Source organism: Saprospiraceae bacterium (assembly GCA_016714025.1).
Classification (GTDB): domain Bacteria; phylum Bacteroidota; class Bacteroidia; order Chitinophagales; family Saprospiraceae; genus Vicinibacter.
This window is the reverse complement of record JADJOB010000001.1, coordinates 692,059-749,729: the sequence shown is the minus strand read 5'-3', so window position 1 is coordinate 749,729 and position 57,671 is coordinate 692,059. Positions and strand designations below refer to the sequence as shown.

General features: G+C 36.8%; 50 protein-coding genes (2 of these 50 only partly in view). 37 read left to right on the top strand and 13 right to left on the bottom strand.

All coding sequences use genetic code 11. The annotated features are described in order from the left end of the window. Positions 1-793, top strand: the final stretch of a protein-coding gene (locus IPJ80_02870; protein MBK7912425.1) for a DUF839 domain-containing protein. The gene continues 3,137 nt to the left of window position 1, outside the view; the window shows 793 of its 3,930 coding nt (coding positions 3,138-3,930); its start codon lies beyond the left edge, outside the window; the stop codon is at positions 791-793. Positions 794-1,423: 630 nt separating this feature from the next. Further along, positions 1,424-3,031 carry a ribonuclease Y gene (gene rny / locus IPJ80_02865; GenBank protein MBK7912424.1) on the top strand — a complete coding sequence of 536 codons (1,608 nt, stop codon included), beginning with the start codon at positions 1,424-1,426 and terminating at the stop codon, positions 3,029-3,031. 132 nt (positions 3,032-3,163) lie between these two features. Here rny and IPJ80_02860 read toward each other — a convergent pair whose 3' ends face one another. Continuing rightward, on the bottom strand, positions 3,164-4,372 hold the full coding sequence (locus tag IPJ80_02860) for a DUF1624 domain-containing protein (GenBank protein ID MBK7912423.1): 1,209 nt from the start codon (positions 4,370-4,372) through the stop codon (positions 3,164-3,166). A gap of 172 nt (positions 4,373-4,544) precedes the next feature. Between IPJ80_02860 and IPJ80_02855 the strand changes: the two genes are divergently transcribed. Next, a complete protein-coding gene (locus tag IPJ80_02855; GenBank protein ID MBK7912422.1) occupies positions 4,545-7,385 on the top strand; it encodes an FAD-binding protein in 2,841 nt (946 codons plus the stop codon). 108 nt (positions 7,386-7,493) lie between these two features. On the opposite strand, the gene IPJ80_02850 is transcribed toward IPJ80_02855, so the two are convergent. Continuing rightward, on the bottom strand, positions 7,494-7,766 hold the full coding sequence (locus IPJ80_02850; protein MBK7912421.1) for a hypothetical protein: 273 nt from the start codon (positions 7,764-7,766) through the stop codon (positions 7,494-7,496). Positions 7,767-7,957: 191 nt separating this feature from the next. On the opposite strand from IPJ80_02850, the gene IPJ80_02845 reads away from it, so the two are divergent. The 13 genes from IPJ80_02845 (at position 7,958) to IPJ80_02785 (ending at position 21,769) form a co-directional block, all read left to right on the top strand. After that, positions 7,958-9,622 (top strand): NAD(P)H-dependent oxidoreductase subunit E, encoded by a 1,665-nt coding sequence (locus tag IPJ80_02845; protein MBK7912420.1) that lies wholly within the window; start codon positions 7,958-7,960, stop codon positions 9,620-9,622. Between the two features lie 119 nt (positions 9,623-9,741). Continuing rightward, positions 9,742-10,917 carry a thiolase family protein gene (locus tag IPJ80_02840; GenBank protein ID MBK7912419.1) on the top strand — a complete coding sequence of 392 codons (1,176 nt, stop codon included), beginning with the start codon at positions 9,742-9,744 and terminating at the stop codon, positions 10,915-10,917. 81 nt (positions 10,918-10,998) lie between these two features. Next, positions 10,999-11,553: a YceI family protein gene (locus tag IPJ80_02835; GenBank protein ID MBK7912418.1), complete on the top strand. Its 555-nt coding sequence runs from the start codon at positions 10,999-11,001 to the stop codon at positions 11,551-11,553. Then, on the top strand, positions 11,528-14,392 hold the full coding sequence (locus IPJ80_02830) for a histidine kinase (GenBank protein ID MBK7912417.1): 2,865 nt from the start codon (positions 11,528-11,530) through the stop codon (positions 14,390-14,392). Before IPJ80_02835 ends, IPJ80_02830 begins: the two co-directional genes overlap by 26 nt. A gap of 5 nt (positions 14,393-14,397) precedes the next feature. Then, a complete protein-coding gene (locus IPJ80_02825; GenBank protein MBK7912416.1) occupies positions 14,398-15,153 on the top strand; it encodes a response regulator transcription factor in 756 nt (251 codons plus the stop codon). Positions 15,154-15,269: 116 nt separating this feature from the next. Then, positions 15,270-15,998, top strand: a complete 729-nt coding sequence (locus tag IPJ80_02820) for a hypothetical protein (GenBank protein MBK7912415.1) — start codon at positions 15,270-15,272, stop codon at positions 15,996-15,998. A 3-nt stretch (positions 15,999-16,001) separates the two neighbouring features. Then, the gene (locus tag IPJ80_02815; GenBank protein MBK7912414.1) at positions 16,002-16,367 is read left to right on the top strand and encodes a hypothetical protein; all 366 of its coding nucleotides are present in this window, start codon (positions 16,002-16,004) and stop codon (positions 16,365-16,367) included. Positions 16,368-16,371: 4 nt separating this feature from the next. Beyond that, positions 16,372-16,791 carry a hypothetical protein gene (locus tag IPJ80_02810; GenBank protein ID MBK7912413.1) on the top strand — a complete coding sequence of 140 codons (420 nt, stop codon included), beginning with the start codon at positions 16,372-16,374 and terminating at the stop codon, positions 16,789-16,791. A gap of 19 nt (positions 16,792-16,810) precedes the next feature. After that, on the top strand, positions 16,811-17,362 hold the full coding sequence (locus IPJ80_02805) for a YceI family protein (protein ID MBK7912412.1): 552 nt from the start codon (positions 16,811-16,813) through the stop codon (positions 17,360-17,362). Positions 17,363-17,396: 34 nt separating this feature from the next. After that, entirely contained in the window at positions 17,397-18,245 is an 849-nt protein-coding gene (locus IPJ80_02800; protein MBK7912411.1) for a hypothetical protein, read from the top strand. A gap of 427 nt (positions 18,246-18,672) precedes the next feature. Continuing rightward, positions 18,673-19,632: a transporter gene (locus tag IPJ80_02795; GenBank protein MBK7912410.1), complete on the top strand. Its 960-nt coding sequence runs from the start codon at positions 18,673-18,675 to the stop codon at positions 19,630-19,632. Then, a complete protein-coding gene (locus IPJ80_02790; GenBank protein MBK7912409.1) occupies positions 19,629-21,170 on the top strand; it encodes a phosphatase PAP2 family protein in 1,542 nt (513 codons plus the stop codon). Before IPJ80_02795 ends, IPJ80_02790 begins: the two co-directional genes overlap by 4 nt. A 140-nt stretch (positions 21,171-21,310) precedes the next feature. Next, positions 21,311-21,769 carry a GNAT family N-acetyltransferase gene (locus tag IPJ80_02785; protein MBK7912408.1) on the top strand — a complete coding sequence of 153 codons (459 nt, stop codon included), beginning with the start codon at positions 21,311-21,313 and terminating at the stop codon, positions 21,767-21,769. Here the strand turns inward: IPJ80_02785 and IPJ80_02780 are convergent. Further along, the gene (locus IPJ80_02780; GenBank protein MBK7912407.1) at positions 21,744-23,141 is read right to left on the bottom strand and encodes a phosphoglucomutase/phosphomannomutase family protein; all 1,398 of its coding nucleotides are present in this window, start codon (positions 23,139-23,141) and stop codon (positions 21,744-21,746) included. The two genes, IPJ80_02785 and IPJ80_02780, sit on opposite strands and share 26 nt — an antisense overlap. 94 nt (positions 23,142-23,235) lie before the next feature. On the opposite strand from IPJ80_02780, the gene IPJ80_02775 reads away from it, so the two are divergent. The 8 genes from IPJ80_02775 (at position 23,236) to IPJ80_02740 (ending at position 30,305) form a co-directional block, all read left to right on the top strand. Continuing rightward, positions 23,236-23,886 (top strand): protein-L-isoaspartate(D-aspartate) O-methyltransferase, encoded by a 651-nt coding sequence (locus IPJ80_02775; GenBank protein MBK7912406.1) that lies wholly within the window; start codon positions 23,236-23,238, stop codon positions 23,884-23,886. Positions 23,887-23,922: 36 nt separating this feature from the next. Beyond that, entirely contained in the window at positions 23,923-24,345 is a 423-nt protein-coding gene (locus tag IPJ80_02770) for a RidA family protein (protein MBK7912405.1), read from the top strand. Then, positions 24,342-25,442, top strand: a complete 1,101-nt coding sequence (locus IPJ80_02765; protein ID MBK7912404.1) for a hypothetical protein — start codon at positions 24,342-24,344, stop codon at positions 25,440-25,442. The genes IPJ80_02770 and IPJ80_02765 overlap by 4 nt, the downstream gene beginning before the upstream one ends. 7 nt (positions 25,443-25,449) lie before the next feature. Then, positions 25,450-26,454 (top strand): amidohydrolase, encoded by a 1,005-nt coding sequence (locus IPJ80_02760; protein MBK7912403.1) that lies wholly within the window; start codon positions 25,450-25,452, stop codon positions 26,452-26,454. A 49-nt stretch (positions 26,455-26,503) separates the two neighbouring features. Next, positions 26,504-26,746, top strand: coding sequence for a hypothetical protein (locus tag IPJ80_02755; protein ID MBK7912402.1), 243 nt, complete (start codon positions 26,504-26,506; stop codon positions 26,744-26,746). 372 nt (positions 26,747-27,118) lie between these two features. Continuing rightward, on the top strand, positions 27,119-28,144 hold the full coding sequence (locus IPJ80_02750) for an exo-alpha-sialidase (GenBank protein MBK7912401.1): 1,026 nt from the start codon (positions 27,119-27,121) through the stop codon (positions 28,142-28,144). A gap of 7 nt (positions 28,145-28,151) precedes the next feature. Beyond that, a complete protein-coding gene (locus tag IPJ80_02745; protein MBK7912400.1) occupies positions 28,152-29,051 on the top strand; it encodes a winged helix-turn-helix transcriptional regulator in 900 nt (299 codons plus the stop codon). Between the two features lie 240 nt (positions 29,052-29,291). Beyond that, positions 29,292-30,305 carry a hypothetical protein gene (locus IPJ80_02740; protein MBK7912399.1) on the top strand — a complete coding sequence of 338 codons (1,014 nt, stop codon included), beginning with the start codon at positions 29,292-29,294 and terminating at the stop codon, positions 30,303-30,305. Positions 30,306-30,316: 11 nt separating this feature from the next. Here the strand turns inward: IPJ80_02740 and IPJ80_02735 are convergent, their stop codons facing one another. After that, positions 30,317-30,649, bottom strand: coding sequence for a hypothetical protein (locus IPJ80_02735; protein ID MBK7912398.1), 333 nt, complete (start codon positions 30,647-30,649; stop codon positions 30,317-30,319). A 70-nt stretch (positions 30,650-30,719) separates the two neighbouring features. Here IPJ80_02735 and IPJ80_02730 point away from each other — a divergent pair, with 70 nt between their 5' ends. Together IPJ80_02730 and IPJ80_02725 are read left to right on the top strand one after the other, a co-directional pair. Further along, positions 30,720-32,237, top strand: coding sequence for a serine hydrolase (locus tag IPJ80_02730; protein ID MBK7912397.1), 1,518 nt, complete (start codon positions 30,720-30,722; stop codon positions 32,235-32,237). A 104-nt stretch (positions 32,238-32,341) separates the two neighbouring features. Continuing rightward, complete coding sequence (locus IPJ80_02725) at positions 32,342-32,860, top strand: energy transducer TonB (protein ID MBK7912396.1); 519 nt, start codon at positions 32,342-32,344, stop codon at positions 32,858-32,860. Positions 32,861-33,023: 163 nt separating this feature from the next. On the opposite strand, the gene IPJ80_02720 is transcribed toward IPJ80_02725, so the two are convergent. Further along, positions 33,024-34,304: a T9SS type A sorting domain-containing protein gene (locus IPJ80_02720; GenBank protein MBK7912395.1), complete on the bottom strand. Its 1,281-nt coding sequence runs from the start codon at positions 34,302-34,304 to the stop codon at positions 33,024-33,026. 202 nt (positions 34,305-34,506) lie between these two features. Between IPJ80_02720 and atpB the strand changes: the two genes are divergently transcribed. The 6 genes from atpB (at position 34,507) to atpG (ending at position 39,864) form a co-directional block, all read left to right on the top strand. Continuing rightward, positions 34,507-35,814: a F0F1 ATP synthase subunit A gene (atpB, locus tag IPJ80_02715; protein MBK7912394.1), complete on the top strand. Its 1,308-nt coding sequence runs from the start codon at positions 34,507-34,509 to the stop codon at positions 35,812-35,814. Positions 35,815-35,869: 55 nt separating this feature from the next. After that, positions 35,870-36,076: an ATP synthase F0 subunit C gene (gene atpE / locus IPJ80_02710; protein MBK7912393.1), complete on the top strand. Its 207-nt coding sequence runs from the start codon at positions 35,870-35,872 to the stop codon at positions 36,074-36,076. Between the two features lie 77 nt (positions 36,077-36,153). Continuing rightward, positions 36,154-36,672 carry a F0F1 ATP synthase subunit B gene (atpF, locus tag IPJ80_02705; protein ID MBK7912392.1) on the top strand — a complete coding sequence of 173 codons (519 nt, stop codon included), beginning with the start codon at positions 36,154-36,156 and terminating at the stop codon, positions 36,670-36,672. A 24-nt stretch (positions 36,673-36,696) separates the two neighbouring features. Next, positions 36,697-37,266 (top strand): ATP synthase F1 subunit delta, encoded by a 570-nt coding sequence (gene atpH / locus IPJ80_02700; protein MBK7912391.1) that lies wholly within the window; start codon positions 36,697-36,699, stop codon positions 37,264-37,266. 83 nt (positions 37,267-37,349) lie between these two features. Next, on the top strand, positions 37,350-38,939 hold the full coding sequence (locus IPJ80_02695) for a F0F1 ATP synthase subunit alpha (GenBank protein ID MBK7912390.1): 1,590 nt from the start codon (positions 37,350-37,352) through the stop codon (positions 38,937-38,939). 28 nt (positions 38,940-38,967) lie between these two features. Then, a complete protein-coding gene (atpG, locus tag IPJ80_02690; GenBank protein MBK7912389.1) occupies positions 38,968-39,864 on the top strand; it encodes an ATP synthase F1 subunit gamma in 897 nt (298 codons plus the stop codon). A 265-nt stretch (positions 39,865-40,129) separates the two neighbouring features. Here atpG and IPJ80_02685 read toward each other — a convergent pair whose 3' ends face one another. After that, a complete protein-coding gene (locus IPJ80_02685) occupies positions 40,130-41,572 on the bottom strand; it encodes a T9SS type A sorting domain-containing protein (GenBank protein ID MBK7912388.1) in 1,443 nt (480 codons plus the stop codon). 144 nt (positions 41,573-41,716) lie between these two features. On the opposite strand from IPJ80_02685, the gene IPJ80_02680 reads away from it, so the two are divergent. Both IPJ80_02680 and IPJ80_02675 read left to right on the top strand, forming a co-directional pair. Further along, positions 41,717-42,706, top strand: a complete 990-nt coding sequence (locus IPJ80_02680; GenBank protein MBK7912387.1) for an NTP transferase domain-containing protein — start codon at positions 41,717-41,719, stop codon at positions 42,704-42,706. Positions 42,707-42,777: 71 nt separating this feature from the next. Then, positions 42,778-43,500 (top strand): hypothetical protein, encoded by a 723-nt coding sequence (locus tag IPJ80_02675; protein ID MBK7912386.1) that lies wholly within the window; start codon positions 42,778-42,780, stop codon positions 43,498-43,500. Between the two features lie 61 nt (positions 43,501-43,561). Here the strand turns inward: IPJ80_02675 and IPJ80_02670 are convergent, their stop codons facing one another. The 5 genes from IPJ80_02670 to IPJ80_02650 form a co-directional block, all read right to left on the bottom strand. Continuing rightward, positions 43,562-46,696, bottom strand: coding sequence for an ATP-dependent helicase (locus IPJ80_02670; GenBank protein MBK7912385.1), 3,135 nt, complete (start codon positions 46,694-46,696; stop codon positions 43,562-43,564). Between the two features lie 63 nt (positions 46,697-46,759). Further along, positions 46,760-47,542 (bottom strand): sulfite exporter TauE/SafE family protein, encoded by a 783-nt coding sequence (locus IPJ80_02665; GenBank protein MBK7912384.1) that lies wholly within the window; start codon positions 47,540-47,542, stop codon positions 46,760-46,762. Next, positions 47,529-47,948 (bottom strand): methylmalonyl-CoA epimerase, encoded by a 420-nt coding sequence (gene mce / locus IPJ80_02660; GenBank protein MBK7912383.1) that lies wholly within the window; start codon positions 47,946-47,948, stop codon positions 47,529-47,531. Before mce ends, IPJ80_02665 begins: the two co-directional genes overlap by 14 nt. Before the next feature lie 28 nt (positions 47,949-47,976). Further along, positions 47,977-49,179 (bottom strand): DUF3667 domain-containing protein, encoded by a 1,203-nt coding sequence (locus tag IPJ80_02655; GenBank protein MBK7912382.1) that lies wholly within the window; start codon positions 49,177-49,179, stop codon positions 47,977-47,979. A gap of 89 nt (positions 49,180-49,268) precedes the next feature. Beyond that, on the bottom strand, positions 49,269-50,585 hold the full coding sequence (locus tag IPJ80_02650; protein ID MBK7912381.1) for a methionine adenosyltransferase: 1,317 nt from the start codon (positions 50,583-50,585) through the stop codon (positions 49,269-49,271). A 144-nt stretch (positions 50,586-50,729) separates the two neighbouring features. On the opposite strand from IPJ80_02650, the gene IPJ80_02645 reads away from it, so the two are divergent. From IPJ80_02645 to IPJ80_02635, 3 genes are all read left to right on the top strand, one after another. Next, positions 50,730-52,463 (top strand): DUF1800 family protein, encoded by a 1,734-nt coding sequence (locus IPJ80_02645; protein ID MBK7912380.1) that lies wholly within the window; start codon positions 50,730-50,732, stop codon positions 52,461-52,463. A gap of 29 nt (positions 52,464-52,492) precedes the next feature. Continuing rightward, positions 52,493-54,088 carry a DUF1501 domain-containing protein gene (locus IPJ80_02640; protein ID MBK7912379.1) on the top strand — a complete coding sequence of 532 codons (1,596 nt, stop codon included), beginning with the start codon at positions 52,493-52,495 and terminating at the stop codon, positions 54,086-54,088. 153 nt (positions 54,089-54,241) lie between these two features. After that, positions 54,242-55,717 carry an anion permease gene (locus IPJ80_02635; protein ID MBK7912378.1) on the top strand — a complete coding sequence of 492 codons (1,476 nt, stop codon included), beginning with the start codon at positions 54,242-54,244 and terminating at the stop codon, positions 55,715-55,717. 30 nt (positions 55,718-55,747) lie between these two features. Here IPJ80_02635 and IPJ80_02630 read toward each other — a convergent pair whose 3' ends face one another. Both IPJ80_02630 and IPJ80_02625 read right to left on the bottom strand, forming a co-directional pair. Further along, a complete protein-coding gene (locus tag IPJ80_02630) occupies positions 55,748-56,254 on the bottom strand; it encodes a hypothetical protein (GenBank protein MBK7912377.1) in 507 nt (168 codons plus the stop codon). 41 nt (positions 56,255-56,295) lie between these two features. Beyond that, positions 56,296-57,671: the 3' portion of a glycosyltransferase family 39 protein gene (locus tag IPJ80_02625; GenBank protein ID MBK7912376.1), read on the bottom strand. The gene runs 46 nt beyond the window's last position; 1,376 of the gene's 1,422 nt are visible here — the last part of the coding sequence; its start codon lies beyond the right edge, outside the window; it ends in the stop codon at positions 56,296-56,298.

Here is a 57,671-nt window from a genome sequence, read left to right as displayed (position 1 = left end):
AAATGGAGCTACCCAATTTGCAGGGGTAGAAGATGTAGAAATAAATCCCTTGAATGATCAAGTGTATTTTTCGGTAAAAGGAGTTGGTAGGGTGTATCGATTTACTGACGAAGGAAATACTGTAAGTGGATTTGAAACATTTGTAGGAGACAATGCATACCGACTGAATTCCAATGACCTGGTAGTTGCAGAAGATTGGGGTCAGGGCAATGATAACCTTACATTTGATGATTTAGGAAATTTATGGGTTTTACAAGACGGGGGTTCAAATTTTGTTTGGGTTGTTAGACCTGATCATACCCAAACCAATCCAAAAGTTGAGTTGTTTTTACAAACACCTATTGGATCAGAACCTACTGGCATGACCTTTACTCCAGATTATAAGTACATGTTTATTTCAATTCAGGAACCTTCTTCCGCAAATGCCGCATTATTAAAAGATGCTTCTGGAAAAGAAGTGCGGTTTAATAAAAGTACTACTTTGGTAATTTCGAGAAAATCAAATTTGGGAAATCCGGTTGCAGTTAATTCAACCATTTTAGAAAATCTGGATCTGCAGATTTACCCAAATCCATTTAAGCAAAAATGTAAAATCGACTTCAATTTAGACCAATCTGCCAAAGTAGAAATAGTCATTTCAGACGCTCAGGGAAAAAATTTATATTCCAGCGGTGTAATGCAAAAAGGAAAAGGGAAGGTCTCTACCGAAATGCATTTACCATTTACTGGAATGCTGTTTGCTTCCATTTATGTAAATGGAGAACGGAAAACATATAAATTGATAGGATTTTAGAAAAACCGTCTAAAATATTTCAAGTTTTTTGATTTTAAAAGCCAGGTTCAATATCTGGCTTTTTTTAAGTGTGGGCTGAAAAATGAAATGGAAAATCAGTTTTGAATTGTTTTCATTTTTTAAACAACATGTATTTTTGGTAGAGCTGTTGTCAAATTTATTAGTTCAGAACTTTGGGGGTGCTTGTCTACAAATTTAAACATTTTATTCGTTAAATCCCATTCCACCTCTTATTTGTATGGTTAATTGTCGGCCTTTCCCAACAAAATCTTCAATTTTTTCATATAATTTTTCTATATTTGCAAGCGTTGGATTTCTTTCTATGGAGAGTAAAATCTGACATTGTAAACATTATTTATATATAAAGGTCTGTTTTACAAGAAATTGTAATTAGTCCGGGGGATATGTGGTGCTTGGTTAAAGGTTGTTTTATTAAATTCATAATAAATAGAGTTTTGTCATTATTCGCTAAATCTGAAAACACCTGAAGGGAAACAGAAACTTGGTTGCCAGGATCGGCAATTCATTAGCTGCATGACGCAAAGCTTTTCTACCACCACATTCTGATGGCAAGACCTGCTTAAAACATATCAGAATGCAAGATGTACTTGTAGCAATTATTGGGGCCTTATGGCCGGAATGGGCATCGGTTATTTCATCGTTCATGCCATTCTCAAACGTTCCAATCAAAGAAAATTAGAGGAAATTAACCGGATCAGTGATCTGGAAATTGAAAAAGCACGGGTAACCGCTCAACGCATGGTTTCTGAAGCAGAAATGAAGGCTGAAAAAATCGTCTCCAAAGCTGAACAGAAAAATGAAACCATCAAACAACAAAAAATTCAGGAGTCACGGGACAATTTCGCCCGACTGAAAGCTGATTTTGAAAGTTATAAAACAACCCAGTCCGTCGAACTCAAAGAGCGTGAATTAAAGGCTGTCGCAATTGAAAAGGATATTCAAGCCAAAACCCAGGATATTGAAAATCGCGAAGGTGAGGTTAAAATGTTGCGTGAAAATCTTGATCTCCAGTTAAAAATTGTCAACAAGAAAAAAGAAGAATTGGAATTTGCCAATGAAAAGCGCATCAAGGAATTGGAACAGATTGCTCGCATGAATGAATCTGAGGCAAAGGAACATCTCTTGCAAGCGGTTAAAGCAAAAGCAAGCAACGATGCGATGATTATTGAACGTGAAGTCATCGAACAAGCCAAAACAAATGCCAATAAAGAAGCTAAGAAAATAGTCATCCAAACCATTCAACGGATGTGTGCTGAATACACCATTGAAAATTCAGTTTCAGTATTTAATCTGGACAGCGATGACATCAAAGGACAAATCATCGGACGAGAAGGCCGGAATATCCGTGCTCTGGAAGCCGCTACCGGAGCAGAAATTGTTGTTGACGATACTCCGGAAGCTATTGTTATTTCCAGTTTTGATCCAATCCGACGTGAAATTGCACGCCTTTCATTAAAACGATTGGTAGCAGATGGCAGAATTCACCCGGCTCGTATTGAAGAAGTCGTTGCAAAAGTGAAGAAACAACTCGACGAACAAATTGTAGAAATCGGAGAACGTACCATCATCGATCTGGATATTCATGGATTGGATCCCTACCTGGTTAAAATGATTGGACGCATGCGTTTCCGTTCGTCTTACGGTCAGAATTTATTGAAACACTCTTCAGAAACTGCAAACCTCTGTGCCGTGATGGCAGCTGAATTGGGTCTGAATCCGAAGCAAATTAAATTGGCAAAACGGGCCGGACTCTTACACGATATCGGAAAAGTTGCTGAAGAAGAATCTGAATTGTCACATGCTTTATTTGGCATGAAGCTGTGCGAAAAATACAATGAAAATCCAATCATCATCAATGCAGTAGGTGCGCACCACGATGAGATTGAAATGAATAATATCATCTCTCCAATCGTACAAGCCTGCGATGCAATCTCAGGTGCTCGCCCAGGTGCCCGTCGGGAAATTCTGGAATCCTACCTCAAACGGATTAACGAATTGGAAGAATTAGCAATGACCTATGAAGGCGTCCAAAAAGCATACGCCCTCCAAGCCGGACGCGAATTGCGCGTAATCGTAGAAAGCGAAAAAGTAACCGACCAATATGCAGACGATCTCGCATTCATGATTTCACAAAAAATTCAAGACGAGATGCAATATCCCGGACAAGTAAAAGTGACCGTAATCAGAGAAAAACGGGCCACTGCTTTTGCAAGATAAAATCAATTACGAATTACGAATTACGAATTACGAATTACGAATTACGAATTACGAGATACCAATTACGAATTATCAATTACGAATTTGTGAATTTTATTCGTAATTGATAATTCGTAATTCGTAATTAATCCCTTAAACATACCCCAGCCACCAATACGAATTCCGTTTCCGGTACTCGCTAAACCATTTGCAAAGAGGATATAAACTGATTACAACCAGGATCCATACCAGGTACACGATACCTAAAGAATAGCCTTCGCCGGAAACCATGAATGCAAAGGGAGGTCCATTGGGAATAATGTCCGGTTCAGACCAGGCATGACCTCGGGTAAAATATAAAACACCTGCTACGAGGTGAATTAAATAAAAATGAAGAATGTAATAGAAGAAAGGCACACTGCCGTATATGTTGAATATTTTGACCAGTTTATTCGATGATGCAATGGCAGCATTTATGGAATCGGTTAAACTGAGGACAATCAATGCCGGTCCGAGTGTAATGCATAAAAACAATAAAGAAGGTGGATATTTATTGACATTGAAAAAAGATAAGAGCGTATGTAGAAAATCATTCTGTGCACTCCAGGGAATTGGATCACCATAATAATTTGACCAACGAAGAAGAATAAAAAACAAAATCAGTCCGATCCCTTTTATTAATAAAAATTTTCTTCGAAAATCTGCTGAAGTCGATTGCTCGTATAATTTACCCAGGCAATAGCCCAGCATCATAACTCCCAACCACGGTAAAAACGGATACACAATCACTAAGGTGTGATCTTGGTTGATTGCATGCGCTGCAAAGTGCCCATTGTGTAAAACATCCCAGAAAAAACCCTGCTGTGTTGAATTGATTCCATCCAACACATTGTGCAAACAAACAATAAGCGAACCTGTAATTAATATTAAAATATAGGGTAAATGGATTATAAGACTCATAAATACCATGGAGATTCCAATTGCCCAAATAACTTGTAAGAAAAACATTGGAAACTGGAAATTAAAACTCCATAAGAATCCCATAATAATAAATTCAACAAAAATCAACCAGAGCCCTCGTTTAAATAAAAATTTACTGAGATCAATTTTTGATTTTCTAAAACTTTGAAGATAGATCGAAACACCAGAAAGAAAAATAAAAATGGGTGCACAAAAATGCGTGACCCATCTCGTCATATAAAATGCCAAACTGGTTGTTTCAATATCTAGGGGATCATGTAAGAATGCATCGTAATGAATAAAATCCCGGGTATGGTCCAAGGCCATAATTACCATAATGATTCCACGCAATAAATCAATGGAATAAATTCGTTTGTTTAATTTGAGCTCCGCTGTTTCCAATAGCTTCTATTTTTTTATAAAATTAGAATATTTGAACAAATTGCATAAAATAAATAATTTTGTTAGTAGAAATGAACGCTTTCTAATAATCGTTCCTTCAGTACTTTAATACCATGCTCAACATTGATTGAATAGTTACAATAAGAATTTCCAGTACCAATTATATAAACCATTGAACCACCCAAGCCAATTACCCTTTCAGGAGCTTAAAAATCAACTTGCAGGAGAATTACACACCGATGCACTGCATGTAGGAATTTATGCCACCGATGCCAGCAATTACCAAATTCTACCTTTGGCTGTTGCGCTTCCAAAAAATGAAGCAGATGTACTTGCAATTTTACGATGGTCAAATTTGCATAAAGTGCCGGTTATGGCACGCGGTGGTGGAACCAGTTTGGTTGGCCAAACAGTTGCCAGAGCCATTGTAATTGATTTTACAAAATACATGGATTCAATTCTGGAATTTAATCCGGAAGAAAGATGGGCCTGGGTCGAACCTGGAATTGTGCGGGATGTATTGAATCAGAATTTGAGTGCATATCAACTGCACTTTGCACCAGATCCTGCAACTACTTCACGCGCAACCGTAGGTGGGATGATTGCAAACAATAGCAGCGGGACACGAAGCATACGCTATGGAAAAACACTGGATCATGTCATCGAATTAAAAATTGCCCTGGCAAATGGTAATATCATTCAGTGTAAAAATTTAACTACTGCTGAACTGGAGGAAAAACTTGAATTGCAAGATGAAGAGGGCCATATTTATCGTGAGTTGTTTAAGCTTATTCAGGAAAACAGACCGGAAATCGAAGCACGTTTTCCAAAAGTCATGCGACGTGTAGGAGGATACAATCTCGATGAATTTTTAAATAATGAATGGAATCTCTGTGATTTAATAACTGGCAGTGAATGCACCCTTGCTTTAATTCTTGCTGCAAAAATAAATCTGGAGCCCACTCCAAAACATCAATGTTTGTGTGTAGTTCATTTTGAAGATTTTTTTGAATCCATTGCACATGTATCAGAAATTGTTGCATTCAAACCTGCTGCTGTTGAATTGTTGGATCACATGTTGATTGAACGCAGCCGCGAAAATTTAGAGACCAAACATTATTGTCATTTTATACAAGGAGATCCTGGGGGTGTTTTAGTTGTTGAATTTTATGGTGAAACACAAGAAGAAGCCATCGAACATGCTAATGCATTGGCAAAGCATTTGCAAAATCAACAGAAAGGATATGCCTGGCCGGTTATTTCTAACAAGCAGGAAATCGAAGCAGTGTTTACAGTTCGGAAGAAAGGTCTTGGTTTATTGATGGGTGTAAAAGGACATCGCAAACCCATTGCATTTATTGAAGATGCAGCCGTGCCGCTCGAACATCTTTCAGATTACATCCGGGAAGTCTTTGAAGTATGTAAATTTAATCAAACCCCTGTCCTTGCCTATGCGCATGCAAGCGTTGGACTTCTCCACGTAAAACCATTATTGGATTTACGGGATGGGGAGGATATCGAGCGCATGAAAAAGATTTCGTCGCAGGTGTTGCAATTGGTAAAAAAATACAAAGGTTCGTGGAGCGGAGAACATGGAGATGGATTGGCGCGAAGTCCATATAACGAAGAATTTTTTGGCAATCAATTGTACCGAGCATTTCAAACGGTGAAAGCAGTTTTCGATCCGATGAATTTATTGAATCCTGGAAAAATAGTAGATGCACCGGCCGTTGATTCCAATTTGCGGTATGGGACAACTTACAAAGACATAGCGTTTCAATCCATGTTTCATTATCGCAATGAAGGTGGTTTTGCAGATGCAGTTCATTTATGCAATGGGGTAGGTGAATGCAGGAAGCATACCGGCGGAACCATGTGTCCAAGTTTTCGTGCAACGCTGGAGGAAAAAGACAGCACACGTGGACGAGCCAATGTATTGCGATTAGCCATGAGTGGACAATTAGATGATTACGGAATGGACAGTCCAGCATTGCAGGAAGCATTGGATTTATGTTTGTCCTGCAAAGCATGTAAGTCCGAATGCCCAAGTAATGTGGACATGGCAAAATTGAAATCAGAAATCTTGCATTTTCAATTGAACAAAAAGGGTCTTTCTATATCGGATCGCTTGATTGCATGGCAGGATTTTTTTGGAAACATGAATAGCGGTTTAATGGCGGGTATGGTCAATGGTACGATGAAATTGAAACCATTTAGAAAGCTGCTGCAAAAAATTTCAGGATTGGATCAGAGACGCATTTTACCTGAATATACATTAAAACCTTTTAAAGCGCGGTCCACTTCCACAACATCAAATCCATACAACAAAGTAGTTTTATTTGCAGATACCTATATGAAGTTCCATGAGCCCGGGATCGGCATTTCGGCAAAAAAATTATTAGAGCAATTTGGATATGAAGTCATAGTCTACGACAAACAATGTTGTCAACGTCCGGCTATTTCTCATGGATTATTAGATCAAGCTAAGACAAAAGGCAGTCAGTTGTTTAATGATTTAAAACCCTGGTTGGATCAAAAAATTCCGGTATTGGTATGTGAACCATCCTGTGCATCTGCACTAAAAGATGACATTCCGGATTTAATGGACTCAGAATGGGCCCGCGATGCATCGGAACGAATCTACCTGATAGAAGATTTTATCAGCAGGGAAGATAAAATGTTAAGCCATTTGAAATTTAAAGAAGGGGATTATTTGTTTCACGGACATTGTCATCAAAAAGCAATGTTTACAACAAAATCTATGCACTTGTTATTTTACAATCATGCATTTTCGGAAATCAATTCCGGTTGTTGTGGTATGGCCGGTTCCTTTGGTTACGAGAAAAATCACTACGATTTATCAGAGCGTATTGTAAAAACCAGTTTAATCCCAGCCATAGAAAAATCCAAACCGGAAACACACCTTATTGCCAATGGATTCAGTTGTCGTCATCAGATCGAACATTTTGGAAATCGTAAATCCAGACACTGGTTGGAGTATTTGGAGTTGTAATGAACTTCAAGCAAATATTGATTTTATTATTTTATAATCCGGTTGGTTTTTCTTCTAAATAAAAAAGCCACCTTGGTTTCCCAAAGTGGCTAAAAGAAGTGTTTGTTTTTAAGCTGCTTTTTTAAATAGGCCACCTAATAATGAACCTGCTGATCCACCTAAAAGGGCGATGATGATATTTATAATATTGATTCCACCACCTTCGCCTGCACTGTTTGCAAAAAGTCCCAGGGCGGTCGTAATCATAGGTAACACATTACCTCCTGCTCCACCTGCTATAAGGTTACCAATCATACCCAGGCCGTTTTTCTTAAGCATATTGCCCAGCCAGCCACCGCCAGCACCAGCTACTGTGTTGATTAAAATTGAAGTTAAGTCCATGTTCGTTTGTTTTGAAGGTTTAGAATAGGTTTTACATTCCAAGGTAAGAATTGTGCTTTCAATTTGTTAATAATTATTATATAAATAATTACTATATACATAATATACAGATAAACAATTAAATATATTGATTATAAAAATAGTCCGGGAATGCTTAATTTCACAATTCAAACACCAGATACTGCATTTGTATGTCAAAAAATTTAAGCCATTTATCGGGAAGACAGGGACTCCAGAATAATCTGTTTGAAAACATCGGCAATCATTCTGAGCAATTGGGCCCCCTTTCAAAAGAAGAAATAGCAAAACTGGCAGAGGAATACCTGATGGGTACCTCAAGTATTTTTGGAACTGCAAGTTTTTATGATTTTACCAAAGAAAGTAATCGCGGTAAAAAAATTTATGTTTGCAATGGGTCAGCATGTCTGACAGCCGGAACACAAAATGAGCTCATCGATAAAATTTCAGGCCATTTCGAGAAATCTGAAATTGGAGAAATGTGTTGCCTGGGTCGCTGTCATGAAAATGCAGCTTTTAATTTTGATGGCGCGAATTATTCAGGGAATGCAATCGATGAATTAGAGCAAATCAAAAAAAGTTCGAAACGGATTCGGGATCGCTATCATGTCAAACACAAAGGGCATCAAATCTTAACCGGCGAACCACCTTCCATTGATCAAATTAAAATGGACCTCGCTAAAGTATTTCAAACCCATCCGGATACTGTTTTACAAGAAATTAAATTATCAGGATTGAGAGGAAGAGGAGGTGCAGGCTTTCCCATTGGGATAAAATTGGATACCTGTTCTAAAGTCAATGGAAAACAAAAATTTATTGTTTGCAATGCAGATGAAGGAGATCCAGGTTCCTATTCGGATCGATATATTTTAGAACATCAACCCTATCTTCTATTAATAGGAATGTTGATTGCAGGATATGTTGCCGGTGCATCCAGAGGCGTTGTTTATATACGGGCAGAATACCCGGAATCAGTAGACCGAATCAACGAAGCTGTAGAAGAATTTCGCAATGCTGGCTTGACAGGTGATCGTATTTTGGGCAGTTCATTTCAATTTGAATTTAAAGTGATCAAAGCCCAGGGTGCCTACATTTGTGGAGAAGAAACGGCTCTGCTTTCATCCATAGAAGGCCAAAGACCGGAAGTACGAGTGCGACCGCCATTTCCTGTTTTCGAAGGTTTATTTCGTCAACCAACTATCGTCAATAATGTAGAAACACTTGCCAACCTTTATTTTATCACAACAAACGGAGGTAAACAATTTGCATCCATTGGAACTGCAAAATCCAGCGGAACCAAGCTGATGTCACTCGATAGTTTTTTTAACAAACCAGGTATTTATGAGGTTGATATGGGCACTCCCTTAAATGAAGTGGTTTATCAATTAGGTGGAGGCTTTCATTCAAAAGTAAAAGCACTGCATATTGGCGGACCATTGGGTGGACTGGTCCCAATTCATAAAGTAGATGTATTGACTGTAGATTTTGAATCATTTGCACAAAATGGATTTATGTTAGGACATGCATCCATGGTTTCGGTGCCGGATAGTTTTTCCATGATCAGTTATCTCGAACATTTATTCGCCTTTACAGCCCATGAAAGTTGTGGAAAGTGTTTTCCATGTAGAATAGGCTCCACACGTGGTAAAGAATTATTACAAAAAGCACAAAAAGATTCTGATTATAAAATTGATTTGGAATTATTGCGTGATTTGTTAGATACGATGAAACGTGGTTCGCTTTGTGCTTTAGGGGGAGGGATTCCATTGCCCGTTTACAATGCACTGGATTATTTTTATGATGAACTTAAATCCTATTTTTCAGAATCGAATGTTTGATTCAATAATTCAAACATCAACATGCAAAATCAACTATCAACTAACAACTATCAACCATCAACTATCAACTAACAACTATCAACTATCAACTAACACCTATCAACTAAAAATTTGATTCTATGCAGGATGCATATATTGTCGCTTACTCACGTTCTGCTTTTACAAAAGCAAAAAAAGGAGGCTTTCGCTATACACGATCAGATGATTTAGCAGTTTATCTAATTAAAGAGTTGATTAAAAAGTATCCTTCCCTGGATTCTAAAATGATAGACGATGTGATCGTGGGTTGTGCCAATCCGGAAGGAGAACAAGGATTACAAATTGGACGACAAATTTCCATGAGAGCCTTGGGAAAAGATGTTGCCGGAATGACAGTAAATCGCTACTGTGCATCAGGTCTTGAAACCATAGCAATTGCAACTGCAAAAATCCGTGCGGGTATGGGACATTGTTATCTTGCCGGTGGCGTAGAAAATATGAGCATGATACCTATGGAAGGTTACAAATTTGCGCCCAGCTATGAATTGGCGAAAGAGCATCCGGATTATATCGTTGGGATGGGACTAACCGCAGAAGCAGTTGCAAAAAAATTTACAATTAGCCGGGATGCTCAAGATCAATTTGCGTTGCGTTCGCATCAACTGGCAGCGAAAGCTCAAGAAAATGGTTTTTATAAGCGGGAAATTACTCCAGTTTCCATCACAGAAGTTACAGTAGAAAACAATACTCGGGTAGAGAGAAGTTTAGAAATAGCCAATGATGAAGGCATTCGAAAAGATACCAATCTGGAAGCTTTGCATGAACTTAAGCCTGCATTTGCATTAAACGGGTCCGTTACTGCGGGCAACGCTTCACAAACTACCGATGGAGCAGCATTTACACTGATCATGAGTGAATCGATGTTAAAACAAACCGGCCTCAAGCCTTTAGGAAGACTCGTTTCTTGTTCGGTTGCCGGTGTTGAACCGATTCACATGGGTATTGGTCCCTGTGCTGCCATTCCCAAAGCATTGCAACAGGCTACTATGAATCTACAAGACATTCAATTAATTGAACTAAATGAAGCATTTGCAGCACAAGCTTTGGCAGTAATTCAAGAAGCAGGCTTAAATCCGGATCTGGTCAATGTGAATGGAGGAGCCATTGCATTGGGTCATCCATTGGGTTGCAGTGGAACCAGACTGACCATGACAATTTTAAATGAATTGGAGTTGCGAAATCAAAAGTATGGAATCGTAACAGCATGTGTCGGGGGTGGTCAGGGAATTGCTGCAGTTATTGAATCAATTTCCTAAATTGGATGTTGATAATCCTACCATGAAATTGAATTTATTAAAACGTACTCTGGTATTTTGTTTTTTTGATTTTAAGACTTTATGAATTACAAATTTATTTTTCTACTTTTTATTAATTCACTTTTCATTGTTTTGTCGAGTCAGAATGTATTAGGACAAAATATTAAACTTCGCGGTAAAATAGATTTTTACAGTAAAGCACCCCAGGAGGAAATCAAAGCCATTTCAGATAAGTTGCATGGTTTAATTAATTTACATGAAAATAGTTTTGCTTTTGTTGTGGATATTAATTCATTTGATGGTTTTAATAATCCCCTTCAGAAAATTCATTTTAATGAAAATTATATGGAGTCCGGTTTATATCCTCAGGCTAAATTTTATGGCAAAATTATTGATCAGGTAAATTATGATGTTGTTGAAGATGAAATCATTCGGGTAAAAGGCAATTTTGATATTCATGGCACAATTCAAGAACGAATTCTTACAGTTCGGATATTCCGAAAAAACGGAATCTTGAATTTCGATTCTGAATTTTTTATTAGTCTGGAGGATTTTAAAATAAGCGTACCAAGAATCGTACATCAAAAATTATCAAACGAAATCAAAGTTCATGTTAAAGGTCGGTTTAGCAAATAAATGGACTTTGATATTGTGCCTGTTTTGGTGCCATACACTATTTTCTCAAAACGGTTTACAATCTATTCTGGTTAAACATCCTTTTCAAACCCTGACAGCTCGTACCAGCTATCAAAACATGTATCAAGATCAAAAGGGTTGGTTTTATATTGCCACTTCAGATGGGATTATCATGTATGATGGAATCAATGAGTGGTTTATTCAACATTCTGAAGTAATTGCTGAACATCGCATCAGTGCCATGGCAGAAGTATCAGATGGGGTGTTGTTATTGGCCAGTTATGATGGGATCATTTACATGATTAATGACCGTGAATTTTCAGAATGGCAAGCTAAAAATTTTCCAATAAAGGTAGCCATCTCGAAACTAGTTATTGATCAATTTAATAATACATGGATTGCAACAAAAGGCGAAGGTGTATATGTGTTTAATCAAAAGGAATGGGCACATTTTGGAATAGAAGATGGTCTAAAGGATTTGAATATTAATGATATGGTGAGCTCAATCGCCAATGGTGTGATGGTAGCAAGTGACCGGGGCCTTTATCATTTGGAAATTCAGGCGAATCAGAAAAAATGTACCCAGGTAAATATTCCTGGCTTGCCTCAGGAAGATATTTTTCAAAACATTGTAAATTCAAATGATTCCTATCTTATCAATAGTCTGTCAAAAGGGCCATTGGTATGGAATCCAGAAGAAAACAGGATTCGCAATTTATGGCCGGAATGGAATAAAAGATCCATCCTTAAAATTTCAAATCAAGACAAACTGATTTTCTTTTTAACCGATAAATCTTATGTTTTTGGGTTATCCGATGGAGTTTTAACTGAATGTAAGGATCCTGGTATCGATTTCGAATCCGCGGAATCCATGATAATTGACAGGATGAATAATGTTTGGATTTTACACAAGTCAAAAGGTCTATTTTCTTTATATACGCCGGTGTTGCAATATGACTTACCAAACATGAATGTGCAGTGTTTGTATTTAGACACCACACGTCAGGTTCTACTCACGGGGACTACCAAAGGTTTGTATGACATAGATATGTATACGGGCAAAATTCACAAGAAATCCTTAATAGATTATAATTTGAATTCTATTTTTCCATCAACAGAAGCTCCATGGATTTGGCTTGCGAGTTATGGAAAAGGCTTAATCTATTATAATTATCAAAGTGGCCAACAAATTTCATTAACTAAGAAGCAGGGATTACCTGATAATAACTTACTACAAATTACAGGAAACGATCGGTATATTTGGATCAGTACTCTTGGAGGAATCGTAAGATTGCCTAATAAGAGGCCGGATTCGCGGAATTTAAGCACGGAGATGCAGGTGTACACACAATCTCAAAGTTTGCCGACAAATTTTATATATCAAATTGTTTCAGATCCTTCTGATAATTTATATGTTGCTTCAGACGGTTATGGAATTTCTTATCTCGAATCCGGCAGCAACAAATTTAAACCACTTATTTCCGAATTAAAATCTACCAGCATTTTAAGTATCGAACATTTTCGAAAGAATCGAATGGTTGTAAATGCTCCTAAAAAGGGCATTGGTATTATAAATCTTGGTGTTGATACGATTCATTGGTTACATTCTGATTTGAGATACGGTGGCTTTGAAAGTAATTGTTTATTAAACGATTCGGTTTTGTTGGCTGCAAGTATAGGTTACATTACATTGATAAATTTGAATTCAGAATATAGCTTGACTTTAGATGAAGAATTAGGACTATCAGATATGAGGCCATCGGTCAATGCCATGTACCAAGACCCTAAGGGAATTGTCTGGATTGCTTGTCAAAATAAAATCTATCGGATTTCACCTGAAATTGTAAACACGATCTTACCTCCACAGCTTTCATTCAAAAAAATTCAACAGTTTGAGAAAAGTGTTTCAATAAATCAAAACCGACGATTTGAATCAGGTCAAAACCAATTTTCATTTGAATTTGCAGCAATTCATTATTTAGCAACAGATCATCTTCAGTATAAGTATATTATGGAAGGCCATGAGAAAACATGGCATTATGCGAAAGAAGGCAAAGTAAGTTATTCGAATTTGAACCCTGGGTCGTACAGATTGATTGTTCAGGCAAGTACAGATAAAAGTTTTATATGCAACAGTCAAATTCAATATTCATTCTTAATCCAACCTCCATTTTGGAAACGTTGGTGGTTCCTTTTACTAACAACTACGGTTTTAGTTGCCTGTTTTAGATATGTGTTGCATTTTAGAGAAAAACAACGGATAAAGGCAGAAGAAACGAAACGTAAAACAGCCGAATTGGAGTTTGAACTATTAAAAAATCAGGTAAATCCACATTTTTTATTTAATAGTTTTAATTCGTTGATTGCCCTTATTGAGGAAAACCCTTCAAAGGCTGTAGAATTTACTGATAAATTATCGGATTATTTTAGAAATATGCTGTTTTACCGGGATCAACCTTTGATTGAGTTGCGGGAGGAAATAAAATTATTAAAAAATTATTTCGATTTGCTAAAATTGAGATTTTCGGAGAATATTTATTTAAACTTAAGTGGTGAGGATTTCAATTTCAAAATTGCGCCGCTAACTTTGCAACTTTTATTGGAGAATGCGATTAAACACAATGATTTTAGTAAATTCAAGCCGATGAATATTTTTGTTGATATTAACCAACAACGCATTTTATTTAAAAATACTTTAAACCGAAAGAAACTGATGCAGGATTCCACCGGATTTGGATTAGAAAGTATTCGGATTCGTTATCAACTTTTAACTGAAAAATCCATCAGTGTTTCTCAGGATGATTCTTTTTTTACTGTTATTATTCCTGCAATAAATTAAAACCCATGCGAGTAATTATTTTGGAAGATGAAAAGTTAGCATCCGCACGATTGATCCGGATGCTGAATGAATTAAATCCTCAAATTGAAGTGGTAGCAAATCTCAGTAGCTTAGAAGAAGCCCAACAGTTTTTTGCACAGGAAAAACACAGTCAGGCAGACATCCTGTTTTTTGATATTCAATTAGGTGACGGAACAAGTTTTGAGTTATTTGATCGATTTAAATTTGAATGTCCGGTAATTTTTACAACGGCATACGATCAATTTGCATTACCTGCAATTAAAGTCAGAGCGAGTGACTATTTGTTGAAACCAATCAAAATGGAAGAATTGGATCACGCAATAAAGCATGTTATTGAATTGGCCGTTCATAAAATAGAAACTACCCCCGAAAAGCAAGATGTGCGGAATTCCAGGTTTTTAGTAAAAATGGGAAAATCGCTTAAAATATTGACACTGGAGGATATTGCATATTTTTATTCTGATCAGAAAATTACCCTTATTTATAATTGGGCAGGCAGAAAATTTCCAATCGATTTGTCATTAAATCGAATTGAAGAAATGCTACCGCCTGAAACTTATTTTCGACTTAACAGAAGATTAATCGTGCATCTAAAGGCCATTGAAGACATGCAAGTGTATTCTAAATCACGAATTAAAATTAATTTAAAACCAGTTTTAGACGAAGAAATCCTGGTGAGTACAGAGAAAGCGGGTTCATTTAAGCGCTGGTTGGGTGGAACCATCCCGGGAATGGAATAAACAAATGATTGCCCTATTCCTTCGTTTTACCACTTCATCCAGCTTATTCGCCTTTTTAGTTGTTTACCAACTGTTTGCCTGCAATTTCTGTAATAATTTTGTCGTATTGTATGCTGATGAACTTGATTCCTAGAATTGTAGTTTTAGTTTCCTTGATGGCAACAGGAAGTTTTTTTATCAATGGCTGTGTTCATGATCCGGAGATTGCAATCAACAATCCAGTGGATACAACCGGAAATTCAATTGATAATAATCCTTGTGATAGTACGAAAGTTTATTTTCAAAATCAAATTGCACCTATTTTTTATTCCAGTTGTGCATTAAGCGGATGCCATGATGCATTAAAACATGAAGAGGGCATTATTTTAGACAGCTATGAAAATATTATTCGAACTGGAAAAGTCAAAGCATTTGATTTGAATAGTGGTAAACTATTTGATAAAATTATTGATTCTGATCCAAAAGACCGAATGCCACCTCCACCAATGAATGCATTGACTACTGAACAGAAGAACCTGATTGCACAATGGATTTTGCAAGGTGCTACCAATGACAGTTGTTCGAATTCTAAAAATTGTGATACAATTTCTGTGAGCTATTCAAAAGAAATTACTCCAATAATCAATACAAATTGCAAAATTTGTCATTCAGGAAATCCACCACTTGGGAATTTATCTTTGACAAATTATAATGAAGTAAAACGGATTGCTTTAGACGGGAGCCTGGTATGTGTAATTAATTGGAAAATTGGCTGTGTACAGATGCCAAAAGGTGGTAAAAAGCTGGATGCCTGTTCAATTTTAAAAATCGAAGCCTGGATAAGCCAGGGCCTCCTAAATAATTAATTCATGCTAAGAATACTGATTGGCTTTGCTATCCTTGTTTTAAGCTTGGAATCTTGTTTTTACGATTCTGAAGAGCATCTATACCCAAATCCTGAGCTTTGCGACACGTTAAATGTAAGTTATAATTTAGATGTGAATCCTATTTTACAAAATCGCTGTTATGTTTGCCATGGAAATAATAATACGGTTTCCGTTTATGAATTTGAAGGATATTTGGATTTAGTAAATTTTATTGAGAAGGGAAAGTTTTTAGGTGCTATAAAGCGGGAAGGTGGATTTTTGGCAATGCCACAAGGAGCTGATAAAATGCCGGATTGTGAAATTGGCATCTTGGAAGCCTGGATTAATCAAGGAAGAAAGAATAATTAATTATATGAAGAAGTATTATTTGGGTATCAGTTTAATCATATTTTGTATTGCGGGCTTTTATGTCTACAGCACATATAATAAACCGCATAAAAATTTATTAAACCAAAAGGCTGAATTTGTAGTCAAACCAGATGAATGGATATTAGAGTTTGACACCGATGAAGTAAAAGCATTGAACAAATACCTGAATAAAATCGTTGAATTGGAAGCCGAAATTATAGACATTCAAACAATTGAAAATAAAACGCTGTGGACTTTAAAAACAGGAAGTGAAATGGTCAATATTCAATGTGAAATGGATCCTCGATTTGTTAAAGAGGCTTTGAAGTATGGAAAAAAAGGTGCCCAGGTCAGAGTTCAGGGTCTTTGTTCCGGTAAACTGATGGATATCGTTTTAAATCAAGTGGTTTGTTTAAATAAATAATTAAATAATAACAATAGATATGAAAATTTTAAAAGCAATATGTGTTTTGATTTTATGTGTTCAGTTTGGACACGCACAAAAGTATTTTTCTAAAAATGCAGTCTTGAAATTTCATTCGGATTCTCCCATAGAAAAAATTGAAGCTGTCAATTCAACCGCATCTACTGTATTTGATTTGACAAGTGGAAAAATAGAATTTGCAGCATTAAATAACGCTTTCGTATTTGAAAAGGCTTTGATGCAAGACCATTTTAATGAAAATTATATGGAGTCTACCAAATTCCCAAAAACAGTATTCAAAGGCACCATACAAGATGTTGCAAAATTAAATCTAGCTGTTGCCGGCACTTATAAAGTCATGATCCAGGGCGATATGATTATGCATGGTGTTACAAAACCTATCACAGTACCCGCAGAATTTGTAGTTGATGCGAAAGGAATTCATGCAAACGCTAAGTTTACCGTTAAGTGTAGCGATTTTGATATTAAAATTCCGGCTGTCGTTAAAAATAATGTTTCCAATGAAGTTGCAATTACTGTAAAAGTGGATTATAACCCGCTGAATCTTTAAAATGATTTTGGGTCCATTTCGCTTTTTATTAGTTATTGGACTGTGTTGGGTCTTTTTGCCTTTGTTTTCACAAGAAGATTTATTGAGTTTATTAGGTAAAGATGCTCACACGTATTTAACCACTGCTAGTTTTAAAAGTACGCGGATTATTAACAGCCAAAGTATTGAAAATACAGCACGAGGCGTGTTGGATATAAAAATACAACACCGTTTTGCATCTATCGATAACGGTGTTTCCGATTTTTTTGGATTGGATGGAGCTTCCATCCGGTTGGGTGTTGAGTATGGTGTAAGCAACCGACTGATGCTGGGATTTGGAAGGTCAAGTTTGGATAAAGCACTTGATGCTTATTTTAAATTTAGAATTTTACGACAAAGTTCTGGTAAGAAACAGGTGCCATTATCTATTTCTGTTTTTTCTTCTGTTGAGGCTAAAACCACTCCTTTTTCTGATACCAAAAGGAAAAATTATTTTTCAAGCAGATTGTATTACAGTTATCAGATATTACTAGCAAGAAAATTTTCTGATGGCTTCAGCTTGCAGCTTATGCCTACTTTGGTACATCGTAATTTGGTAAAGTTGGAATCAGATCATAATGATATCCTGAGTGTAGGAGTTGGGTTTCGCCAAAAATTGACCAAGCGGACATCATTAAACTTGGAATATTTTTATATTTTACCAAACCAGTTAGAACCCAATTTATATGCACCTTTATCAATAGGCTTTGATATTGAAACCGGAGGCCATGTTTTTCAATTGCATTTTACTAATGCCACGGCCATGATTTATAAAGGTTTTATTGCTGAATCACCGGACCGTTGGTCCAAAGGCCAAATTCATTTTGGCTTTAATATCTCCAGGGTTTTTACACTTTCAAAATAAATACAATTTGCTGGTTTCCATCAGCTGATTTTTGACCAGACAAAAAGTACATTCCGGGTATTTTTTATTGTAGTTTGAATTATTAGATTCCGTAATTTTAAAAAATCTGATCTCATACTCCTGGGAAATCAACAGTGTATTCATATTTTAAAAATCATAAATTGGTCAGTCATCAAATGGTATAGCAAACCCTTGAAATACAAATGACTGATTATTAATATATTCTAGCATCAGATTTGGATTTCTGGAGGTATTTATTAGAGTTCATCAATTATTTATTACTGTTTATCCACAATTCAGCCGAATTAGAATAAGCTAATAAGTACTCCATACTTCTGCATTTACTTTTACGCCTCTTTTAATGGAACTCGGATAAAAGCCTGCGAGCTCTTATTTGAATATTAGTAAATGCTTAAAATTATTTAAAATGAATTTTACTCAACCAAGATCATTTATAGGTATGCTATGCATATTTGTAAATACAATGATCAGTTTGCCGAATTCAGGAACTGCACAAAGTCCAACAGATGCAGTCATGATGGAAGGAAAACGTATTTGTGTTGCCGCTATGTTTAACCAGGATAAATGGGATGAATATTGGGAAGGCACACTGCTTAGAAACAATGGCAACATTGGTGAATTAACCAGAAATACTTACAACCTTATGGCTGCTGTGGGAATTACTGAAAAGATTAATTTTTTATTCAATGTACCTTATGTAACAACAGAACCTTCCGGAGGACAATTTAAAGGTGCAAAAGGACTGCAAGACTTAGGTTTATGGGCGAAGGCAGAGTTGTTTAAAAAAGAACTAGGCCCTGGAACATTTACCACACTGGGTGTCTTGGGATTATCATTTCCAATTTCAAATTATTTGCCGGATTATGCTCCTTTTAATTTAGGCTTAGGCTGCACAGAGGGTCAAGCTCGTTTGATGCTTCAATATTTATTTGATTTTGGTACCTATGTACGGGTAAGTGGAGCTTATTTTAAAAGAGGTACATCGACCATTGAGCGCGATTATTATTATGACACACACGGAAATTATACCAATAAGGTAGATGTACCCAATGCAAATCATTCTTTATTTACGGTAGGTCAATGGTTATTTAATAGAAGTCTGAAACTGGATGTGAGTTATGAGATTTTTAATACCATTGGTGGTTTTGACATCAGAAGACAAGACGCTGGTTTTATTTCAAACAATATGGAAGTAAGCAGTATTCAGGCACAAGTTCAATATTTTATTCCTAAAACAAATGGCTTTGGAGTAATTGCAAATTACGGTCAGGTATTAGAAGGAAGAAATGTTGGCAAATCAACTTCATTTATGGGGGGCATCCTCTACCAATTTGGAATTTGTAAATCAAAAAATGTACAACAATGAAAAATTTAAAAATACCTTTTTTAGTGACTTTGTTTTTTTTGAGCTTTCTCATTTCATGTGATGAGGATATCCCTCAAAATGTATCATTTGATGCATATTCATTTGAGAATTCAGATAACACCGCTGGTGACTGGAAAGCAATCTTGCTGACTGGCAACGAACAAATTGCTATTGCAGCTCCAAACGATGTTTCATCAACTGAATATAAAGCTGAATTGAATGCTTTAAAAAGTTCCACTTCCAATTTAACCGGAGATCAAAAAAACGCAGTTAAATATTGGACTAATAATCCGATTTTGCGTTGGAATGAAATTGCAAGAGATTTAGCTGCAAAATACAATCTTGCGCCTGCACCCAATGCAGATGGCAGTTATCCTGGACCCAATGCGGCAACCCCTGATAAATACCCTTTATTCCCATTTGCACATCCGCCGTATTCGTGCCGTGCCTTTGCTTATTTGGCTGTTGCGCAATTTGATGCAATGATTTCTTGCTGGCATTATAAATTTAAATACAACCGCACAGAACCCGTTGTAAACGATGCAAGCATCCCTCAATTGTTTCCAAAAGCAAATATTCCATCCTATCCTTCTGACGGAGCAACCATTGCTTCTGTTTCACAAGCCATGTTGACGGCTTTATTTCCTTTGGAAAAAGACTATCTGATTAAAAAAGGAGATGAATGCCGTAATAGCTTTTTATGGGCTGGATTAAACGTGCAAAGTGATGTGGACGCAGGAAAATTATTAGGAGAAGAAGTTGCAAAAGTAGCATTGGCCCGGGCTAAAACCGATGGAATGGGCGCTGCACAAACACCAAAACCAATATCGGATTCTTTAAAACAACTTGCATTCAACACTTTTGGATGGTCATGGACTAATCAAGAAATACCTCCGAGACCTGTTGGTATTACCCCATATTTTAGTAAAGTAAAAACCTGGGCTGTTTCAAACATTGCAGCGATCAGACCTCCGGTACCACCTAAACCCGGTTCAGCTGAATTTAATGTTGCAGCAGATGAATTGAGAAAAATTTCTGATGATTTAACAACCGATCAACGTAAAATTGCGAATTGGTGGGCAGATGGCCTGGGAACGTATACACCTCCCGGTCACTGGAATCGTTTTGCCTGCGATCAGATTTTCAGTGCCAAATTAAGTCCGGTTCGTTCTGCAAGAGTATTGGCTTATATGAATATGGCCATTCAAGATGCAGGAATTGCTTGTTGGGATGCAAAATATTTTTATCATTATCCAAGACCTGTTGAAACCATGCCAGGATTTAAAACGATTTTGGGAACACCCAATTTTCCTAGTTATGTATCAGGCCATTCTACTTTTTCATCAGCAGCCGCAGACGTATTGTCCCATTTCTTTCCATCGCAAGCCGCAACATTTAATGCATATGCAAACGAAGCTACGGAGTCTAGGATTTTTGCCGGCATTCATTATCGCTTTGATTGCGAAGCTGGTTTGATTTTGGGAAAGAAAGTAGCCGAAGCAACACTAGCAATTGCTAAAGTTGATGGAGCTGAATAATTTTATTGCCCTATGAAACTCGTTTTATAATTAAGGCTTTTTATTTTGTAAGGGATTCGAATATAAGAGTAAACAAAACCCTTGGTGTCTCTCCTGCAAAGGAGGGACATTTTTTTTATATTGCAGCCTATAACGTGTGCATGAACATTCAAATTAAACATTTTAATGAGTTAGAACGATTGGAATTATATCGCTTGATTCAATTGCGGATCAATGTGTTTATTGTCGAACAAAATTGTCCTTATCCTGAATTGGATGACAAAGATCTAGTGAGCTACCATGTAATGATCTGGGAAGGGGAAACCTTAATAGCAGTTACCCGACTGGTTCCGCCAGGTATTTCATATACAAATTATGCTTCTATCGGACGCGTAGCTACGCATGTAAATTTTAGAGGCAGCGGACTTGGAAAATTAGTGATGACTGAAAGTATCAAAGCATGCGAAGCGCTGTTTCCTGGATATAATATTAAAATTTCTGCACAAGCCTATCTCGTTGCATTTTATGAAGCGTTTGGATTTGATAAAATTGGATCAGAATATCTGGAAGATAATATTCCACATTTGGCAATGATCAGACATTCAATTCAGCGCGCGTAACACTGAGAATCCGTTGAACTTCTTCCATATCTTTCCCTTGTGCATAAATACGTAAAACAGGTTCTGTTCCTGAAGTCCGAATCATCATCCATGCATCGTCTTCAAAATAATATTTAGCACCATCTAAATTCTCGAAGCGTCTAACTTGTAAAGGACCCCAGTTCGTTTTTTCTTTTTTTAATTCCTCCTTGATTTCTGCAATTTGCAGATCGGTTAAATGTAAATCAAGCCGATCGTATGCAAAAGGCCTAACGATCGAATACACTTCTTCAATTAATTGGGTAATGCTTTTACCGGTTTCTGCCATAAACTGTAAAATGGTCAAAGCAATAAAAATACCATCTCGTTCCGGGATGTGTCCTTTAATTGCCAATCCACCGGATTCTTCTCCGGCAACTAATACATCTTCGGTGATCATGTATTCTGAAATGTATTTGAATCCGATTTTAGTAATAATGCATTTCATATTGTAATGGGCTGCCAATCGTTGTAACTTATTGGTCACTGAACAACTAACTACTGCAGCACCTTGCATTTTTTTAAAGCCAGCCAGATAATGCATTAATAACAAAAGAATGTGATGAGAATCGATCATGTTGCCATGTTCATCCAACATGGCCAGTCGGTCAGCATCTCCGTCATTTGCGATCCCAATATATTGACCAGGATTGCTTTGAAGAAATTTTTGGATTTCCAATAAATTTTTTAAGATCGGCTCTGGCGCTCTGTTCTGAAATCCCGGATTGTGCTCGCAATGAAAAGCTTTCATTTCGGGAAATAATTTTTTCATCACGTTTTGACCAGCGCCAAACATGGCATCGTACGCAATTTTATTTTTACTGCGAATTTGAGCAATATCAAATGACTTGTAAATGTGATCCAGATATTCTGTTTCCGCATCAATAAGTATCGGCTCTTTAAATTTGACATTGCCTTCGATGCTCGATAAAGAGTTCATCTCAACCCGATCGGGGATCATGGCTTCCAGTTCAGCAATATCTGCGGGAATTGTTGGTCCGCCATAAGAAGATTTTAATTTGTATCCATTGTAGCCTGGCGGATTGTGACTTGCTGTAATTACAATTCCCAGGTCTGCTTGGTGATTCACCACAGCCAAAGAAATCATCGGAGTGCTTACAAAATTCTTATTGATCAAACACTCAATTCCTCCCTGTGCGAGAACGTTAACAATTTCTTCCTGAAACATGGGTCCGCCAAAACGACAATCAAAACCGATGACCACCCGTTTATAGGCTTTCTTAAGCATCCAGGTCAAAGTACCAGCAGCAATGCGGCGAACATTTTCGACGGTGTAATCTTTAGCAATGATTGCCCTCCAGCCGTCCGTTCCAAATTTTATTGAATAAACCATAAATCTTTAAAATGGGAGTACAAAGATTGGGAATTTCTGCTGGAGTTTAATTCAAAAAACATATTAAATTAATATTATATATATTTGTTGCAAAATCAAAGATTTGGATAGTTACAGGCATAAGGGATTGCGAGCACAATTAGTGGCTGAATTAAAGCAAAAAGGCATTCGCAGCCAAAAAGTCCTGGATGCCGTGATGGCAGTGCCAAGACACCTGTTTTTGGACAAAGCTTTTGAAGAATGGGCCTATAAGGACAATGCCTTCCCGATTGATTGCGAACAAACCATCTCGCAACCTTATACGGTAGCAGTTCAAACAGAATTGCTGGATGTTCAACCCAAAGATAAAATTCTTGAAATTGGATTGGGTTCCGGGTACCAGGCATGCGTCTTATATGAATTAGGCGCCAAAGTGTATTCCATTGAACGACACAAGCAGCTTCATGATAAAACAGCAGCACGGCTAAAGAAAATTGGCTATGGCGGCATTCGCACTTTCTATGGGGATGGATTTATTGGACTGGAACGATTTGCCCCATTTGATAAAATCCTGATCACAGCAGCAGCCCCTGAAATTCCACAAGCCCTTATAAATCAACTGAAAATTGGTGGAATTTTAGTGGTTCCACTTAATCAAGGCGCTAATCAAAAAATGATCCGTTTGATTAAACAGGATGAAAATAAACTGATCAAGGAAAAACACGGTGATTTTCGTTTCGTACCTATGTTGAAAGGGACCGAGTAAAGACTTATTTCTGTAGAAGCTTTCTATCTTTGGGCTATGTCAGAAGAACCGAAGGCAAAATTGGTTGAAGGAAAAGCAACGCCAAGAGGCAAATTTCCCCATATACGCCGGGCAGGCGATTTTTTATTTGTTTCCGGAACCAGCTCGAGGCGCAAGGACAATAGTTTTGAAGGAGTTGAAGTAGATTCTTTTGGCACGACTTCACTCGATATTAAATTACAAACCCGGGCCGTTATAGAAAATATTCGGGATATCCTTCAATCGGTTGGAGCCGATTTGTCAGACATTGTTGATGTCACCACCTTCCTGGTGAATATGAATGATTTTGGAGGGTACAATGAAGTGTACAATAGCTATTTTGATTTTACAGGGCCCACACGAACAACTGTAGCTGTTCACCAATTGCCCCATCCACATTTATTAATTGAAATTAAAGTTACCGCATACAAACCCCTATGAGTGATCAAAAAAAATACAGTTCGATTCATTATACATCCTACCTCCAATTGGAAAAAATACTGGATGCACAATCACCCAGAAGCAAAGAATTGGGAAAAGAAGCACACGAGGAAACCTTATTCATAATTGTTCATCAGGTTTATGAATTGTGGTTTAAACAAGTATTGCATGAAATGGAATCTGTAATGAAACTATTTCAAACAAATAATGTAGACGAGAAAAATATTGACATTGCAGTTTCGCGATTGGAGCGTGTCAATGAAATTGTAAAGTTGATGATCCAACAAGTGCGGGTTATTGAAACAATGACGCCCTTGGATTTTTTAGATTTCAGATCGTATTTATTTCCAGCATCCGGTTTTCAAAGTTTTCAGTTTCGCAAATTGGAAGTGATGTTGGGTTTAAAAAAAGAAAAACGAACCAGTTATACAGCCTATCCTTATTATCACGAATTTAGTCAGGAACAGCAAGAAGAAATTTTGCGTTTAGAAGCAAGTCCGAGCTTATTTGTTTTGTTGGAATCCTGGTTAGAACGTACGCCATTTATTGATATTCAGGGATTTGATTTTAAATCCAAATACATGCAGGCGGTTTCCAATATGCTCAATCGGGAGCGGCAAGCAATTGAAACCAGTGATTACCTGAGCGATCAGGAAAAGACCATGCGATTGAAAATGAATGGAGATACGGATACGTATTTTGCAAATATTTTTAATGCAGCTTTTCATGAACAACAAATTGCAGAAGGAAAAATGCGTTTGAGTTTTAAGGCAACCATGGCTGCATTGTTAATTCAACTCTATGGTACCGAACCATTATTGCAATTGCCGTATCGTTTATTGAATGTAATTACCGAAATGGATGAATTGTTAACCAGTTGGCGCTACCGGCATTCTCAAATGGTGATGCGAATGTTAGGACGTAAAACAGGAACGGGAGGTTCTTCGGGGCATTCTTATTTAATGGAAACCGTCATCAAACATCAGATATTTATTGATTTTCACAACATATCAACTTTATTAATTCCACGTTCAGAATTACCCCCTTTGCCAGCAGAGATGAAGAAAACACTTGGGTATTATTTTAATCATTCCTGACGTACTGATGAAAAAAATAGATATACATACACACATTATTCCAGAACATTTACCAAAGTGGGCTGAAAAATTTGGTTATGGTGGTTTTGTAAACCTGGATCATCATACCAATTGTTCTGCTAGAATGTTGATTGACGATAAATTTTTTCGTGAAATTCAAAGCAATTGCTGGGATCCTAAAACACGAATTGCTGAATGCGATCAACACCAAATCCAATTGCAGGTGTTAAGTACGATTCCGGTACTGTTTTCTTATTGGGCACAGGCTAAAGATGCCTGGGATGTTTCCCGTTTTTTAAATGATCACCTTGCTGGTGTAGTAAGAGAATTTCCGGATCGATTTATCGGACTCGGTACCTTGCCGATGCAGGATCCCCAGTTAGCAATTCGCGAAATGGAACGGGCTTCATCAACGCTTGGAATTGCCGGTTTTGAAATCGGATCACACATCAATGATTGGAACCTGGACGCAAAAGAGCTCTATGAATTTTATGAAGCGGCAGAAGATTTGGATGTTTGTTTATTTGTTCACCCATGGGATATGATGGGTAAAGAAAAAATGCCCAAATATTGGTTGCCCTGGCTGGTTGGAATGCCGGCTGAAACTTCTTTAGCTATATGCAGCATGATATTTGGGGGTGTTTTTGAAAAATTCCCCAAACTCCGCGTTGCCTTTGCGCACGGTGGCGGTGCCTTTCCGGGATCTTATGGACGCATCAAACATGGCTTTGAAGTAAGACCGGATCTGGTGGCCGTAGACAATCCAAACCATCCGGATCAGTATCTGGGAAAATTTTGGGTAGACTCTTTGGTACATGATATTGACATGCTGGATAAATTAATCAGTTTATTTGGAATTGATAAAGTAGCCCTTGGTAGTGATTATCCGTTTCCTCTTGGAGAATTAAATCCCGGAAAATTAATTGAATCATCCGGATACGATGCAGATGAAAAATCCTGGTTGAATTACAGAGCTGCAGAGGAATGGTTGATGGGAGAAATGGATAGTTAAGTAAATTTATTTTTATTCCATTTTTAAAACAGACTGGTCCGCACCATTTATGCGAATGGGAGATATGCCGGCTCAGGAAGGCATGCCTGCACTAAGTGATGAAGATAAAAATAAAATCATGCACGTTGCACTACCCATCCTTGCTGGAATAGAAATTATGGCAACGGATACCAACGAACGTATGGGGCATCATACCATCATTGGAAATAACACAACGATCAACCTGGAACCTGATTCAAAAGATGAAAAGTTTACCTCTTCAATGCATTGTCTGAAGGGGCTACTGAAATAGCACCATTGCAAGACCAGTTTTGGGGAGCTCTTTGGGGATGCTGTCTGGATAAATACGGCATACGCTGGATGTTTAATTATGCTGATAAAAAGTAATAATTTGTTTGATAAACGGGTTTTGTAATAAAATCAGTTAAAAGCATGGAAGTTCCTAAACACAAAAAAATGGGATCCATTTGGCCCATGGCTTGAAATCATGAAGTGGCTTAGAAATTTGAAATTCCAATTTTAAGCCATAAATGAGTTGTTTTTAGAGCTTCTTTGAATAAAAAACAAGCTTTTACATTTATGTTACATGGTTTTACAGCGAAAATCAGACGTACTTTTAGGTTGCCTGTACTTTTGGCTCATTGTTTAATTTAAATTTTTAGCCATGCAAATCCTTATGATCGCGTTTTTTTTCTTTTTTCAATCCTTCCTTGTTAAGGTACAACAGCAGGAATGTAAGAGTCCAGTTGCTTCTAAAATTATATACCAATCCAAAGATGGTGGGCGGACCTGGCAGGATATCAGCGCAGGCCTTCCTCCAAAATTCAATGCACAGGGTGTTTATACAGAAGAAGGCAAATTAATTTTAAGTTTTGATAAAGGTTTATACCGATGCAATACCAATAATTCCATTCCAAATTGGGCCCCGGAGTCTTTTTTTGATCGCCCCGTTTCAAATGTTTACAAATGCAATGGAGGACTCTTTGCACACAATTTTGAAGATGGTTTTTACCAGGAGATCGTAGGAGCAGGCATTTGGGTGCCCGTATTTTCTAAGATGAATGTGAATGGTGTCAGAAGCATTATGAATTCGCCGGATGGGAGCATGTTGTTAAGTTCTGAAAAGGGTATTTTTAAATCAAATGACAAAGGAGTTAACTGGAGAAAGGTTTGCTCTGAGATCGGTGTATTTAAAATAACTTTAGGGGATGGCGTTCTGATAGGAGCAACGAATAAAGGATTGATCCGCTCAACAGATTCTGGAGAACATTGGGAATTTACCCTGGAAGAAGGCCGCTCCATTCGGCAAACAAAATTTGCTGCCGGGCGTTTTTTTGCAATAAGCAGTTGGACAGGCACATTTAAAGAAGTTATGGCAAATCCGGCTTTATACGGCAACAGACTGATAGTTTCTGAAGATAAAGGAAAAACCTGGCGTAGAATAGATGAAAATCTGACGCCCATTCGATTTGCAATTACTCCGGAAGAGGGTAAAATGCAAGCTCCGTCCATAAACGACGTGGAGCAAGTTGGGGAATCCCTCTTTTGCAGTATGGACAATGGAATTTTCAAATCCAACGACCTTGGAAAAACCTGGAAAATGGTCCTGCCAAATTCAGGAAGACAGTCATTTCGATTTGCGGTTTCTGGAAATGTTATCTATGCAGTCTTAGTATTTTCCGGATGTTAAAAAAATCATGCTAATTTTCGGGATGTTTTCTTGTCAACTCAGTAAAACGATTCAAATCTTTTATTTTTTTGGAATGCTCTTGTTTATAGGGTTTCCTGCCTTTGCTGCTTCAGAAAAAAATGAAGATTTGGATCCTGAAAAAATAAACCTGGCATTGCGTCGGACTGCAGACGGATTGTTGCGAATAGCAGGAGATAGTAGCAGTAGAATCCCTGCAGTGGAGCAAGCAGGGCCATTAGTCTGGCGTATTCGACTTGAACAAACATTTCGATACGAATTGCTTCCGATGCTTTTGCAAAATGCACTTGATTTATATGACATTCAACGGGCATATCAAGTGGCAATCAAACGATGTGAAGATGGAGGAATTGACTTGGGATACCATCAATTTGATTTTCTCCAAAATAAAAACGTGCCTTGTTCGGGAAGAGAACTGTCAACCACTTGCCATTATATTGAAATTAGTTTTTTAAAAACTGCCGGAGAATCCCGCTTGTGGTTAGCTAAAAGTGGTTTTCTATTACTGATTTTAGCAAGCATTGTTGGTTTTTGGTTATTCTATAAAAGAAAATTATCCGGTATTACCAACCAAAACTTGGAAACCGAATGCCTGAGTTTGGGCAATTCTCAATTGGATGTAAATGGCCAGCAATTGATTTGCGGAGGGATCAGACAATCCCTCACCTTTCGTGAAACTAAGTTATTGCGATTGTTTGCAATCAGCCCCAATCAATTGCTTGAAAGGGATTTTATTTTAAGTCAGGTTTGGGCAGATGAAGGGGTTTTGGTTGGACGAAGCATCGATGTGTTTGTTTCAAGATTGCGCAAAAAAATAGCAGCCGATCCTTCCATTGGCATCGTAGCAATTCATGGAATAGGCTACCGCCTTGAAACTGGAAAATTATAATTGAAACATTGACTAAAGTATATTTCACTTTGTCAGTTTTACAATTCATAGATAGTTTATAGGCGTGGACTGTTCAAGGAGCACTATTTATGTGCGATTAAAAAAACTTATCTACGGATTGTATTGATTGGAAGCCAAGTAAGACAGTCGGCATTTTAATTAATTTATGATTTATTTAAAGTTCAATTGGCAACCATTGGGTATACCATTTCGTATTAACTTATCAAATTGATAAAAATTATGAAAAGAAGTAATTTCCTAAAAAGCATAGGTATTGCAGGAATGGGTTCAATAATACCTCTTAATGTTTTCAAAGCAAAACAATCTGAACGAGAAGGATTTTTACCTCCAAATTGTGTATTGATACCTACTGAAACGGCAGGACCATTTCCATTGGATTTAACAGAAAACTCTAAATTTTTTAGAAAGAACCTGATTGAAAATAAAACCGGAGTTCCATTGCATTTAAAATTGAGAGTCATTGGATCGGAAAATTGTTTGCCGATGAATAATGTTCGGGTAAATATCTGGCATTGTGATAAAGATGGGTTGTATAGTGGTTATAGTCAACAAAATAATCAAGGTCAAGCAGGACAGACCTATCTGCGCGGATACCAGTTTGCCGATGCAAATGGGGAGGTTCAATTTGAAACGATTTTTCCTGGTTGGTACAATGGTCGAATTTGTCATATCCATTTTCAGGTTTATGTAAGTTCAGTTTATGCTGCAATTTCTCAATTAACATTTCCATTGGATATTAAAAATAAAATTTATACGGATAATTCCAGTTTATATACTAAGGGAGCCGACCCAATGAGTTTAAATTCCGATATGATTTTTGCAGATGGCTATGCATATCAACTCGCAAGTTTAACACCAAACCTTAAGGATGGCGGATATGATGCCTATTTAGAGGTTACAATTCAAGGAAATGGTATGACTGGTTTAGCCAATTTGGAACCAGAGAATTACGGACAATTCAGTTTGAAACAGAATTATCCAAACCCATATATAGCTGAAACTGTAATCCCATTTATATTGGAATATCAATCAGACGTCCAGTTGGAACTTTATAATCTGGAAGGACAAAAGTTATATTCTATAAGAAAAGATCAATTGGCAATAGGCCATCAAGAAATTAAATTGAATTTAAATGCATTAAGATTGCCGCTTGAAAACTATGTTTATCAATTGGAGGTCAAAAATAGAAATGGAATATTTAGAAGTTGTAAAATGATGACGGCTGCAAATTAAAATTTATCCATTTAAATATTTAGCCAGGCAAACATTTTCCTTTTTGATAAATACAAAAGATCCTTTTCAAATTGATAAGCTTCTTGTTCAAAGCGAATTAAAAAATAAGCTCTGCGGGAATCCATTCCCCGAAAACGATTGCGTAAATATTCATAGCCATAAATTAGATAAAAAAACACAATCAGGGTTTCCAATTGTTGTTTCAAATGAATTTTCTCATGATTTATTAATATGGGATCTTTGGCGTACCGTTGTTCGCGTAAAAAAATAAAAGGCCATAAGGTAATTGCAGATGCAAATTCACCGGTAAGGATGCGTAAAATATATTTATTAACCAGGATCATTTAAAATTATCATAAAAGTAAGGGGATAATCCGGATCTTTGAATCTCATAATCGTAGTTCATTCTTATTTATGAAAATACTCAATTACCTCTTTTTGTTTTGGTCGCTAACTATAAGCGCTCAATCCACCACACCTTCTTTTGTTAAGGATAGTTTAGAAGTGTATATCCAACGAGCTTTAAAAGATTGGCAACTTCCAGGATGTGCAGTAGCAATCATCAAAGAAGGTCAAATTGTCTTGGCAAAGGGCTATGGTTTGCGGGATGTAGAGTTGAATCTTCCGGTAGACGAACACAGTTTATTCATGATAGCCTCTAATTCAAAGGCTGTTACCGGTTTGTGTTTAGCAAAACTCGAACAAGAGAAAAAGTTATCGTTGAACGATAAGGTTCAAAAATGGCTCCCATCTTTTAAATTGTTTGATCCAAATGCCACTGCGATGGTGACGATCAAAGATGTGGTTTCGCATCGAATTGGATTTGAGACCTTTCAGGGAGATTTTTGTCATTGGGCTACCAACACAAGTCGGGAGGATGTCATTCGCAGAATGGGATTGATTCAACCGGTTTATAATTTTAGAGATAAATGGGGCTATTGCAATGCTGGCTATGTGGTTGCAGGTGAAATTATTAAAAAAGCAAGTGGTTTAAATTGGGAAGATTATATCCAGGAAACATTTTTTAAACCTATGGGAATGTTCGAAACAAAATCACTTTCACGTGATTTTGAACAGACCGCCAATCATTGTTCACCTTATACCTTATATTTAGATAAAGTGGTAAAATTGGCCGTCCCTCAAATTGATAACCTGGCACCTGCAGCGAGTATCTGCAGTTCGGTTTCCGATTGGGCTAAATGGGTCAAAATGATTTTAGATAAAGGGCAATGGAATGGACAACAGATTTTACCCGAAGCAGCTATCAATCAAACGATGACACCGGTATCCATACGAGGGAACTTTAAACCACCATTCAATACAGGTCATTTTTCTATGTATGGAATTGGCTGGGATCTGGTGGAATATTGTGGAAGGAAAGTGGTTTCACACACTGGTGGAGCAGATGGATTTGTAACATCAGTGAGCCTAATTCCGGAAGAGCGACTGGGGATCATCGTTTTTACCAATTCCGATGCCAATGCATTTTACCAAGCTCTAAAATGGGAGATCACGGACGCATATTTAGATAAACCATATCGAAATTACAGTGGGGTATATCTTAAAAATAACCTAAAAGCACTTCAAAAAGATCGAGAGTGGCATCAAGCGGTCCGAGATTCCATCAGTAAAGCTGGCGAGACACCCATTCCAATAAGTAAATACGCAGGGGTTTATCAAAATAAAGTATATGGTGAAGTGGTTTTAAAGACTGAAGGAAAAAATTTACGGATGACCATGGAACACCATCCCAACCAATCCGCATTACTAGAATATATGGGTTCGGATCGTTTTTTATGTACCTATACCAATCCAACCCTTGGAATCAAAGTATTCCCATTTATTTTGAGGAAAAATAAGGTAAAATCCTTCACTTTGGCCTGTGCTGACTTTGTAGAATTCACCAACTACGAGTTTATAAAGAAACATTAAAAATATTCTTTATCAATGCGTTTCAAATCCTCAAGTTTGTTTTAGATTTGTGCTACCCATGATCAGGGAGTAATCCCCATTTTTCAAAACTTCTAAATCAAGCTGTGAATTGTAACAAATTCATATTAGTACTGGTATATCTATTTGTGATCATTGGTAAGCTAATCGGTCAGTCGCTGGCATCTGTCAGCAGACCTGAGATCATTGGTGACCATTTTGATACCATTCGATACATAAACTCCAATGCTAAGGAAGATTTTCATTTGGTAAAGACTACTTTATACAAACGGGTAGAGAAAATGCCTGTTTTTGCTGGCTGCGAAACCGATCTGGATCCGGAAGAATGCAGCAAAAAACGATTAATCGACCTTCTTTATAATCACATTAAATATCCTGTGGATGCTAAAAAACAACGCATTCAAGGCGTCGTGTATGCTAAATATGTGGTCCGGACGGACGGAAGCCTGACTGGAATCCGCATCGAGCGGGGCATTGGCGGAGGTTGTGACGAAGAAGTTCTCCAATTTATCAATCAACTTCCAAAATACATCCCCGGTTATCAGGATGGGAAAGCGGTACCGGTTCAAATTACCTTACCGGTAAAATTCAAATTGATGAAATAACCAAAAGGTTCCAATATTTAATGCTCTTCTTTTGGCTCTAAATTGAATTTAAATTAACCCTTTCAGTCTAAAATAAACAAATTAACTGACCATAAAAAAAAACTGAATCTGTAATTTAACAGATCCAGTTTTTTCATATTAAATAAGGTTTTACCTGTGTAGATTATTTTAGAACACTAAATTTCCGAACGATACGCTGATTATTGGATTCAAATAAAACAAAATAAATACCTGAATGAACGGTACGCTCTAAATCACCCAATCGAATATTTATTTTGTCACTGATTTGAAGGATACTTTGTTTATGGATTACTTGATTTTGACTGTTTAAAATTTGCAATTTCCCTGAATATACAGGATAGATAAATTCAATAGTCAGTTCATCCTGCACAGGATTAGGGTAAACCGCAAAATCATTGTCTAACTCTTCCAAAAATTCCTGATTAATTGATTCACTATGCGGATTGGCGCCGAACCCTGTATCTGCAGCGGATAGTCCATTACCGCAAGTTGAACCATTACATGGACCTAAGAACCCACCTTTATTAATGTGGTTTTGCACAGCAGAATAATAGGTGCAAACAGTTTGTCTTCCACCACTAGGTGTTTTAGTACAAACGATGACTTTTGTACCTCCTCCGCATTTCCATGCTGCAATGACATTGGCTTCGCCTGGTGGATATTTGCAATCCGGTTTTCCGTCCCCGTTAGCGTCAACGCGATCATCCCCACCAGGACATTGATCACAAGCATCGCCTACACCATCGCAATCGCTATCAGCCTGACTGGGGTTATAGTTATTTCGGCAATTGTCATTTTCTAAACAAATGCCATCAGCATCCGCATCGCGACAACACAATTGAGTTAATTTTACTGAATACGAACCACTATTATCACCGTATATTCCGTCATCCACTCCAACTCTAAGTTTAGATGGACCATTTGGAGCAGGAATCAAAAGATTCATATTAATGATAAAAGAGTAAACATTATTGCTTTGGAATGCAGGAACATAGGGTGGACTAACTTCAGAATTGCTTATAATATCAAATACAATTTTACGGTAGGCATTATCATTTGTATTGCCTGAAACGGAAGGGTCTATGGTTGTAACGAGCTGATAATAATTTGCATCATGGGTTGGATTTCCAGGCAAATCATAATAAAAAGCATCATTGATTAATGTGGATAATGAATTTCCGGTTCCGCTAACTGTTACTAAAACATAGTCTTTATAGAGGGTATTCGATAATCCACCGGATGGATCATTAAAATTTGCATTAACCGTTTCTTGATTACCGCAAGGATTGTAGATAGTACCGCCGATTAAATAATTTTGGGCAAACATTTTATTATTCATACCTGATAAGATCAGAATGAATAAGTAAGCACATAAAATTTTTCGAAATCTAAATGAAAGAATTGGATGTTGAATGGTTTCCATAAGCATGTTGAATTTGAGTGATTGAAAAAGGAGAAGCAGGAGTCAATTGCTTGTTCCCGGTTCCCAAATATATGAATTTGTTAAATACGTTTTCAATTTTATTAAGTATTTATTGACGTATTTTTTTAAAAATGACCTATTTTATCTGAGTTTGTGGGCTTACCTTTGCAGCGATTTTACAAAAGGCCTCTCAAATTGGCTTATGAAGCAGATTAAAATTTTGTTTTTATTGGTATTTATTGGCATTGGCAAAATTTATTGCCAGGAAAATGGCCATAGTGGGACTAATTCTTCTGCTACTGGACATGAACATGCCCCCGGTGATGGGCACAACCATGGGCAAGAAGCTCAAATGGCAAGTCCAGGAGCTCCCGCCGCACATGCCGAAGACCATGGGAATGCCAAATTTGATCCAAAGGCCACCGCTTTTCATCATATTTCTGATTTAAATGTGTACAGCATAGGACCTTGGAATTTTCCATTGCCTTGTATTTTATATGCTCCGGCAAAAGGATGGTCTGTATTTTCTTCATCTAAATTTCATATTGACAATGCCCATCATGGATCCGGACATTTAGCGATTGAAGGATATGTGCTCAATCATGGAAGGGTAAATCATATTGCCGATCCGGCTTTTACAGAAAAAGAGGCAGCCATTCAGGAAATTATTACAAAAAAGCAAATAGTAGACGGAAAAGAAAAAGATCGCGACTTTGCTGTGATCAATGGGGTAGAATATGTTCTGGATAAGCCCAGTACCGCAGACGGCGGATTGTTTCAAGGTGGAATCAGTTCATTTTATGATTTTTCCATTACTAAAAATGTAATGAGTATGATCCTGGTGTTTATACTCTTAAGCTGGGTCTTTATTTCCATGGCCAGACAATACAAGAAAGCGCCGGGTACTGCACCTAAAGGTGCTCAATTATTATTTGAGCCAATGATATTATTCATACAAGATGAAGTAGCAAAACCATTTTTAGGTCATAAATGGCAACGTTTTTTGCCTATGTTATTGGCTATTTTCTTTTTTGTGCTGGCTTTAAATTTATTTGGTCAAATTCCTTTTCTGGGTGGTTCGAATGTAACTGGTAATTTATCATTTACCATGGTAATTGCACTGATCAGTTTTTTTATTGTCAATATCAACGGAAATAAACATTACTGGCAACATATCTTTTGGATGCCAGGAATACCGGCTTGGGTAAAAACAATTCTTACTCCGGTTGAAATATTGGGGGTATTTATTAAACCATTGACATTAATGCTGCGATTGTTTGCAAACATAACAGCAGGTCACATGGCTATTTTGATATTTATAAGCTTGATTTTCATATTTGGGAATTCAGGTGCAAACTTAGGCGCAGGCCTAGGTGCATCCATCGGTTCGGGTTTATTAACTGTTTTTATGATGTCTATTGAATTATTGGTAGCCGTCATACAGGCATTTGTGTTTACTTTATTGACAGCTTCATATATCGGAGCTGCAACAGAAGAAGCACATCATTAAACCAATTGAAAATCAGAAATAAGATTTTAAAGAGTAACTATATAAATTTTTTATTATGGGAGGTTCAATTGCTGCAATTGGTATGGGTCTGGCTGCTATCGGCGCCGGAATCGGAGTAGGAACAATCGGTGGAAAAGCATTAGAAGCTATTGCACGTCAGCCAGAAGCATTAGGCGATATTCGCGCTAATATGATTTTGACTGCGGCTTTGGTTGAAGGTGCTGCATTGATTGCAATTCTTTTTGCATACCTCGTAGCCTAAACGAATTTGATTGGTATCCGGCGGTTGGCTTGGGTACCTTTCTTTTAAAATTTAAATAAAAGAAAATGCTAAATACGATTCATAGTTTTTTTCTGGTTGATTTTTCACCCCTTAAACCTGATTTTGGTTTATTGTTTTGGTCAAGTTTATTTTTTATTTTATTCTGGACGCTCATTGGAAAATTTGCTTTTAAACCAATAGTAAAAGCATTAAAAGATCGTCAGGATGAAATTCAAAATTCATTGGATGCAGCAAAAACGGCTCGTTCAGAAATGTCCAATCTAAAAGCTGAAAATGAACGCATATTGGCTGAAGCCCGTGAGGAAAAAATGAATATTATTAAAGAAGCGAAAGAATCAGCTACTTTATTAGTTACTGAAGCACGCGATAAAGCAAAAGAAGAAGCTCAACGATTATTGCAACAAGCTAAATTGGATATTGAGACAGCTAAGAAAGCAGCAATGGTTGATGTCAAAAATGAAATTGGGGTAATGTCCTTGCAAATTGCGGAAAAAATTATACGCAAACAACTGACAGATCAAAAAGCCAATGTAGAGTATGTTGAAAAATTGGTGGACGAAATTAAGTTGAACTAGAATTAATAAAAATTAAGACAAACTATGTCGCAAATTCAAATAGCCGAACGTTATGCCAAATCATTAATTGAATTGGCACAAGAGCAAAACAAACTGGTCAAGATCAGTGAAGATGTTTTATCTCTTGAAGCCGTTTGCAATCACAAAGAATTTGCAGCCATGCTTCAGAGTCCGATAATCAATTCAGATAAAAAATCAGCTATATTTAAAGAATTGTTTACCGGAAAAATGGATGAGTTAAGTTTTCAATTCATCCAATTACTGATTCAAAAAGGACGTGAATCCTTATTGCCTTCAATTTCTTCAGCTTTTATCCGACAGTATAGAACCATTCGTAAAATAAGAATTGCACGGGTTCTTTCAGCGACTGTTTTAAATGAAGCAGAATTGGTTAACATAAAAAACCGTTTTTCAGGATGGTTAAAACCTGGAGAAACAATGGAGCTTCATCAAAAACTAGATCCAACTTTAATTGGTGGATTTGTATTTGAAATGGGAGATCAGAATTGTGATGCCAGTATCAAAAGACAACTTGAAGAGATGAAAGAAAGTTTATACGATAAGAGTTATATCAGTTTAGTAGAAAAAAGATAATTAAAGTAAAAATTAATCAACTATCAACTATCAACTATCAACTATCAACTATCACCTAACAACTAACAACTAACAAAAACAATATGGTATCAATCAGACCAGAGGAAATTTCAGCAATACTCAAACAACAAATTTCCGGAGCGAATAGCGCAGCTTCATTAGAAGAGGTAGGAACCGTACTGCAAGTCGGAGATGGAATTGCCCGTGTTTATGGATTGGCTAATGCACAAGCTGGTGAATTAGTGGAATTCGAAACAGGCGTTCAAGCCATCGTATTAAACCTGGAGGTCGACAACGTGGGCGTTGTATTGATGGGTCCATGGGATGGAATTAAAGAAGGTTCTAAAGTTAGAAGAACAGGAAAAATTGCATCTATAGAAGTTGGGGAAGGAATGGTTGGTCGTGTTGTAAATCCATTGGGTCAGGCAATCGATGGAAGAGGTCCTATAACAGGTACTAAATATGAAATGCCTTTGGAGCGTAAAGCACCGGGTGTAATTTTTCGTCAACCGGTAAACGAACCGCTTCAAACCGGAATCAAGGCTATTGATTCTATGATTCCAATCGGTAGAGGTCAACGTGAATTAATTATTGGCGACCGTCAAACAGGAAAGACGGCCATTGCATTGGATACCATCATTAACCAAAAGGAATTTTATGATCGGGGCGAACCTGTTTATTGCATCTATGTTGCTTCTGGTCAAAAATCTTCAACCGTTGCTAAAGTTGCCAGAACACTCGAAGAGTATGGCGCAATGCCTTATACAGTTATCGTTTCTGCATCAGCATCTGATCCAGCACCACTTCAATTTTTTGCGCCATTTGCCGGTGCAGCAATTGGAGAGTTTTTCCGCGATACAGGAAGACCAGCTTTGGTGATTTATGATGATTTATCAAAACAAGCAGTTGCATATCGCGAGGTATCCTTGTTGTTGCGCCGCCCACCAGGACGTGAAGCGTATCCAGGAGACGTATTTTATTTGCACTCTCGCTTATTGGAGCGCGCTGCTAAGGTGATCAATAATGATGAAATCGCTCGCAATATGAATGACCTTCCGGATTCCTTAAAAAAAGCTGGAATTGTTAAAGGAGGTGGATCATTAACTGCATTGCCAATCATCGAAACACAAGCAGGTGACGTTTCTGCATATATTCCAACCAATGTGATTTCAATTACAGATGGTCAGATCTTTTTGGAATCAAATTTATTTAATGCAGGGATTCGTCCGGCAATCAACGTAGGTATCTCAGTATCACGGGTTGGTGGAAACGCGCAGATTAAATCCATGAAAAAAGTTGCCGGTACCTTAAAATTAGATCAGGCTCAGTTCCGCGAATTGGAAGCTTTTTCAAAATTTGGTTCGGACCTCGATGCGGCTACAAAAGCGGTATTGGATAAAGGAAAACGCAACGTAGAAGTATTGAAGCAATCACAATACAGCCCAGTTTCAGTAGAAAAACAAGTTGCCATCATCTATTTAGGTACAAATAATTTATTAAAAGATGTTCCTGTTGAAAAAGTAAAGGATTTTGAAAATGTTATTTTAACAGAACTGGAACAAAGACATCCTTCCATTTTAGATAATTTCCGGAAAGGATTGATGAATGATGAGGATATTAAAACGCTTCGGGGTATAGCAACTGAAATGAGTTCGCAATATCGCAATGCATAAGGATTTATAAAAAGCAGAATTTTAAAACATGGCAGCCAATTTAAAAGAAGTCAGAAATAGAATTAAATCTGTAATCTCTACCCAACAGATTACTAAAGCTATGAAGATGGTATCTGCTGCTAAATTAAGAAGAGCACAACAAGCAATTCAACAGTTCAGACCTTACGCAAATCGCTTGAATGTTACTTTAAGTCATATCATGTCTGGCGGAGATGCCGGCTCAGGTTTGTCTTTTGGTAAATCAACAGATAAAAACAAGGTCTTGTATGTAGTAGTTACATCCGATAGAGGACTTTGCGGTGCATTCAATTCAAATATATTGAAAGCAGGTTATTCTTATTTGAAAGAACATTATGCAAATCAGCTTGCTTCCGGTAATGTAAGTTTTCTATGTATTGGAAAAAAAGGATTTGAATATTACAGAAGACGTTTTCCCAACGCACATTTTATTACTGAATATCAGCATTTATATGCTAATACAGATTTTGAATTGGTTTCACGTCTTGCAGATCGCCTTATGATAGATTTTAATCAAGGCACTTTTGACCAAATTGAATTGTATTATAGCCGTTTTAAAAATGCCGCTACACAATTTCCAGAGCGCGAGCAGTATTTGCCGGTAGCAAAATTGGATTCATTGACCGGGAGTACGACCACAACAAAAGCGGATTATATTTTTGAACCGGATCAACAGCAATTGCTGGAAGAATTAATTCCTTCTATTTTGCAATCGCAATTATATAAATGCATCCTGGATACACAAGCTTCTGAACACGGCTCCCGAATGACTGCAATGGATAAAGCGACTGAAAACGCTGAAGAAATGCTTGGAGAGTTAAAAATAAACTACAACAAAGCACGCCAGGAAGCAATCACTAAGGAACTTTCTGAAATCGTCGGTGGCGCTGCTGCTCTGGCAGGCTAATGGATATTAGTTGTTAGTTGTTGGTTGATAGTTGATAGCAAGAGCAGATATATTTCTTTGCGTCTCAGTGTGAAAATGCTTATTAGCTTTTTAGCTTCTTTACTTCTTTACTTCTTTACTTCTTAGCTTTTTAGCTTCTTTGCTTCCTTGCTTCTTTTCTCCTCTTCTCCTCTACGAGAAATTAATTAGTTGATTGTTGATAGTTGTTAGTTGAAAGTAAGATGTGTTGTGATTCATTACGTCTTCGTGAAAATCAAACACTTATTTAAGTTCTAATCCATTTTAACGAATACTCCTCCTTGCCTTGTTTAATTTTAATAAGATAGATTCCTGAACTCGGAAGCGGAATTTCAACAGTACGAAATTGTTTGGATTCATGTATAAGCCTTCCCTCCAGATTGTAAATACTGCAAACATCAATTTCTTGCTCTGAATTAATTTGTAATCCTTGTTTGATAGTTAACAGTTTAATTGATTTATTTAAATCAGACTCCGTTGAACTTATAATATTCACATTTCCTTTTTTAAAACGAATTGAATTATCATTTTGATCTTGCCAGCACAAATAAAAATTACCAGAATGGAAAGCAATGTCCGGAGTAGTTTGAGTGCCACTGAGGTCTTTATTAATCCGGATGGCATGCGTTATTAGATCACTTGATTTCGTTCCAATAAAATAACTAAAAAATATATCCATGGTATTTACCAATTCATTCCATACAATTCCAACGGTATCTGCCCTTCCAGCCATTCGGGGATAGTTTTGTTGGAAGTTTCTTCCCTGGGTATGATTCATGATTTGCAATCCTTCAATTTTATTGGAAAGCAAATTGTATTTTGAATAAAAAACTTTTGAGATTCCGGTTCGGCCACTAGACCAGATACTGTGCAATTGATCTCCGTTAAAAAATCCATCTCCACCAGTTGCTGGACAAGATTGTAAATACCAATCTGCCGTATCCAATTCATGCGTGATGTCAAAACTAATTCCATTGTTGTTGGATATCGAGGCAGTCATATTTCGAATGTTGTTTCGATTGTTTCGATAAAATACTACAATGTTTTCATCTTCTGTCTCCATAGATACCGGACAACAATCACAGGCTTCACCTATTGATTTGTCGGTTACTTCTGTAAATGCATTAAAACTGTCACCAAAATCTTTAGAACGGATACTTACATATTCTGGTTGCGACCAATCAGTTTTAAAACGCATGTAACTGACGATCGGTTGTAAATCTTTATCAATGGCAATGCCTGGAAATCTGCTGTAAAACCCATTTGGAATTACAACCGGTATCGGATCGCTGAAATTTTTACCGAAATCAAATGAACGAACTAAATAAATGTTACCGGTTTCTGCGGGATCTTCTTTGTAAATAAGATAAACCACATGATTTTTTCCTGCAATTTCAGTGCTGGCCCAACTGGTAATAAAAGCCTTAGACATTTTCATATTTATATTTTGAATCCCGGTTAGCGAGTCACCTTCCCAAATAGCATAATGAATGCTTTGACTGCGATCATTTCCCCAAACAATTATACCATGTTGTGCATCAAGTGCTAAAATTCTAGGACGAATGTTTGATCCGGATCCACCGGTAAGAATTTTTTGATCTGTAGTCCAATTGATATCTTGAGCCTGCATCAATGTGAAGTAAGTCTGGAAAAATAACAACGGGATCATCAACTGAAATCGATTGAGCATATAGATTGATTTACTAGTAAATATAGCATAAATCAGGGCAGAACCCCGTCCCATTAAATTCCAACTCCAACCATTGGGTCCTTCACGGAGATTTTAATCATTCGTTCAAACAATTCGGCCTGTTTTTTGCATGAATACCATTCTATGAAAGCCATTATACCGGTTGCCGGAGCAGGAACTAAGCTCCGACCGCTTACTTATACCCAGCCGAAACCCTTGATTCCGGTGGCAGGTAAGCCAATTATCGGGTATATCCTGGACCAGTTGGTAGAGTCGGGCATCGAGGAATATGTGTTCATTTTGGGGTATTTGGGCGAGAAAATCAAAGAATTTCTAGAGGACTCATACCCAAAAATCAAAAAACAATACGTGATCCAGTCTGAACGCGAAGGTTTGGGCCAGGCAATTTATCTGTGTGGTGAATTTATAAAAGACGATCAAGAGGTTTTGATCCAATTAGGAGATACCATTTTGGACATAGACATCCAGGTGTTCATGCATTCTAAATTTAATACACTTGCCGTACGGAAAGTTCAGGATCCGCGAGAGTTTGGAGTTGTTGAACTCGATGAACAAGGAATTGTCTGCAGAATGGTTGAAAAACCACAAATACCTGTTTCAAATCTGGCAATCGTTGGTTTGTACCTGGTCAAAGAATGGCCAAAACTGATCCATTGTCTGGAAACAAATATTAAAACCGGCAGAAAAACAAAGGGTGCCTTTCACCTTACCGATGGATTAATGTGCATGCTTGAAAACAACAGCCGTTTTGAAATTATGGAGGTTAAAAACTGGTACGACTGTGGTAAAAAAGAAATTCTTTTGTCAACTAATGCTACCATGCTGAGCCGAAGGTCTAAATCACTTGATTTAAACGTTCCAGGTTCAATTTTAATTCCTCCAGTAAGTATTGGGCAAAATTGTAAAATTAATCATTCGATAATAGGCCCAAATGTCTCTATAGGAGATAACAGTCTGGTAAATAATAGTATCCTGAAAGATGCGATCATTGGCAATTTTACCAGTCTGGATGACGTTGTATTACAGCATTCCATCATTGGCAATGATGCTGTTATAAAAGGGCGTACCCAGAGTTTTAATATTGGGGACAATACTGAAATTGACATGATCTAGTAATTACTGTATTTTTGCCTTTCGTTCAGCTTAATCTTGCCTTTTGAGATGTTTTACTTAGAATTTAATGTATGATCCGACGCGCTTCAAAATCAGTTTTCCTACTTTTAAGTTGCCTGATTCTAATCCTGGCAATTGCTTGCAATTCAAACGAAGACTGTCCGCCAAATCAACTATTGGGAAGGCTTTCACTAAACCAGGAGTCAAGACCTTTTTTACCCTATGAAAGCATCCATTATTTAATGTTTTTTGACAGTGCAGCCTTGGACACTGCTTTATTAATTAATCCACAAGGTTTGGTTTTTGACAGCAGTTGGACTGTTGTTGAAAATATATGTATTGAAGATGAACTCAGGTCAGATAAATATTATTTATCTGAACATCGTACAGCAGACTATTTTGATACCGATACTGCTCGGAAATTCAGAATCATTGGAAATTTGAATATCAACGAAGATTTTCTTTCGAGAAATTCAACTCCAGCCAATCCGGTACTTTATGACGAATTAAAACTTACTGTTCACCGAACGAATCCAAGCATCAGTTCCGGCGTTGCAACTACTGAATTCGTTGCTTCCGATCGCGGTAATTCCGGAAATTTTAGTGACTCATTAAAATCACGTGTTCAGCGTTTTGCTCTGATACCTCAAATTAAAATTCTTGATTCTACTTATCAAAATGTATTTGAATTCAAGTATAGAGATACAGCGGTGTTCTATTTTAAATCAGGACGCGGGGTCGTTGCGTTTCGTGATATCAACAGCAAATGGTGGAATCTGCATAAAGCCTATTGAAACCGAGGCCTAATAAAATATTGATTTTTTCTTGACTTGCCTTCTTAAAAATAATTTATTTTTAATCTTCACTGTCCGGATCATCTTCTTCCGGCACTGAAAATTGAAAGATCTTACCAGCATTTACATAATTGCACCATTCACAATCGTCTTTTCCACAACCCGGTGTAAATTCCCGGTTAAGGATTTTTGTATAACTGGTTTTTATTAAATTTCCTAAAAATTCAAGATCCTCAGTTGTAGGATTAATTTCAATATGTTGAAATTTATCTTGCGCATCGGGCATTACAAAGTATAAGGTTGAGGTACATGATGCAGTTGCAGTCTGAGAATAATTTTTGAGCAAAATGGCATAAAAGACAAGTTGCTGCCAATAATCCGAACCATGAGGATTTTTTTCAGATGGTATTTTGACTCTGTTTTTATTTGGTTTGCCTGTTTTGTAATCCATTACGCGAATTCCTGAAGGGATCCAATCAATTCGATCCAATTTACCAGATAATGGAACGCCCTGAAATTCAGTGGGAATTTTAAATTCTGTTTTAAAATCTATTGAATTCAACCAAGTCGGAGCATGATATGCAATAAATTTGGGCAATACGCTTTTACCTTCTTCAAGATAATTTTGATATTCAAGTGTTGTAAAGTGGGATCTAAATTTTTCCATCCCTTTTTCAAAATATTTTATTACTGCATCAAATTTTCCTTGTTTAAGTAAGACTCGGTTATTCATATAATATTCAAGTGCAGTATGAACTGCATTTCCAAATCCGAGTGAAGGAGTACGTGCACTTGGTATTTGTAATACTTTTTCATAATAAAAAGCAAGAGGACAATCCAGGTATTTAGATAAAGCAGTTGGGTTAAGTCTGAATTTATGAATAAAACGTTCAAACATTTGATCTTCCAATAGTTTGTAGTCTTTTTTCATCGGACTCATGTCAATAACCATTTTGTCCAATAAGTCCGATTCATCAATTTGTACTTTTTGAGAAGTTATAGTATCCTTATGGATCATCTCGGTTACAAATTTGGACAGCGTATTTTGTTTCTTCTCTTTACTTTTAAATTTATAATAACTTAAATACAAATGCAATTTTGCCCGGGTAACTCCTACATAAAAAAGTCTTCGACGATCTTCTTCTGAATCAATTTTTTCATTAATATAACCCTCAATGAGTTTAAATCCGCTTTGGCGGGATGGACTCCAGTATTCTTGTGAATTGTGAATCATGAACACATGCTCATATTCCAATCCTTTGGCTTTATATATGGTTGACAATACTACTCCCTGACGACTGCCAATAAATTGATTTAGAGGAAGACTGATATTATTTGAAATATATTCATGCAGCAAATTGGTAAAATCAGATAAACTTGATTCAGGATGTTTTTGTGTTTCTGATTTAAGAAATTCGAAAAAGGTATTGAGAATTTGAAGGTATTGAATTTTATCAACACTGCTCAAAAGATAGGGCAACACATTAAAATCTTGTAATATTCTTTCCAGAGCGGTTTGTGGACTTAAATCCAAAACTGATTTTTTCAATTCTTGAATTTTGTGGGCAAATTCGAGAATCGCAATTGAATCTTTAATTCCAGATTTTTTAAGTTCTACTTCGTTGCCTAAAAGTTCAATAAGCGACAAATGGATTTCCTTCAATGGATCTTCTTTTATTTCGCTTCTTTTTTCTTGTAAGTACCAGGCTAATTTTGAAATATTGTCTGAAGTGATTGAAATAAAGGGTGCGTGGAGGATTTTATAGAGCAGATCATCGTTTTGAAACGGATCTTGAAATTCATGACAAATAAAATTCAGGATGTTAATTAGATGTCTAATGAGCGGTTCATGGAGTACATTGATTTGCTTGCTGGTTTGATAGGGAATTTTATTGATTTCAAACCATTTGATAAACGGTTCTGCATCTGCATTTTTTAGAAACAGAATGGCGATTTGATTTCCTGGAATTTGTTGATCTAATAATGATTTGACTGTTTGACATATATGAAGGATTTCATGTTCTTCAAATTCAAATTCATTAAAATGCGGTAAAGCAGTATAACTCTTTGAATTTCCGGATGCAATTAAGTTTTTGCTTAACGCAGCATCCAAGTTTACCATTCGCTCGGTATTGTTATTTATTACCGCATCAGCAGCATTTAAAATTAGTTGTGAAGAACGATAGTTTTCTGTCAATACGATTTTTGATGGAGCATACAAGCGGTCAAAGGCAATCATATTTTCAACATTTGCTCCCTGGAATCGATAAATGGCTTGATCATCATCACCAACCGCAAACACATTGGGTGTGTCAAAATACGATAGCAATTGACCCAGGACTTGATTTTGGGCTCCATTGGTATCTTGAAATTCATCAACTAAGATATATTGATACAGCTCCTGATATTTTGCTAATAACAGATCGTCTGTTTGGAATTTAGTGAGTACCCAACGGATCATGTCTTCAAACTCATAGCGTTCTAGTTTGTCGAGTGCATCCTGATATTTTGAGTAGAGCGAAATGGCAGCCTTGGTTTTGTCTAATTTTGCTTTCTCTTTGTCGTAGGCTGCTTGCTTAAAATCTCCAGGTTTATAAGATCCTGAACTTCTTTTATAGATATAGACAGGATTGTCTTTTTCTTTTTCCAAAAACAAATCAATGTCAAGCTGCATTTGATCTGGATTCCAGTTTTCTTTTTTAATTTTATCAAATAACTGGGGCAATGCAAATAACTCGCGTTGATAATATCTGTTGTAGCGGTAGAATAAATGGCTTCGATCCAAATCATCTAAAATTTTTAATATCAGTTGATTTTTTTCTAAGTCAGAAATAACCTCATAACTGCTGTACTGCTCAAAGCTTTCCGGATTTTCCCGGATAACCATATTACAGAATGAATGAAACGTGTGGATGGCAATTTCATAGGCTGTAGGGCCGATAAATTCCAATAAACGGTCCCGCATATTGATTGCACCGGAATCCGTAAATGTAAGACATAAGATATTTCTTGGATTAAGATCAGTTTTGAGTAGAATATTACCGATACGAATAGCAAGAATTTGGGTTTTGCCAGTTCCGGGACCTGCAATTACCAATAAAGGACCTTCCAGATTATCGACTGCTTGCTTTTGCTTATCATTGAGTTTTTGGTATGCAAACTCAAAGGAAGGATTGTTTTTTAAATGTTGCGTCATCGATCGTATGATTGAATTTAAATTTTCATATAAATATTTATATCAAAAACTAATTTTAAAAAATTAGATATTTAGTAATGATTTAAAATTTAACAGTCCAAACAATTTTAACAAAGTTATTGCCATAATAAAGTATAAAAAACGATACGCCCATGTTTCTGCATTGGGTATTTTATTTGCATAATGAGCAGTCATCCAACCTCCCAATCCTTGTCCTATTGCAATGGTTAGTCCGATGGTCCAATTTACCATTCCATAAAAATGAAATATAACAAGTGCAATCAGGGTATAGCCAGAGACCATTATAATTTTAAGTGCATTGGCTTCCAGAATATTGTATTTCATAAATACCATCATAAAGGCTAAAAGAAAAATTCCCATCCCCATTTGTATAAATCCGCCATAAAATCCAAAGCATAAAAACACCAAATTATAAATCCATGGAGACAAGTAATTGGTTTCGATGTCATTTTTCCAGGCTTTTTTTCCACGAAAAATCATAAACACAAACAAAGCCAGCATCAAAAATTTATATACTGTATAGAAAGAATTCGGAGGCAGGTAAATTGCTGAAAATGTTCCTATAATGGCACCACCAACACCCCAGAGTAAGAATTTCCAGGAACTCTCCAGTGGAAGTCGATTTGCTTTATGAAAGGATGGCAAGCTGCTTAATCCTTGAATTACGATTCCTACTCGGTTGGTTCCATTTGCAAGATTTACAGGAATTCCAAGTATTTCAGTTAAAAAACCAAGGGTGATTACAGAACCATTTCCAGCCAGAGTATTTACACAGCCTGCAATAAATCCGCCGACGATCGCATAGGTAATTTCAAATGGACTCATCTGGGGGTATTTCCTGGCAGAGTTCAATTAAAACACCGTGGCTTGATTTCGGATGCACAAAACAAACCAGTTTGTTATCTGCTCCTCTTTTGGGTTGATCGTTTAACAGCACGAATCCTGCTTGTTGGAGTCGGGTCATTTCGCTGTAAATGTCATCTACTGCAAATGCAATGTGATGGATGCCTTCCCCTCTTTTTTCAATAAATTTTGCAATGGCACTGTCTGGATGGCTGGCTTCCAGTAATTCTATTTTATTGATACCCGTTTTAAAAAATGCGGTTACTACCTGTTCAGATAAAACGCTTTCAGTTTTATATGCTTTTTGATCGAGTAATTTTTCATAAAGGTCTGTTGCAGCAGCTAAATTTTTTACTGCGATGCCTATATGTTCAATGTGTTGGAGCATGAGAATATTTTGTAATAATTAATTTAAATTATACCGTAAAAAATCCAAGTATGACTGTTATAACAAGTGCTAATAATAAAAAGATACTGTATATAAACATTAAGAGTAACGATTTAAAGAAAGTGCGCAATCTGCTTTGATCGTAATTTAACCGGAGTGCTTTCACGAGGTAGAAGTATAATAATGCAATACCAATTAAAAAGTAATAGTACTCAAGTTCGATAAAAATATTAATCAAGAAAAGGATTCCCAATACCAAAAACACAACAATGTGTAAGTGTAAGGAAAATATAAGGTATTCATAATAATTTCGCTTTCTACGAATATAAAATAAGTACAATAAAAAACCAAAAATGGGCATTAAAAAGAAAAAAGAACCGGAAGAAAATTTTATTATTTTTTCGGTCATGCGATGTACATAGTCCTCACCACCATTGGCCAATTTTAGCGTTTGTTTTACTGTAATACGGTTAAAATAATTTGGTTGTTGGTTTTTACTGAGAATAAATGAATCAATTAATTCATCGGATCCTGATTTTAATTTATTAAATTCACTTCTGGTTAAATCAAATTTAATGTTTCCAATATTTATGTTTACAGAATCCTGTTCGTTTTGTAATATTTTGTACAACGAGTCCATACTTACCGGATGATTTTTAAATTCAATATGTTTCTGCTCTATAGAATCCAGTTTCAATCTAATCGAATCAACTAAGCTCCAATGCATTTGCCCTGTTTTAGCCAGGGAATCATCTATTGAAATAGATTGTTTACTTAAGAGCAGGGAATCTGAACGATAGTTTAAGTAAGCACTGTTTAATGAGTCCAGATAAATTTGTAATTCTCTTTTTGAATCTTCAAAATATTCATCCAACTCTTGCTTTTCAAGTTCTTTCTGGTTGCTTTTATCATAAACATGAGGTGCCTGCAGACTGACAAAAAACACCAAACTCACAAACACATACAATCGGATTGGAGGCATGTAGCGTGCCCGTTTATTTTCATTGTATTCTTTGGTAATCAAGCCGGGATATCTGAGGATAACCCATATCGTATGAAAAAACTTGGAATCCAGGTGTAGTAAAGCTTCAACCAATTCTACGAGATAGTGCTTGATGGGTTGATTGGGGGTGTGGTTTTCTTGCCCACATTTTGGACAAAAGTTTTCATCCTGACCAAAATAATGGCCACAATTAGCGCAAACTTGTTGTTTAATTTTATTTCGGGCCAAAGACTGCAATTCTTAAATTACTGGAAAATTAATTCATTTTCAGCAATTACGACCCAAAGCATTTAGTTGGTATCGATGATGCGATGTCTTTATTTTTTTATTCCAAATTCCTTGCGGATTTTTGAAACATAATCCAGTTTTTCCCAGGTAAATAATTCTACCTGCATGGTTTTTTCATTGGGTTTGCCTGCATTAAAGGTTTTCGTCACGGTTTCATTGGTTCGTCCCATATGACCGTATGAAGCAGTTTCAGAATACATGGGCGATCTTAATTTCAAACGTTGTTCGATAGCATAAGGACGCATATCAAAGAGTTTTTCAATTTTTTTGGCGATTTGACCATCTGTCAATTTTACTTTAGCAGTGCCTTTGGTATCAACAAACACATTGCAAGGTTTAGCAACCCCAATTGCATACGATACTTGCACAAGTACTTCGTCACAAAGTCCCGCAGCAACCATGTTTTTAGCGATATGGCGCGTCGCATAAGCTGCAGAACGGTCCACTTTGGATGGATCCTTCCCACTAAATGCACCACCGCCATGAGCCCCTTTTCCACCGTAGGTGTCAACAATTATTTTACGACCGGTCAATCCGGTATCTCCGTGTGGACCTCCGATAACAAATTTACCGGTTGGATTCACATGATAGGTGATATCATTGTTGAATAACTTTTTTATGTGAGCGGGTAATTTTCTTTTTACACGCGGGATTAAAATGTTGATTACATCATTTTTAATTTGATCCAACATTTGAGCATCGGCTTTTTCCTGATTTTTTGACGCCCTTCCGCCATGAATAAATTCATCGTGTTGGGTAGATATTACGATGGTATCAATTCGGATTGGTTTATTGTTGTCACCATATTCAATGGTAACCTGACTTTTGGCATCGGGTCTCAAATAAGTCATAACCCGGCCTTCTTTTCTGATTTTTGCTAATTCTTCTAAAAGTAGGTGGGCCAGACTCAATGCGAGTGGCATATAATTATCGGTTTCATTGCTTGCAAAACCAAACATCATCCCTTGATCTCCGGCACCCTGGGCTTTTGCTTTTGCTTCAAAACTTTGAAGCTTTACTTTCCGATCCACACCCCGGTTTATGTCCGCAGATTGCTCGTGAATTGCTGAAAAAACACCGCAACTGTTGGCTTCAAACATGTATTCAGAACGGGTGTATCCAATTTTGCGGATGACTTCCCGGGCGATTTCCTGAACATCCAAATAGGCTTTTGATTTAACCTCACCGGCTAAAACAACCTGCCCTGTAGTAACCAGCGTTTCACAAGCAACTTTTGAGTCTTTATCATAAGCTAAAAAATGGTCTATGAGTGCATCGGATATTTGATCAGCTATTTTATCCGGATGGCCTTCAGATACAGATTCAGAGGTAAATAAATAAGACATAATGAGGTTTTAATAAATTAAAGGGCAAAGATAATCGTCCTGATAAACTTAATTGTGTTTTAAAGGGCAACCAGGACCGTAATTTGTCCGTATCATACTTTAATGCATTGTTAATATTATGTACTTTTACAAAAAATCCAAGTTATGGGAAGCATAAAACCTTTTTCTGGGCCTTTTGGTAAGCCCGAATTAATTCACCTACTTAGAAGAACCATGTTTGGGGTCAAAAAATCGGACCTAAATTTCTTCAAAACTAAAAATTTGGATGAAGTTTTACAAGTGTTGGTTCCTACAACCCCCAAAGCTCCGGATCCTCCATTGAGAGCTTATTACAATAATGTGGATCCAACCAAAGATAATTTAGACACTTTAGTTCCATTTGGTAAAACCTGGGTTGACACGCCGGCGCAAGCTTCACAACCTGCAAATCCATCAGGAAGTAGAAGAAATAGCCTTAAACAATGGATGACTGGTTTGCAGTTACATCAAGACCGTTCAGTGTATGAAAAAATGATCATGTTTTATCAGACATTGCTGGTAACAGAAGATGCAGTGGTAGAAAACGCTCACGCCATGTACAATACCCAAAGTTTGTATCGCAAGTATGCAATGGGTAATTACAAGAAATTGATTAAAGAAATCACATTGGACGCAGGAATGCTCCGATATTTAAATGGAGAGCGCAACACTAAAACAGCTCCTGATGAAAATTATGGTAGAGAATTGCAGGAGTTATTTTGTATTGGAAAAGGACCTGGCTCAGGATATACGGAAGAGGATGTAAAAGCTGCGGCAAAAGTATTGACAGGTTGGTATGTAATTTATAATGAAAAGATTGCTAATGTAACCACCAATGTGATTCCACGTAAAGCATTCAATAAAGACAAGCACGATTTAAATCCGAAGACTTTTTCAGCCTTTTATAACAACACAGTAATACAATCAAATACTGCAATTATTGACCCGGCTCCTTTTACAACGATTGAAGAGCGAAGAGCCTTTGATGAAATAGAACAGTTAATTGAGATGATATTCGCAACAGATGAATTATCAAAATACATCTGCAGAAGGTTATGGAATTATTTTGTTTACTATGAAATCACTCCTGAAATTGAATCTGAAGTCATTGAACCATTAGCTGAATTATTTAGACAAAATGTGGATCATCCAGATCAAATGCAAATTGTGCTAAAAGCCTTATTCGGTTCTGATTATTTTTTCAAGTCAGAGCATCGTGGTTGCATGATTAAAAGTCCGGCAGATTTTCATATTGGAATGGCCCGTACGTTTGATTTTCCAATTCCAAGACAAAGCGCAGACCCTTCAAAGGATTATACGAACCTCGAAGCACAATATTATATGTGGAATATATTCAGAACGTATAATGTCAATGCCGGCCAGGATGTCAATGACCCACCGAATGTTGCCGGCTGGGCGGCCTATTATCAAACGCCTTCTTTCCACGAAATCTGGATTGATACTGCAACGTATCCATTCCGTAAAGGAGCATATGAAGCTATCGGCAGATCAAATTTTTCGCTTAAAGTTGCAAATACCTATGATGGTAAATCTGGCTTTTTAAATAAAATGAATTTTGTTGATTTTGTTAAACAGTTTGATAATCCATCCGATCCAAACGAATTGATTCGGGAAGCGGTTGAATTAATGTTTGGCCCTCCGCTGTCACAATCAACCAAAGACCAGTTGAAAACCAATTATCTGTTATTGGGGCAATCAACAGATTATTATTGGACTGATGCCTGGGATGTTTACATCGCAAATCCAAGTACTACGGATCCTGAATCAAAAAAGGTTCCACAAATGTTACAGGATCTGTTTGTGTACTTAATGTCAGCAGCAGAATTCCATATTTGTTAATTCCATTAATCTCTTTTAATTAAAATTATATGAAAAGAAGATCATTTATACAATCTGTTCCGGTTGCAGTTGGAGGTATGACTGTTACAGCTCATGGTGCAAGTCCACTATTGTCAGCATTGACCAATGCTTTGGGTGATACCGATCGGGTTTTAGTTATTATTCAATTGAATGGTGGTAACGATGGATTAAACATGGTGATCCCATTAGACCAATATGCTTCTTTAGCACAAGCTACCATTCGCCAAAATATATTATTACCGGAAGATAAGGTTTTAAAATTAGGAGGAACGAATAATGCAACTGGATTACATCCGGCCATGAATCGTTTTTACGATATGTACAATGAAGGAAAAATGGCTGTCATACAGAGTGTTGGGTATCCTAAATTTAGTTACTCACATTTTCGTGCAACAGATATCTGGATGACAGGTGCTGATTCAACAGAATACCTTAACTCCGGTTGGGCGGGTCGATACCTCGCTTATGAATACCCAAATTATCCGGTGGGCTTTCCCAATACAGTAATGCCGGACCCATTATCAATCCGTGTTGGTGGAAATATTGTTTTAGGATTGCAGAATCAGGGCGTTCCAATGGCAATTTCTATTTCAAATACAAATGATCCATTAAATTTAAATGGCAGTTTATTTCAGGATCCAGCTCCAGGAAATTACATGGGAAAAGAATTGGCCTATGTTCGCGAAGTGCAAAGACAAACTGATAAATTTGGAGATTCGGTTAAAAATTCTGCGGATAAAGGAACCAATTTATCAACACTCTATCCAAAAACCAATACGGAATTAGGTTACACCTTGGGGCAACAATTGTCTATCGTAGCTAAATTAATTTCTGGTGGAATTAAAACGAGAATATTCTGGCTAAGTACAGGAGGATACGATACACACGCCGGACAAGTTACAGCTGCAGACCACACTACAGGCGCACATGCTAATTTATTAAAAGGCTTGTCAGATGCGGTAGGTGCATTTATGAATGATATTAAATTATTAGGACTGGAAGACCGTGTAATCGGAATGACTTTTTCAGAATTTGGAAGACGAATCATATCCAATGCTTCCGGTGGCACAGACCATGGAGCTGCGCAACCAATGTTTGTGTTTGGTAAAAAAGTAGTTGGAGGCGTGGTTGGTGCAAATCCAATTATTGATCCAAAATCTACCGTTGGATCCAATTTACCAATGCAATACGATTTTCGCTCAGTGTATGCATCCATATTAAGTGATTGGTTCTGTGTACCAGATCCGGATCTTCAACAAATTTTATTGCGCAATTATCAAAAACTACCTATCCTCGATCCAGGCAATTGCATACCAACTTCTGTTCATGATCAAAACAATCGATTGGGTGAAAACCTTGTATATGCATATCCGAATCCATTCGTTCAATCTACTAAAATAAAATTTGAAACGAAGGGTGGCCATACGCAAATTCAAATCATCAACAACGAAGGTTCTGTTATAAAAACCCTTTTAGATCAAGATATGCAATCAGGAAAATATACGCTGGATTGTGATCTTGAAGATGCAGCTGCTGGAATCTATTATGTCAGACTTCAAAATGGTGTATTACAACAGGTGAAGTCAATGATGAAAGTCAAGTAATAGCAATTACGAATTTCGAATTACAAATTATGGGAGCGGAGCGGACATCCCGCGTACTCGCGGGACGAATTATTAATTGATTCGTTATTTTGCGATTAATGTAAAGTCTAGAGTCTATAGTCTATAGCCTCTATTATTCCTTATATTTACCACATGAAGGCGATTCGTATTGATTTGTATTTTTATTTGATCTTGCTATTGCTTCTGTTGCATTATTTGTTCAATCCTTTTGAATTGCAACCAGGAGCATTAAAAGTATTAAGTGCCGGATTGGTTATGATCTCCATGTGGATTTTGGAATTGATCCCTATGCCAATTGTTGCCTTATTGCCTCTGATAATATTTCCTTTGTGGGGTGTTGAAAGTTTAACTGAAACAGCCAGGAATTATGCGGATCCAATTATTTTTTTATTTATGGGTGGCTTTTTTATTGCACTCGCAATTGAGAAATGGAATTTGCACCAACGGATTGCATTGAGTATTTTGAAAAAGTCGGGTGGAAAGGGAAATCACATTTTACTTGGTTTTATGGCTTCCAGTTTTTTAATCAGCATGTGGCTAAGCAACACGGCTACTACCATGATGATGTTTCCTATTGCATTGTCGGTATTAAATGTTATGGGTTCAAATTTCAAAGGAACTGGATTTAAAAAATTCTCAACTTCTGTATTATTAAGTATAGCCTATGCATCAAATATTGGTGGCCTGGCAACGATTATAGGTACTCCTCCAAACATTGCTTTGTTAGGATTTATGAATGAAGAATATCATTTAAATATCAGTTTTTCGGATTGGTTTGTAGTTTGTTTTCCTCTTGCTTTAATTATACTTGCTTTGTTGTATTGGGTGTTTACCCGTGTTTTATTTATAAACAAAATGGATAAAGATGAAGCAACCAAAGCATTTATTGATTCGGAATTTCTCAAACTAAAGAACTGGTCAAAACCTGAACGATATGTCCTTTATATCTTTTTGGCTACTGCATCTTTATGGATTACAAAAGATTTATTGGTTCGATTTACAGGTTTGCCAATAAATGATGCACAAATTGCCTTAGCGGGTGCATTTGCTCTTTTTGTGGTTCCTTCAGGCATTAAAAAAGTAAAGCCAGAGGATGCAATTGATTTAGAAATTGAAAATATTGATTCTCAAAGTTCCCGTTTGTTGGAATGGAATGATACCCATAAAATGGCCTGGGGAATTTTGTTAATGTTTGGTGGCGGATTGGCATTGGCTAAATCCATGGAATCTTCCGGTCTCATGAAACTGATTGGGGAAGGAATTGCTATCTATGCACCCCAACATTTGTTCTTGCTCATTTTACTCGTTGCTTCTATTTCAATTTTTTTGAGTGAAATAATGAGCAATATTGCCCAAGTCATTGTGATGGTACCCATTTTAAGTTCGATTTCAATCGCGATGGGCATTTCACCAATTATTGTTTGTTTGCCGATGACTTTGGCTGCTAGTTGCGCCGGTATGTTGCCTATGGGTACCCCTCCAAATGCAATTGCGTATTCAAGTGGAAAAATTCCACTAAAAGAAATGATGAAAGCAGGTTTTGTATTAAACCTGATCAGTATTTTGGTAATCAGTTTGTTTTGTTATTATTTTAGGATATCGATATAAGCCAAGTTTCGCAATAGCCAATAGGCTTGATCAAAGACAAAGACCAACACTAAAACCTATTGGAAGGAAGAGTAGTTCAAGATTATCATATCCAGAAAAAGGGATACTAAAATAGACTCTAAAGTTGAATTTGTTACGATCTAGTGGTTGGAATCTATAGCCGCCAAGGATATAGAATGCAGAAGGTCTATTGGTTTTTCCTGATACATATATATGCCCTAATCCTAATTCAAGATAATTTTTTGAATTGCCTAAATTTGCACTTACTGAAGTAGGAAAGATGGTAAACTGTTTAGCACTTGAACAAGGTCCAAAAACACAAATTTTAAATTCTTCATTATAGCCAATTCCAATTTTTCCTGCTAGAAATGATTTCCCGTCCAGGTCTTTTATACGTTCATAGATAAGAGCAATTGCTGATCCTTCCCCAATATTTAATCCAATATTATTGATAGGACGCATCGCATTTTTTAATACCGCATCCTGTCCTTTGAGATGGGAAAGACAAAGTAATAAAAACAGGATAATCAATCGCATTTATTCAATCTTCAAGTTTAAAGATACCAATTTTCATTCAACTATTTTATAATACAGACTTCATAAAATTGATATTTCTGGGTCGCTTGTAAAATGGGCTCCAAATGAGAATTTAGCTCATTTCCCTGATCCATTAAATTAGTGAGAAAATATTGAGTCTTGATATTAGAGGATGTATCCAAACTGATGTTTTTATAGCGAATAAAATATCCATGCAGACTCCAATCAGTCCAAAGATTTTTAGAAATTCCAATCGTGCTGCCATCATCCAGATAATTTCCAATACTATGAATATCATGCAACAATGCTGCATCTCTGCTCACGGCATGTACATTAGAGATGGACAATGAAAGACCCAAACAAAAAGCAAGCAGACTGATAGATGTGAACACTTTAAAAGAAAATGAATGTGTTTTTATTCTTAAAATTAAAAAATTTACAATTGGATAAATTAGGATTCCAATTCCCAAGGCAAAGAATGGAAAACTGGGAAGGATGTAAAATCCACTTTGTTTTAAACTAATCATCATGGGAAAGACTGCTGATGCTGCGACAAGTATGAAAGGGAAGGCTTTGTTCCAATTAAGTTTTATATCCAAATTTTGTTTTTTGTATATAAAAACTGTAATAGCGCATAGTATGAATGCTGGTATTAGTTCAAAAATACATCGTTGGATTAAATACCATCTGGAATCAACTGTTTGGACAAAATAGATACTTTTTAATACCTGTACATTCAAATAAGTATACAAAGAAACCGAGGCCTGTTGGTTGAATGAAATTAGCAGAAATAGGGGGACTGCAATGCCTAAACACATCAGCAAAGTCTGTTTGGTGAAACGTGAAAAACTAAAATCTCTTGAAAAGAGATTAAAGAAAAATGGAAAGACTAAAGGAAAGAATCCTACAAATCCTTTGGATAAAAATGCAAGAAATAGCATGCTCCCTGAGGTCAGAAAGTACATTTTGGATGAACGGTTAAAAGCTTTTAAATAGAAATACACACTCAGGCAGGTAAAAATGCTTACTGTATTTTCCAGGAGGTTATTTGAACTGGACCATTGAACTAATGGAACGGAAAGCCACAAACACAAGGGAATCCATGCATGTCGTAATGCCATGAGCAACCAGATTCGGCAGATGATAAAGCCGGTTAGGATAATGCAACATAATGAATAGATTTTTTCAGTATAATGACTTGCTCCTATAATTTTAAAAAATAAAGATTGAATGCCTAACGCAAGTGGAGGATGTTCATAAAATCTAGGAAACAAGGTATTGGAGAAATGAGTTTGCCAAAAAGTACCGACTCCATTTGACAAATTTCTTGCAATACTTGAATAAAACAGGCCATCCATAAAGATGCCTTCGGAAAAAGTGAAAGGTGAAATAATTGTTAGAAAGATGCCTGTAATGA

What these genes read in the sequence shown, in the direction of transcription:
- IPJ80_02770 (MBK7912405.1), top strand. Translation starts at nt 23,923, where the DNA reads ATGTCAGAAGAACCGAAGGCAAAATTGGTTGAAGGAAAAGCAACGCCA.
- IPJ80_02815 (MBK7912414.1), top strand. Translation starts at nt 16,002, where the DNA reads ATGCTAAGAATACTGATTGGCTTTGCTATCCTTGTTTTAAGCTTGGAA.
- IPJ80_02825 (MBK7912416.1), top strand. Translation starts at nt 14,398, where the DNA reads ATGCGAGTAATTATTTTGGAAGATGAAAAGTTAGCATCCGCACGATTG.
- IPJ80_02630 (MBK7912377.1), bottom strand. Translation starts at nt 56,254, where the DNA reads ATGCGATTGATTATCCTGTTTTTATTACTTTGTCTTTCCCATCTCAAA.
- IPJ80_02735 (MBK7912398.1), bottom strand. Translation starts at nt 30,649, where the DNA reads ATGATCCTGGTTAATAAATATATTTTACGCATCCTTACCGGTGAATTT.
- IPJ80_02760 (MBK7912403.1), top strand. Translation starts at nt 25,450, where the DNA reads ATGAAAAAAATAGATATACATACACACATTATTCCAGAACATTTACCA.
- IPJ80_02835 (MBK7912418.1), top strand. Translation starts at nt 10,999, where the DNA reads ATGAATTACAAATTTATTTTTCTACTTTTTATTAATTCACTTTTCATT.
- IPJ80_02665 (MBK7912384.1), bottom strand. Translation starts at nt 47,542, where the DNA reads ATGAGTCCATTTGAAATTACCTATGCGATCGTCGGCGGATTTATTGCA.
- IPJ80_02755 (MBK7912402.1), top strand. Translation starts at nt 26,504, where the DNA reads ATGCGAATGGGAGATATGCCGGCTCAGGAAGGCATGCCTGCACTAAGT.
- IPJ80_02680 (MBK7912387.1), top strand. Translation starts at nt 41,717, where the DNA reads ATGAAAGCCATTATACCGGTTGCCGGAGCAGGAACTAAGCTCCGACCG.
- IPJ80_02790 (MBK7912409.1), top strand. Translation starts at nt 19,629, where the DNA reads ATGAAAAATTTAAAAATACCTTTTTTAGTGACTTTGTTTTTTTTGAGC.
- IPJ80_02765 (MBK7912404.1), top strand. Translation starts at nt 24,342, where the DNA reads ATGAGTGATCAAAAAAAATACAGTTCGATTCATTATACATCCTACCTC.
- IPJ80_02650 (MBK7912381.1), bottom strand. Translation starts at nt 50,585, where the DNA reads ATGTCTTATTTATTTACCTCTGAATCTGTATCTGAAGGCCATCCGGAT.
- IPJ80_02840 (MBK7912419.1), top strand. Translation starts at nt 9,742, where the DNA reads ATGCAGGATGCATATATTGTCGCTTACTCACGTTCTGCTTTTACAAAA.
- mce (MBK7912383.1), bottom strand. Translation starts at nt 47,948, where the DNA reads ATGCTCCAACACATTGAACATATAGGCATCGCAGTAAAAAATTTAGCT.
- atpB (MBK7912394.1), top strand. Translation starts at nt 34,507, where the DNA reads ATGAAGCAGATTAAAATTTTGTTTTTATTGGTATTTATTGGCATTGGC.
- atpE (MBK7912393.1), top strand. Translation starts at nt 35,870, where the DNA reads ATGGGAGGTTCAATTGCTGCAATTGGTATGGGTCTGGCTGCTATCGGC.
- IPJ80_02730 (MBK7912397.1), top strand. Translation starts at nt 30,720, where the DNA reads ATGAAAATACTCAATTACCTCTTTTTGTTTTGGTCGCTAACTATAAGC.
- IPJ80_02850 (MBK7912421.1), bottom strand. Translation starts at nt 7,766, where the DNA reads ATGGACTTAACTTCAATTTTAATCAACACAGTAGCTGGTGCTGGCGGT.
- IPJ80_02785 (MBK7912408.1), top strand. Translation starts at nt 21,311, where the DNA reads ATGAACATTCAAATTAAACATTTTAATGAGTTAGAACGATTGGAATTA.
- IPJ80_02635 (MBK7912378.1), top strand. Translation starts at nt 54,242, where the DNA reads ATGAAGGCGATTCGTATTGATTTGTATTTTTATTTGATCTTGCTATTG.
- IPJ80_02695 (MBK7912390.1), top strand. Translation starts at nt 37,350, where the DNA reads ATGGTATCAATCAGACCAGAGGAAATTTCAGCAATACTCAAACAACAA.
- IPJ80_02745 (MBK7912400.1), top strand. Translation starts at nt 28,152, where the DNA reads ATGCTAATTTTCGGGATGTTTTCTTGTCAACTCAGTAAAACGATTCAA.
- IPJ80_02750 (MBK7912401.1), top strand. Translation starts at nt 27,119, where the DNA reads ATGCAAATCCTTATGATCGCGTTTTTTTTCTTTTTTCAATCCTTCCTT.
- IPJ80_02820 (MBK7912415.1), top strand. Translation starts at nt 15,270, where the DNA reads ATGAACTTGATTCCTAGAATTGTAGTTTTAGTTTCCTTGATGGCAACA.
- IPJ80_02805 (MBK7912412.1), top strand. Translation starts at nt 16,811, where the DNA reads ATGAAAATTTTAAAAGCAATATGTGTTTTGATTTTATGTGTTCAGTTT.
- IPJ80_02740 (MBK7912399.1), top strand. Translation starts at nt 29,292, where the DNA reads ATGAAAAGAAGTAATTTCCTAAAAAGCATAGGTATTGCAGGAATGGGT.
- IPJ80_02685 (MBK7912388.1), bottom strand. Translation starts at nt 41,572, where the DNA reads ATGCTCAATCGATTTCAGTTGATGATCCCGTTGTTATTTTTCCAGACT.
- IPJ80_02830 (MBK7912417.1), top strand. Translation starts at nt 11,528, where the DNA reads ATGTTAAAGGTCGGTTTAGCAAATAAATGGACTTTGATATTGTGCCTG.
- IPJ80_02640 (MBK7912379.1), top strand. Translation starts at nt 52,493, where the DNA reads ATGAAAAGAAGATCATTTATACAATCTGTTCCGGTTGCAGTTGGAGGT.
- IPJ80_02810 (MBK7912413.1), top strand. Translation starts at nt 16,372, where the DNA reads ATGAAGAAGTATTATTTGGGTATCAGTTTAATCATATTTTGTATTGCG.
- IPJ80_02675 (MBK7912386.1), top strand. Translation starts at nt 42,778, where the DNA reads ATGATCCGACGCGCTTCAAAATCAGTTTTCCTACTTTTAAGTTGCCTG.
- IPJ80_02670 (MBK7912385.1), bottom strand. Translation starts at nt 46,696, where the DNA reads ATGACGCAACATTTAAAAAACAATCCTTCCTTTGAGTTTGCATACCAA.
- IPJ80_02645 (MBK7912380.1), top strand. Translation starts at nt 50,730, where the DNA reads ATGGGAAGCATAAAACCTTTTTCTGGGCCTTTTGGTAAGCCCGAATTA.
- atpG (MBK7912389.1), top strand. Translation starts at nt 38,968, where the DNA reads ATGGCAGCCAATTTAAAAGAAGTCAGAAATAGAATTAAATCTGTAATC.
- IPJ80_02795 (MBK7912410.1), top strand. Translation starts at nt 18,673, where the DNA reads ATGAATTTTACTCAACCAAGATCATTTATAGGTATGCTATGCATATTT.
- IPJ80_02780 (MBK7912407.1), bottom strand. Translation starts at nt 23,141, where the DNA reads ATGGTTTATTCAATAAAATTTGGAACGGACGGCTGGAGGGCAATCATT.
- rny (MBK7912424.1), top strand. Translation starts at nt 1,424, where the DNA reads ATGGCCGGAATGGGCATCGGTTATTTCATCGTTCATGCCATTCTCAAA.
- IPJ80_02720 (MBK7912395.1), bottom strand. Translation starts at nt 34,304, where the DNA reads ATGGAAACCATTCAACATCCAATTCTTTCATTTAGATTTCGAAAAATT.
- atpH (MBK7912391.1), top strand. Translation starts at nt 36,697, where the DNA reads ATGTCGCAAATTCAAATAGCCGAACGTTATGCCAAATCATTAATTGAA.
- IPJ80_02845 (MBK7912420.1), top strand. Translation starts at nt 7,958, where the DNA reads ATGTCAAAAAATTTAAGCCATTTATCGGGAAGACAGGGACTCCAGAAT.